Source organism: Phytobacter diazotrophicus (genome assembly GCF_052061655.1).
Lineage (GTDB): Bacteria > Pseudomonadota > Gammaproteobacteria > Enterobacterales > Enterobacteriaceae > Phytobacter > Phytobacter diazotrophicus.
The window spans coordinates 57,672-115,342 of record NZ_JBQGXD010000002.1 but is presented as its reverse complement, the minus strand read 5'-3'; the positions used below and the strand labels follow the sequence as shown (position 1 = coordinate 115,342).

Annotated in this window: 50 protein-coding genes and 11 pseudogenes (2 of these 61 cut by a window edge); 24 read left to right on the top strand and 37 right to left on the bottom strand. The window is 53.1% G+C overall.

From position 1 onward, the window contains the following. A pseudogene (locus ACS0RQ_RS28070) lies at positions 1–31 on the bottom strand (integrase core domain-containing protein) (its annotated part extends 179 nt beyond the left edge of the window); the annotation flags it as partial. Here ACS0RQ_RS28070 and ACS0RQ_RS28065 point away from each other — a divergent pair. The 3 genes and pseudogenes from ACS0RQ_RS28065 to ACS0RQ_RS28055 all read left to right on the top strand — a co-directional run bounded on the left by ACS0RQ_RS28065 (position 26) and on the right by ACS0RQ_RS28055 (position 2,303). Continuing rightward, entirely contained in the window at positions 26–451 is a 426-nt protein-coding gene (locus tag ACS0RQ_RS28065) for a hypothetical protein (protein WP_165159862.1), read from the top strand. The pseudogene ACS0RQ_RS28070 and the gene ACS0RQ_RS28065 overlap by 6 nt on opposite strands. Positions 452–1,333: 882 nt before the next feature. Beyond that, positions 1,334–1,488, top strand: a pseudogene (locus ACS0RQ_RS28060) (IS5/IS1182 family transposase); the annotation flags it as partial. A 50-nt stretch (positions 1,489–1,538) separates the two neighbouring features. Further along, the gene (locus tag ACS0RQ_RS28055; protein ID WP_334634479.1) at positions 1,539–2,303 is read left to right on the top strand and encodes a hypothetical protein; all 765 of its coding nucleotides are present in this window, start codon (positions 1,539–1,541) and stop codon (positions 2,301–2,303) included. A 1-nt stretch (position 2,304) separates the two neighbouring features. Here ACS0RQ_RS28055 and ACS0RQ_RS28050 read toward each other — a convergent pair. Further along, a protein-coding gene (locus ACS0RQ_RS28050) for an IS3 family transposase (protein WP_096218737.1) occupies positions 2,305–3,452 on the bottom strand; the annotation gives its coding sequence in 2 pieces (ribosomal slippage) (positions 2,305–3,215 and positions 3,215–3,452; 1,149 coding nt in all). 66 nt (positions 3,453–3,518) lie between these two features. Here ACS0RQ_RS28050 and ACS0RQ_RS28045 point away from each other — a divergent pair. Then, positions 3,519–4,169, top strand: coding sequence for a hypothetical protein (locus ACS0RQ_RS28045; RefSeq protein ID WP_334634538.1), 651 nt, complete (start codon positions 3,519–3,521; stop codon positions 4,167–4,169). A gap of 379 nt (positions 4,170–4,548) precedes the next feature. On the opposite strand, the pseudogene ACS0RQ_RS28040 reads toward ACS0RQ_RS28045, so the two are convergent. The 7 genes and pseudogenes from ACS0RQ_RS28040 to ACS0RQ_RS28010 all read right to left on the bottom strand — a co-directional run bounded on the left by ACS0RQ_RS28040 (position 4,549) and on the right by ACS0RQ_RS28010 (position 7,579). Then, positions 4,549–5,105, bottom strand: a pseudogene (locus ACS0RQ_RS28040) (recombinase family protein). Beyond that, entirely contained in the window at positions 5,099–5,470 is a 372-nt protein-coding gene (locus ACS0RQ_RS28035; protein WP_003100853.1) for a hypothetical protein, read from the bottom strand. Before ACS0RQ_RS28035 ends, ACS0RQ_RS28040 begins: the two are co-directional and overlap by 7 nt. Beyond that, the gene (locus tag ACS0RQ_RS28030) at positions 5,467–5,967 is read right to left on the bottom strand and encodes a hypothetical protein (protein ID WP_003100856.1); all 501 of its coding nucleotides are present in this window, start codon (positions 5,965–5,967) and stop codon (positions 5,467–5,469) included. Before ACS0RQ_RS28030 ends, ACS0RQ_RS28035 begins: the two co-directional genes overlap by 4 nt. After that, positions 5,964–6,290, bottom strand: coding sequence for a hypothetical protein (locus ACS0RQ_RS28025; RefSeq protein ID WP_003100858.1), 327 nt, complete (start codon positions 6,288–6,290; stop codon positions 5,964–5,966). Before ACS0RQ_RS28025 ends, ACS0RQ_RS28030 begins: the two co-directional genes overlap by 4 nt. A gap of 254 nt (positions 6,291–6,544) precedes the next feature. Next, the gene (locus ACS0RQ_RS28020; protein WP_000215515.1) at positions 6,545–6,901 is read right to left on the bottom strand and encodes a cupin domain-containing protein; all 357 of its coding nucleotides are present in this window, start codon (positions 6,899–6,901) and stop codon (positions 6,545–6,547) included. Further along, a complete protein-coding gene (locus ACS0RQ_RS28015; RefSeq protein ID WP_001293886.1) occupies positions 6,891–7,292 on the bottom strand; it encodes a HepT-like ribonuclease domain-containing protein in 402 nt (133 codons plus the stop codon). Before ACS0RQ_RS28015 ends, ACS0RQ_RS28020 begins: the two co-directional genes overlap by 11 nt. Beyond that, positions 7,289–7,579 (bottom strand): nucleotidyltransferase family protein, encoded by a 291-nt coding sequence (locus ACS0RQ_RS28010; protein WP_001247892.1) that lies wholly within the window; start codon positions 7,577–7,579, stop codon positions 7,289–7,291. The genes ACS0RQ_RS28015 and ACS0RQ_RS28010 overlap by 4 nt, the downstream gene beginning before the upstream one ends. Positions 7,580–7,737: 158 nt before the next feature. Here ACS0RQ_RS28010 and ACS0RQ_RS28005 point away from each other — a divergent pair, with 158 nt between their 5' ends. Further along, positions 7,738–10,704, top strand: a complete 2,967-nt coding sequence (locus ACS0RQ_RS28005; RefSeq protein ID WP_003100881.1) for a Tn3-like element ISPa38 family transposase — start codon at positions 7,738–7,740, stop codon at positions 10,702–10,704. Between the two features lie 97 nt (positions 10,705–10,801). Here ACS0RQ_RS28005 and ACS0RQ_RS28000 read toward each other — a convergent pair. From ACS0RQ_RS28000 to ACS0RQ_RS27990, 3 pseudogenes are all read right to left on the bottom strand, one after another. Next, positions 10,802–11,080 (bottom strand): annotated as a pseudogene (locus tag ACS0RQ_RS28000) (IS3 family transposase); the annotation flags it as partial. Positions 11,081–11,104: 24 nt separating this feature from the next. Beyond that, positions 11,105–12,185 (bottom strand): annotated as a pseudogene (locus ACS0RQ_RS27995) (IS110 family RNA-guided transposase). Positions 12,186–12,466: 281 nt separating this feature from the next. Next, positions 12,467–13,311 (bottom strand): annotated as a pseudogene (locus tag ACS0RQ_RS27990) (IS3 family transposase); the annotation flags it as partial. A gap of 188 nt (positions 13,312–13,499) precedes the next feature. On the opposite strand from ACS0RQ_RS27990, the gene ACS0RQ_RS27985 reads away from it, so the two are divergent. The 4 genes and pseudogenes from ACS0RQ_RS27985 (at position 13,500) to ACS0RQ_RS27970 (ending at position 17,676) form a co-directional block, all read left to right on the top strand. Then, on the top strand, positions 13,500–14,468 hold the full coding sequence (locus tag ACS0RQ_RS27985; RefSeq protein ID WP_103255470.1) for an IS110 family RNA-guided transposase: 969 nt from the start codon (positions 13,500–13,502) through the stop codon (positions 14,466–14,468). A 107-nt stretch (positions 14,469–14,575) separates the two neighbouring features. Then, positions 14,576–15,335: pseudogene (locus ACS0RQ_RS27980) on the top strand (transposase); the annotation flags it as partial. Between the two features lie 389 nt (positions 15,336–15,724). Further along, positions 15,725–16,810, top strand: a complete 1,086-nt coding sequence (locus ACS0RQ_RS27975) for a hypothetical protein (protein WP_420488912.1) — start codon at positions 15,725–15,727, stop codon at positions 16,808–16,810. Positions 16,811–16,812: 2 nt separating this feature from the next. Continuing rightward, entirely contained in the window at positions 16,813–17,676 is an 864-nt protein-coding gene (locus ACS0RQ_RS27970) for a nucleotidyl transferase AbiEii/AbiGii toxin family protein (RefSeq protein WP_103255474.1), read from the top strand. A 16-nt stretch (positions 17,677–17,692) separates the two neighbouring features. On the opposite strand, the gene ACS0RQ_RS27965 is transcribed toward ACS0RQ_RS27970, so the two are convergent. Then, positions 17,693–18,682: a tyrosine-type recombinase/integrase gene (locus ACS0RQ_RS27965; protein WP_103255472.1), complete on the bottom strand. Its 990-nt coding sequence runs from the start codon at positions 18,680–18,682 to the stop codon at positions 17,693–17,695. Between the two features lie 385 nt (positions 18,683–19,067). Continuing rightward, positions 19,068–21,137, bottom strand: a complete 2,070-nt coding sequence (locus ACS0RQ_RS27960) for a P-loop ATPase, Sll1717 family (protein ID WP_142518471.1) — start codon at positions 21,135–21,137, stop codon at positions 19,068–19,070. Between the two features lie 768 nt (positions 21,138–21,905). Between ACS0RQ_RS27960 and repA the strand changes: the two genes are divergently transcribed. Next, positions 21,906–22,727, top strand: coding sequence for a plasmid replication initiator RepA (gene repA / locus ACS0RQ_RS27955; RefSeq protein WP_142518472.1), 822 nt, complete (start codon positions 21,906–21,908; stop codon positions 22,725–22,727). 626 nt (positions 22,728–23,353) lie between these two features. Here repA and ACS0RQ_RS27950 read toward each other — a convergent pair. Beyond that, a complete protein-coding gene (locus ACS0RQ_RS27950; protein ID WP_317101702.1) occupies positions 23,354–23,479 on the bottom strand; it encodes a hypothetical protein in 126 nt (41 codons plus the stop codon). Positions 23,480–23,591: 112 nt separating this feature from the next. Between ACS0RQ_RS27950 and ACS0RQ_RS27945 the strand changes: the two genes are divergently transcribed. The 3 genes from ACS0RQ_RS27945 (at position 23,592) to ACS0RQ_RS27935 (ending at position 25,463) form a co-directional block, all read left to right on the top strand. Next, a complete protein-coding gene (locus tag ACS0RQ_RS27945; protein ID WP_142518473.1) occupies positions 23,592–24,650 on the top strand; it encodes a hypothetical protein in 1,059 nt (352 codons plus the stop codon). Next, entirely contained in the window at positions 24,644–24,916 is a 273-nt protein-coding gene (locus ACS0RQ_RS27940; RefSeq protein WP_142518474.1) for a hypothetical protein, read from the top strand. Before ACS0RQ_RS27945 ends, ACS0RQ_RS27940 begins: the two co-directional genes overlap by 7 nt. A gap of 406 nt (positions 24,917–25,322) precedes the next feature. Further along, the gene (locus ACS0RQ_RS27935; protein ID WP_317101726.1) at positions 25,323–25,463 is read left to right on the top strand and encodes a hypothetical protein; all 141 of its coding nucleotides are present in this window, start codon (positions 25,323–25,325) and stop codon (positions 25,461–25,463) included. Between the two features lie 378 nt (positions 25,464–25,841). Here the strand turns inward: ACS0RQ_RS27935 and ACS0RQ_RS27930 are convergent, their stop codons facing one another. Then, entirely contained in the window at positions 25,842–28,826 is a 2,985-nt protein-coding gene (locus tag ACS0RQ_RS27930) for a Tn3 family transposase (protein WP_334634523.1), read from the bottom strand. A 158-nt stretch (positions 28,827–28,984) separates the two neighbouring features. On the opposite strand from ACS0RQ_RS27930, the gene ACS0RQ_RS27925 reads away from it, so the two are divergent. The 3 genes from ACS0RQ_RS27925 (at position 28,985) to ACS0RQ_RS27915 (ending at position 31,260) form a co-directional block, all read left to right on the top strand. After that, positions 28,985–29,563, top strand: a complete 579-nt coding sequence (locus tag ACS0RQ_RS27925) for a recombinase family protein (protein WP_169040147.1) — start codon at positions 28,985–28,987, stop codon at positions 29,561–29,563. Positions 29,564–29,738: 175 nt separating this feature from the next. Continuing rightward, positions 29,739–30,944, top strand: a complete 1,206-nt coding sequence (gene chrA / locus ACS0RQ_RS27920) for a chromate efflux transporter (RefSeq protein WP_004206572.1) — start codon at positions 29,739–29,741, stop codon at positions 30,942–30,944. 10 nt (positions 30,945–30,954) lie between these two features. After that, positions 30,955–31,260, top strand: coding sequence for a PadR family transcriptional regulator (locus tag ACS0RQ_RS27915; protein WP_004206574.1), 306 nt, complete (start codon positions 30,955–30,957; stop codon positions 31,258–31,260). Between the two features lie 128 nt (positions 31,261–31,388). Here the strand turns inward: ACS0RQ_RS27915 and arsH are convergent, their stop codons facing one another. Continuing rightward, positions 31,389–32,087 carry an arsenical resistance protein ArsH gene (arsH, locus tag ACS0RQ_RS27910; protein ID WP_016151343.1) on the bottom strand — a complete coding sequence of 233 codons (699 nt, stop codon included), beginning with the start codon at positions 32,085–32,087 and terminating at the stop codon, positions 31,389–31,391. An 85-nt stretch (positions 32,088–32,172) separates the two neighbouring features. Here arsH and ACS0RQ_RS27905 point away from each other — a divergent pair, with 85 nt between their 5' ends. From ACS0RQ_RS27905 to arsC, 3 genes are read left to right on the top strand one after another with little or no spacing between them, the layout of a single operon-like run. Continuing rightward, entirely contained in the window at positions 32,173–32,493 is a 321-nt protein-coding gene (locus tag ACS0RQ_RS27905) for a transcriptional regulator (protein ID WP_047368857.1), read from the top strand. A gap of 44 nt (positions 32,494–32,537) precedes the next feature. After that, the gene (locus ACS0RQ_RS27900; RefSeq protein ID WP_047368891.1) at positions 32,538–33,827 is read left to right on the top strand and encodes an arsenic transporter; all 1,290 of its coding nucleotides are present in this window, start codon (positions 32,538–32,540) and stop codon (positions 33,825–33,827) included. Positions 33,828–33,839: 12 nt separating this feature from the next. Then, positions 33,840–34,265 (top strand): glutaredoxin-dependent arsenate reductase, encoded by a 426-nt coding sequence (gene arsC, locus ACS0RQ_RS27895; protein WP_047368856.1) that lies wholly within the window; start codon positions 33,840–33,842, stop codon positions 34,263–34,265. 342 nt (positions 34,266–34,607) lie between these two features. Here arsC and ACS0RQ_RS27890 read toward each other — a convergent pair whose 3' ends face one another. Continuing rightward, a complete protein-coding gene (locus tag ACS0RQ_RS27890; protein ID WP_334634519.1) occupies positions 34,608–35,384 on the bottom strand; it encodes a TraX family protein in 777 nt (258 codons plus the stop codon). Between the two features lie 395 nt (positions 35,385–35,779). Beyond that, entirely contained in the window at positions 35,780–36,748 is a 969-nt protein-coding gene (locus ACS0RQ_RS27885; RefSeq protein WP_023279773.1) for an IS5 family transposase, read from the bottom strand. Between the two features lie 1,483 nt (positions 36,749–38,231). Between ACS0RQ_RS27885 and ACS0RQ_RS27880 the strand changes: the two genes are divergently transcribed. From ACS0RQ_RS27880 to ACS0RQ_RS27865, 4 genes and pseudogenes are all read left to right on the top strand, one after another. Then, on the top strand, positions 38,232–39,461 hold the full coding sequence (locus ACS0RQ_RS27880; protein WP_109267829.1) for an EAL and HDOD domain-containing protein: 1,230 nt from the start codon (positions 38,232–38,234) through the stop codon (positions 39,459–39,461). An 80-nt stretch (positions 39,462–39,541) separates the two neighbouring features. Then, positions 39,542–40,239 (top strand): IS1-like element IS1A family transposase gene (locus ACS0RQ_RS27875; protein ID WP_334634863.1). Its coding sequence is split into 2 segments (ribosomal slippage): positions 39,542–39,791 and positions 39,791–40,239, totalling 699 coding nucleotides; the frame shifts between segments, so codons are not numbered across the junction. A 702-nt stretch (positions 40,240–40,941) separates the two neighbouring features. After that, positions 40,942–41,184 (top strand): annotated as a pseudogene (locus tag ACS0RQ_RS27870) (transposase); the annotation flags it as partial. 228 nt (positions 41,185–41,412) lie between these two features. Next, a pseudogene (locus ACS0RQ_RS27865) lies at positions 41,413–42,114 on the top strand (IS110 family RNA-guided transposase); the annotation flags it as partial. A gap of 9 nt (positions 42,115–42,123) precedes the next feature. On the opposite strand, the gene ACS0RQ_RS27860 reads toward ACS0RQ_RS27865, so the two are convergent. The 16 genes and pseudogenes from ACS0RQ_RS27860 to ACS0RQ_RS27785 all read right to left on the bottom strand — a co-directional run bounded on the left by ACS0RQ_RS27860 (position 42,124) and on the right by ACS0RQ_RS27785 (position 56,169). Then, a protein-coding gene (locus ACS0RQ_RS27860) for an IS3-like element ISEc52 family transposase (protein ID WP_334634707.1) occupies positions 42,124–43,292 on the bottom strand; the annotation gives its coding sequence in 2 pieces (ribosomal slippage) (positions 42,124–43,043 and positions 43,043–43,292; 1,170 coding nt in all). Between the two features lie 59 nt (positions 43,293–43,351). Then, a pseudogene (locus ACS0RQ_RS27855) lies at positions 43,352–43,795 on the bottom strand (M48 family metalloprotease); the annotation flags it as partial. Continuing rightward, positions 43,773–44,270 (bottom strand): heat resistance protein PsiE-GI, encoded by a 498-nt coding sequence (psiE-GI, locus tag ACS0RQ_RS27850; protein ID WP_001514138.1) that lies wholly within the window; start codon positions 44,268–44,270, stop codon positions 43,773–43,775. The pseudogene ACS0RQ_RS27855 and the gene psiE-GI, both read right to left, overlap by 23 nt. Before the next feature lie 2 nt (positions 44,271–44,272). After that, positions 44,273–45,982, bottom strand: coding sequence for a heat resistance system K+/H+ antiporter KefB-GI (gene kefB-GI, locus ACS0RQ_RS27845; RefSeq protein WP_499079351.1), 1,710 nt, complete (start codon positions 45,980–45,982; stop codon positions 44,273–44,275). Between the two features lie 3 nt (positions 45,983–45,985). Further along, entirely contained in the window at positions 45,986–46,426 is a 441-nt protein-coding gene (gene trx-GI / locus ACS0RQ_RS27840; protein WP_000786814.1) for a heat resistance system thioredoxin Trx-GI, read from the bottom strand. Then, complete coding sequence (locus ACS0RQ_RS27835) at positions 46,416–47,561, bottom strand: hypothetical protein (protein ID WP_023329027.1); 1,146 nt, start codon at positions 47,559–47,561, stop codon at positions 46,416–46,418. Before ACS0RQ_RS27835 ends, trx-GI begins: the two co-directional genes overlap by 11 nt. Positions 47,562–47,609: 48 nt before the next feature. After that, on the bottom strand, positions 47,610–48,251 hold the full coding sequence (gene hdeD-GI / locus ACS0RQ_RS27830; RefSeq protein WP_023329026.1) for a heat resistance membrane protein HdeD-GI: 642 nt from the start codon (positions 48,249–48,251) through the stop codon (positions 47,610–47,612). 89 nt (positions 48,252–48,340) lie between these two features. After that, the gene (gene yfdX2, locus ACS0RQ_RS27825; protein WP_013307890.1) at positions 48,341–49,228 is read right to left on the bottom strand and encodes a heat resistance protein YfdX2; all 888 of its coding nucleotides are present in this window, start codon (positions 49,226–49,228) and stop codon (positions 48,341–48,343) included. 102 nt (positions 49,229–49,330) lie between these two features. Further along, entirely contained in the window at positions 49,331–50,245 is a 915-nt protein-coding gene (gene yfdX1, locus ACS0RQ_RS27820) for a heat resistance protein YfdX1 (RefSeq protein ID WP_032415013.1), read from the bottom strand. A gap of 22 nt (positions 50,246–50,267) precedes the next feature. Then, the gene (gene hsp20-GI, locus ACS0RQ_RS27815; protein WP_004118778.1) at positions 50,268–50,726 is read right to left on the bottom strand and encodes a small heat shock protein sHSP20-GI; all 459 of its coding nucleotides are present in this window, start codon (positions 50,724–50,726) and stop codon (positions 50,268–50,270) included. An 87-nt stretch (positions 50,727–50,813) separates the two neighbouring features. Next, positions 50,814–51,005, bottom strand: a complete 192-nt coding sequence (locus ACS0RQ_RS27810; protein WP_004118789.1) for a hypothetical protein — start codon at positions 51,003–51,005, stop codon at positions 50,814–50,816. Continuing rightward, positions 51,005–51,641: pseudogene (locus ACS0RQ_RS27805) on the bottom strand (ATP-dependent metallopeptidase FtsH/Yme1/Tma family protein); the annotation flags it as partial. The pseudogene ACS0RQ_RS27805 and the gene ACS0RQ_RS27810, both read right to left, overlap by 1 nt. A 230-nt stretch (positions 51,642–51,871) precedes the next feature. After that, positions 51,872–54,721, bottom strand: coding sequence for a heat shock survival AAA family ATPase ClpK (gene clpK / locus ACS0RQ_RS27800; protein ID WP_334634714.1), 2,850 nt, complete (start codon positions 54,719–54,721; stop codon positions 51,872–51,874). A 105-nt stretch (positions 54,722–54,826) separates the two neighbouring features. After that, positions 54,827–55,396: a small heat shock protein sHSP20 gene (hsp20, locus tag ACS0RQ_RS27795; protein WP_004118809.1), complete on the bottom strand. Its 570-nt coding sequence runs from the start codon at positions 55,394–55,396 to the stop codon at positions 54,827–54,829. A 34-nt stretch (positions 55,397–55,430) separates the two neighbouring features. Next, a complete protein-coding gene (locus tag ACS0RQ_RS27790) occupies positions 55,431–55,712 on the bottom strand; it encodes a helix-turn-helix domain-containing protein (RefSeq protein WP_032738446.1) in 282 nt (93 codons plus the stop codon). A 193-nt stretch (positions 55,713–55,905) separates the two neighbouring features. After that, positions 55,906–56,169 (bottom strand): hypothetical protein, encoded by a 264-nt coding sequence (locus ACS0RQ_RS27785; RefSeq protein WP_001295708.1) that lies wholly within the window; start codon positions 56,167–56,169, stop codon positions 55,906–55,908. Positions 56,170–56,355: 186 nt separating this feature from the next. On the opposite strand from ACS0RQ_RS27785, the gene ACS0RQ_RS27780 reads away from it, so the two are divergent. Beyond that, positions 56,356–57,053 (top strand): IS1-like element IS1A family transposase gene (locus ACS0RQ_RS27780; protein WP_334634863.1). Its coding sequence is split into 2 segments (ribosomal slippage): positions 56,356–56,605 and positions 56,605–57,053, totalling 699 coding nucleotides; the frame shifts between segments, so codons are not numbered across the junction. Positions 57,054–57,250: 197 nt separating this feature from the next. Here the strand turns inward: ACS0RQ_RS27780 and ACS0RQ_RS27775 are convergent. After that, complete coding sequence (locus ACS0RQ_RS27775) at positions 57,251–57,667, bottom strand: type II toxin-antitoxin system VapC family toxin (protein WP_071196153.1); 417 nt, start codon at positions 57,665–57,667, stop codon at positions 57,251–57,253. After that, a protein-coding gene (gene vapB / locus ACS0RQ_RS27770; protein ID WP_001261276.1) for a type II toxin-antitoxin system VapB family antitoxin crosses the window boundary here: on the bottom strand, positions 57,664–57,671 show its 3' portion. The gene runs 223 nt beyond the window's last position; the window shows 8 of its 231 coding nt (coding positions 224–231); its start codon lies off the right edge, out of view; it ends in the stop codon at positions 57,664–57,666. Before vapB ends, ACS0RQ_RS27775 begins: the two co-directional genes overlap by 4 nt.

Genomic DNA, 57,671 nt, shown 5'->3' with positions numbered 1-57,671 from the left:
GCTGGATAAGCCGTAGTTCCACACTATGCTCAATTACGACAAAGACGAGTTCCTTGAAAGAGCGTCCGCTTTGATCAATAGCTTGGAATATCAAAACCCGCTGCTCAAATACCCATTTATGGTGCGGGGACTACGTCGCCTCGCGGCGCTGTATAAAGATCGATACTTTCAGGACGAACGTGAAACACGCGTGATAGTCGAGCTTGATAAAGGCAGAGATGATAAATATGCCCTGGATGAACGTGTTAATGCATACAATGAGAACGCAACGTATCATAAGCTTCTGACGTCTTATGAAAATCTAAGTGCCATTAAGGAAGTGATCATCGGACCGAATTGCGTCTATACCGAAGACCACGTCAAAGACCTTCTGACGCAGCACGGATTATCATCTGTCAGTGTTTCTCATTCCTCGGGACGCAACCGGTATCGACTGGGTACCACAAAATAATTTACTCGCAGCAGAGCACACAGAATGGCGTTCAGCGGTAAATCAGCGAGGCGAGTTTACCGCATATTCCAAGCCCCCAACTGACTTACATGTATAATTTCGTGGCATCCACGACCGAGACACTCTTCAGTTGGCGTAGTGCCCGGGTTGCCAACTATCTGCTGGTCAGGCTCTGACATGAATTTTATTTATAATCCAGTATAAAATGCCTGCCACAATCAATACCAGAGCCAGTATCACCCAAAGAAATGATGGGTCAGAATCACCTTCAGCAAATCCCAGCCCTGTTTTATTAAAACTTATTGCTGACTAGTGATAAATAACCGACAAACGCTCCCCGCGGGAATAACACGATAAAAAATGAAGAGATAAATAAGTCCGCCTGATTAGCGTATTACAAATCAAATTTGTATGACAAATAATCAGTCCTCCCTGCTACATTTATACGTCCATATGCGATTAATTCTTTTCCTCCAGGAACAATTACAAAAACAAATGCATACCCATGACTCGCCTTCACCATTCGGACGTAATGAATGAAGCCGGTGCGCCTACCTGTCCACCCTGTTTACAAAAACATGGTCACTCTGGGAAAATGATTATCGCTCAGATCATCCTAGTCGGGTGCTGGAATGCACGGGAGGCATTTTTTTGCCTTCGTTACTGAGCTTATTTATAATAAATCCGTCTAACTATCACTAGAAGTGATTGTCATAATGTCGGAACTGATAATTTCTAAATGTAAAAATGTGACGGTGCAGCAAGTGGCGGAGAAGCGATGAACGTTGGGAGAAAATGGCCCTGCTTATTCCCCCACACAAAACCGATCATCCGCTAGGTATGCACCGTAAACGCATTTATAACGCCAGAAAAAACATAAACGTTAAAGCCCACCCTTGGGTCGTCGAGAGGACACATAGGCGGATGAATCGCTTTCGCCAGGTTCTGACCAGATAGGAAAATAGACCGAAAATTACGAGGCTATGTTGCATTTTACCTGTGGTCTCATCGTCTGGAATAAAGTCCTATCAAGATAGGCTTTAAGTGCTTGTTGCTAAACGCTACCATAACGATAAAAAGGGGTTCCATGCGTCTGGATAAGTCATTTTTCAAATCTATTGTCGTACTTCTTATGCTTTGTCCTTGTACAACCGCGTATGCTGTTGAGAAGGACGTTTGTTTGTCTCCAGGCCTGGTAAAGTCCATGCTTTCCCGGTTCGACATCACGGCCATTGATGATACGGGAAAGGAGACGAAAAAATACACGGCAGCTGATAAATGCGATAAAGATGCGTTTAAAAAAACCATATTGGCTCTGGAACAAATCAATACCGTTTCTATTCAAAAAATCAATAACGCTCCCGATGGCAAGGGTATTGATTTTTTTACCTATATTAATGAAAAGGTTAGAAAAATAATTCTCATGCCTGAAAGCTCCAGTTTATGCGGATTCAATGAAGGAGGCGTTGTCCTCGACCCTGAAAAAACGGATAAAATTATCCGCCTGTGTATTATTAATGGAAGGATGCCCGTTTCCCAGTTAGCTACGGTGATCGTTCATGAAGCTCGTCATATGGATGGCTACAAGCATGTAAAATGCACTCATGGTTTGTATAAGTCATTTTCATTTCCCGAATGTGATGTCTCATTTGAAGAGCAGGGTAGCCATGCGTATGCAATGTCATACCTGCTGAGACTACACAACACCCTAAAAGATAAAGATGATAAGTTCAGGGTAAGAACGCTTATTGCACAATCCATTGAATATAGCTTCAATAATGTCCCCTTTGGACTAAAAAAAGGCGGATTAATGTTGGATTCAAAAAACAGAGTATTGAATCGCCACGGATAATCTAGACACTTCCGAGCCGTTGATAATACTGGTTTTCATATTCTGTCGGTGACATCTGTTCGCTAGAACCATGCCGACGCTTACTGTTATAAAACATTTCGATGTAATCAAAAATATCACTGCGGGCTTCTTCCCGCGTTCCGTAGATCTTTTTCTTTATCCGTTCACGTTTCAACAACTGGAAAAAACTTTCTGCAACCGCATTATCATGGCAGTTACCGCGACGGCTCATGCTACCCTCCAGGCCGTGTGATTTCAGGAACGACTGCCACTCATGGCTTGTGTACTGACTGCCCTGATCCGAATGAACCAGCACCTGTTTTTCGGGATTACGCCGCCATACAGCCATCAGCAGTGCGTTCAGGACAATGTCCTTTGTCATCCGGGATTGCATGGACCAGCCGATAATTTTGCGTGAGAACAGATCAACAACAACGGCAAGATACAGCCAGCCTTCGTGGGTCCTGATGTAGGTTATGTCCGTTACCCAACGCTCATCAGGAGCATCCGGATTGAACTGTCGCTGGAGCCTGTTGGGTGACACGATACTGGCCTCGCCTTTACGTGCCCGCGGGCTTCGGTATCCGACCTGAGCCTTTATTCCGACACGTTTCATCAGTCTCCAGACTCTGTTTACTCCGCACTGTTGCCCGCTGTCACGCAGATCCAGATGGATTTTGCGATAACCATAGACGCATCCCGACTCCAGCCAGAACTGTTTAATCTGTCCTGTCAGTCTCAGGTCTGCCTGATGGCGTTGTGAATGCGGCTGCTGAAGCCAGGCGTAAAAACCACTGGGATGAACATCCAGCACCCGACAGAGCAGGCGAACAGGCCAGCAACAGGAGTTGTCACGGATAAAGGCGTACCTCAGTCGGACAGCTTTGCGAAGTACGCCGCGGCTTTTTTTAATATGTCCCGTTCGTCGGTAACCCGTTTCAGCTCTTTCTGGAGACGGCGGATCTCGGCCTGAGCATCTGACTGTTCTTTATGAGTGGAAGAATCCGGACCGTACTTCTTTATCCAGGCATAAAGGCTGTGGGTGGTGATATCGAGACGTGTTGCAACGCTGGCAACAGAATAACCGCGATCAACAACCTGTTTGACTGCTTCAGTTTTAAACTCTTCGGGATAACGCTTACCGCTCATGGGCACCTCTCTTTAAGCCATCTTAAATGACTCTGAGGTGTCTGTTAAACCCGTGGCGATTCAGTATTGTTTTTTGATGGGGTTGACATCTCAGTTATCAATGAATTCAATGATAAAATAACTGCTCTTGTCCTCAATCTTGGTTATCCCTTGGTTCTTCATGAAAATGGTTCTGTTCAGGCTTACACATTTTCTGATAACTGGAGTTCCGTGGCGGGATCACTCACTGAAAACTATCAAAAACTGGATGATGATACCAGAGGTAAGATACTGGATGTTTATATCGATAATGGGGAAAAATGTTATCTTCTGCCTTTAGAGTTAATATGCTCTGGAAAAGAGAGGTTTGTTAATTTTAAATTTGATGGTCTTTCTCCAGTAGTGTTTTATAATGCGCCAGACATGAGTAAGTACTCTCTGATGCTGGTAAAAAACAAGAATGGGCGCATATTCGTTATCCCGGGATCCATATTGTTTAACAGTAACGATAAGAACTTTAACTCAGCATTTGAGGATAAAAAACATTCCCTAGAGCCTGAAGTTTCTTCTTATGCCGAGTGCGAAAATGGTGACCTTATTGGAGTAGGGGGGGAGGGTGCTGTTGTTGTCAAAAACAAGGGCGGTGAATGGAAGGAAGACTCTCGTTTTAATGGCGTAACCGTAAAAAAAATCATTCCTTACTATTGGTCGAAGCAGCTACAGGACTTTCTTAAATGATAAAAAACGGTGTTGTAAGGAAACATTCAACGTACTGAATTTTCGCCACAATTGTGACTGACACCTATTCCCGACCCGAATTCTAGAGCAGTCTCGCTGCCCTGCTGGTTGCCCACGTCGGTTACAACAAAAATGCGGCATAGGGCAGCGAAGCTGCAGTAATCTTACCTCAGCCACCTTTGGGTGGCTTATATATTAATTAGGACTGACTTATGTACAATATTGAATATCTACCGTCGCCTTTATCAACGCACAGTGATGTGATGGACGCCCTTTCCTGATGCAGCCAGTGCCATACTTTTACTGTCTGCGTTTGTTACGGGAGTAAATCACATGAGCACGATCAGGGGTCGTCTCAGAAAACGGAAAATAAAGCACGCTAAGCGTGCGTGGAGGCTGGCACCCAGCGGTACAGCGTCGGAATGGACACGCCGAGGTTCTTGGCCACGTCCTTGGGCGGCACCCCGCTGGCCAGCAGCTTCTTGGCCGACTCGATCTTGCTGTCGGTCATCTTCGGCTTGCGGCCGCCTTTGCGGCCGAGCTGCTGGCGACTTCCAGCCCGGCGCGGGTGCGCTCGACGGTCAGCTCGCGCTCCATTTCGGCAAGGCTCGCCATGACGTGGAAGAAGAACCGCCCGGATGGTGTGCCGGTGTCGATGGAGTCGGTGAGGCTCCTGAACTGGACACCGTGCTTGTGCAGATCGCCGACCAGATCGACCAGTTGCTTGACCGACCGGCCCAGCCGGTCGAGCTTCCAGACGACCAAAGTATCGCCTTCGCGCAGCATTTCGAGCGTCTTGGCCAAGCCAGGCCGGTCTGCCCGCGTGCCACTCACCTTGTCCTCGAAGACCTTTTTACATCCGGCCTTGCTCAAGGCTTCGCGTTGCAGCTCCAGGTTCTGATCCTGCGTCGAGACGCGCGCATAGCCAATCAACATGGCTTGTCTCGCGCCCGGTCGATGCGTTCCTGCATCGCCTGCATCACTTCTTCGTGGGTGTACGATCTGGCGTTGGCGTCGGTGGCTTGCCGCAGGGCTTCCTCAACCTCGCGCGTCATCCGCTCGTAATCCTCCGGCCACAGCGCTTGCTCCATGCGCAGCGACGCCTGACCCAGCAGGTGCAGCAGGCTGAACAGCCGCATGTCGTTGGTGGCGACGATGCGCTCCCGAATCTGCTCCTGAATAGCTTCGCTAGCCCGATGCGCTTGTGGTGTGGCAGTCCCCTCGTAGTCAGCGGGGAATTCCGCTTCCTCGGCAATCCTTGCCCAGGCGCTGGCCAGCGCCTCGATGGTTGACGTGCTCATTTCCGCCGCTCCTGTGCTCTTTGGCGAATCAACCGGCCAAGGGGCCTCGACGCGAAAACCAGCAGCATCACGCCTATCGGATACCAGGTCGAGAAGACCACCAAGGCATCGAAGGCTGGCCGTCCGGTGTTGGTAGGCAGTACGGCGGTCACAGCCATCAACCCGCCGACCGTCCAGATGATGCGCCACACGTAGGGCATCACGCGGGGCACGTAGCCGTCATCGAAAGCGGTCTGGTAGTAGCGGCGCAGGCCGCGCTCGGCAAGCGCCTGGCGCTGCCGCTCCGACAGCGCATCCGTCCGGCCATACCAGCGCCGGAATGGTGGACAGCGCAGCAGCAAAGGGGTGAAGAGGATCATCACCGCCACGATCGCGACACCCCACGCCATGACGGCGCCGGCATCGGGCCGCTTGGCGTTCTCGATCACGGGCGCGAAGACGCCCGGAGCACCGATCATCCAGAACAGCGCAATGTGCTGATGGAAGGAGAGCTTCATTTGCTCATCCACTTGCGCAGCAGGCGCTTTTTCAGGGAGGCGCGTTCTTGCGGGTTGCGTCCCTTGTGATTGGCGATGCGATCCGCCGTGGCGGCCTGGCGCTTGACGGGCCAGTAGGAGCGGCCATCCTTGCCCATCGACCAGACGCTGCTGGCCTGGTTTTCCAGCAGGGGCAGATGGGCGCTCAGGGCTTCGGGCGACGCGCTGGTCAGCGCCGTGCGCTCACGGGTGCGCCAGCGCTGATGCCAGAGCTTCTTGTCCTCGCGCTCGCTGCCGCAGGTCGTGTGCCCGACGATGGGTGTTTTGCGGCGGCTGCGGCTCATAACGTAGTGGTCTCCAAGAACATTCAGGACTGATCCCAGGCGTCGATGGTCAAGACCTGATCGGCAGGACAGGCGGCTACGCGGTCGGGAACTGGATGGTGTTCAGTCTCATGCCGACCCCATTCGATTGATCGCGTCGCTTGCGGCACGCTGCGACGCAAGGAGGTTTGCGACCTGGTTTAGCAGCCGTGTCCGCTGCATGTCTGTTACCTATCTCCCCGACCGCTCATTGGACCAACTCCAGAGATTGGGCTCTATCGCTCAGCCAATACGAAACCGGCATTGGCTGATGCCACAACCGAGACTAACACAAATGGCTCGGTACCTGTATTTCGCGCCCCGTGCACTTGGCCCGGTCTTGCCACGGCTATCTCACCTTCCCTGAGGGCACGAACAATCCCATTGCCCTGAAAGTAATCAGCCATTCCCGACAAAACAGTCCACGTGTCTTGGCCGTGAGGATGAATGTGAGCCGCAATTTCCTGCCCGGGATGGACATGCCAAACCACGATAATTGAGTCTCGGGTTTCAAGCACAACGGAACGAATAGGCTCGCCTTCGGACGGCTGAACATACTCGGCTACAGAAAATATTCTCGATTCAACAGTCATCGGAGATCCCTCTTTCACAGTTGTCGTTACGGTCTTCATCGTCGGCATCCTGACGCACGGCGGGCAATTGCTGGAGCAACGCCGGCAGCCATTCCTGTACCGTCTCCCACACCACATCGAGGTTGATGTCGAAATAGCCGTGAGCCATGCGATTACGCATATTGCGCATGCTGCGCCACGGCACGTCGGCATGCGCCTGGGTGAACTCGACGTAGCCATCCATCACCTTTGTGGCCGCCTCGCCGATGACGATCAGGCTCATGATGACGGCCTGCTGGGTGCGCTTGTCGGCCAAGAAGTCGTCCTTGGCCATCCCTTCCACGAAGCTGCGCGCATCGGTTGCGGCCTGCTGAATGTGGTCGAGGTAATCGGGCAGGCGGTTCTCGCTCATATCGGTTGCGCCTCCGCGAGCACCTTGGCCCGGAACTTCGGCGGCAGGTCGCCGGGAGTCAGCAGATCGACGTCAACGCCGAGCAGCGATTTCAGTTCTTCTTCCAAATCGCCCAAGTCCAACAACGTGGCACCGGGCAGCGCATCGACCAACAGGTCGAGGTCGCTGCCATCCCGGTCGGTGCCATGCAGCACCGAGCCGAAGACGCGCGGGTTCGCGGCGCGAAAGCGGCCTACCGCTTCACGCACTGCGCTTCGCTTCATGTCAAGCACAACAGACGGTCGCATGCGCATCCTTTCTTATCGAAACTCGTTGAGATGATATGCAATCAAGAATAGAATTTCAAGAACTATTTTCGAGAATCGCAATGCCTTGATTCCCGTGCCGCGCCGGTTGCCTTGGCGGGCTTGTCACAAACCTACGTTTTCAAGAAGAAGGAAACCGCATGCCCCGCCGTTCGATCCTCTCCGCCGCCGAGCGCGAAAGCCTGCTGGCGTTGCCGGACACCAAGGATGAGTTGATCCGTCACTACACGTTCAGCGAAAGCGACCTCTCCATCATCCGGCAGCGGCGCGGCCCGGCCAATCGGCTGGGCTTCGCGGTGCAGCTCTGCTACCTGCGCTTTCCCGGCGTCATCCTTGGCGCTGATGAGCCACCGTTCCCGCCATTGCTGAGACTGGTCGCCAACCAGCTCAAGGTCGGCATCGAAAGCTGGGACGAGTACGGGCAGCGTGAGCAGACCCGACGCGAGCACCTGGTCGAGCTGCAAACGGTGTTCGGCTTCCAGCCGTTCACGATTGGCCACTACCGGCAGGCTGTCCAGTTGCTGACCGAGCTGGCCATGCAAACCGACAAGGGCATCGTGCTGGCCAGAGCCTTGATCGAGCACCTGCGGCGGCAGTCGGTCATTGTGCCCGCCCTCAACGCCGTCGAGCGGGCGAGCGCCGAAGCGATTACCCGCGCCAACCGGCGTCTCTACGACGCCTTGGCTGAGCCGCTGACGGACGTGCATCGCCGTCGCCTCGACGATCTGCTCAAGCGCCGCGACAACGGCAAGACGACGTGGCTGGCCTGGCTGCGGCAATCCCCGGTCAAACCGAACTCGCGGCACATGCTGGAACACATCGAACGCCTCAAGGCGTGGCAGGCGCTCGACCTGCCCTCCGGCATCGAGCGGCTGGTTCACCAGAACCGGCTGCTCAAGATCGCCCGCGAGGGCGGCCAGATGACGCCCGCCGACCTGGCGAAGTTCGAGCCGCAGCGGCGTTACGCGACCCTGGTGGCGCTCGCCATCGAGGGCATGGCCACCGTCACCGACGAAATCATCGACCTGCATGACCGCATCCTGGGCAAGCTGTTCAATGCCGCCAAGAACAAGCATCAGCAGCAGTTCCAGGCATCCGGCAAGGCGATCAATGCCAAGGTGCGGCTGTTCGGGCGCATCGGCCAGGCGCTGATCGAGGCCAAGCAAGCGGGCCGCGATCCGTTCGCCGCCATCGAGGCCGTCATGTCCTGGGATGCTTTCGCCGAGAGCGTCACCGAAGCGCAGCGGCTCGCGCAACCCGAGGACTTCGATTTCCTGCACCGCATCGGCGAGAGCTACGCCACGCTGCGCCGCTACGCGCCGGAATTTCTCGACGTGCTCAAGTTGCGGGCCGCGCCCGCCGCCAAGGACGTACTCGACGCCATCGAGGTGCTGCGCAGCATGAACAGCGACAACGCCCGCAAGGTGCCCACCGACGCGCCGACCGAGTTCATCAAGCCGCGCTGGCAGAAGCTGGTGATGACCGACACCGGCATCGACCGGCGCTACTACGAACTGTGCGCGCTGTCGGAGCTGAAGAACGCGCTGCGCTCCGGCGACATCTGGGTGCAAGGCTCGCGCCAGTTCAAGGACTTCGAGGACTACCTGGTGCCGCCCGCGAAATTCGCCAGCCTCAAGCAGGCCAGCGAATTGCCGCTGGCCGTGGCCACCGATTGCGACCAGTACCTGCATGACCGGCTGACGCTGCTGGAAACGCAGCTCGCCACCGTCAACCGCATGGCGCTGGCCAACGAGCTGCCGGACGCCATCATCACGGAGTCGGGCCTGAAGATCACGCCGCTCGATGCGGCGGTGCCCGATACCGCACAGGCCCTGATCGACCAGACGGCGATGATCCTACCGCACGTCAAGATCACCGAATTGCTGCTGGAGGTAGACGAATGGACGGGCTTCACCCGGCACTTCGCCCACCTGAAGTCAGGCGACCTGGCCAAGGACAAAAACCTGTTGCTGACCACGATCCTCGCCGACGCGATCAACCTGGGCCTGACCAAGATGGCGGAATCGTGCCCCGGCACGACCTACGCCAAGCTGGCCTGGCTGCAAGCCTGGCACATCCGCGACGAAACCTACGGGGCGGCACTGGCCGAGCTGGTCAACGCGCAGTTCCGACATCCCTTCGCCGAGCATTGGGGCGACGGCACCACGTCATCGTCGGACGGCCAGAACTTCCGCACCGGCAGCAAGGCCGAGAGCACCGGCCACATCAATCCGAAATACGGCAGCAGCCCAGGGCGGACGTTCTACACCCATATCTCCGACCAGTACGCGCCGTTCCACACCAAGGTCGTGAACGTCGGCGTGCGCGACTCGACCTACGTGCTCGACGGCCTGCTGTATCACGAATCCGACCTGCGGATCGAGGAGCACTACACCGACACGGCAGGGTTCACGGACCACGTCTTCGCGTTGATGCACCTGCTGGGCTTCCGCTTCGCCCCGCGCATTCGTGACCTGGGCGACACCAAGCTCTACATCCCGAAGGGCGATGCCACCTACGAGGCGTTGAAACCGATGATCGGCGGCACGCTCAACATCAAGCACGTCCGCGCCCATTGGGATGAAATCCTGCGGATGGCCACCTCGATCAAGCAGGGCACGGCGACGGCCTCGCTGATGCTCAGGAAGCTTGGCAGCTACCCGCGCCAGAACGGCCTGGCCGTCGCCCTGCGTGAGCTGGGACGCATCGAGCGCACACTGTTCATCCTGGACTGGCTGCAAAGCGTCGAGCTGCGCCGCCGCGTGCATGCCGGGCTGAACAAAGGCGAGGCGCGCAACGCGCTGGCCCGCGCCGTGTTCTTCAACCGCCTGGGGGAAATCCGCGACCGCAGCTTCGAGCAGCAGCGCTACCGGGCCAGCGGCCTCAACCTGGTGACGGCGGCCATCGTGCTATGGAACACGGTCTATCTGGAGCGGGCCGCGAACGCCTTGCGTGGCCACGGTCAAGCCGTCGATGACGGCCTGTTGCAGTACCTGTCGCCGCTCGGCTGGGAGCACATCAACCTGACCGGCGATTACCTCTGGCGCAGCAGCGCCAAGATCGGCGCGGGCAAGTTCAGGCCGCTACGGCCGCTGCAACCGGCTTAGCGTGCTTTATTTTCCGTTTTCTGAGACGACCCCGATCAGAGTTGTTGGTATTGATATCGCCAAATCAGTTTTTCACGGCAGTAGACAAATTCTGTCCTCACGACGAGGCCTGTCCGAAGGCCTCCGGGCTGACGCCGCCAAGGTGACTGTGACGCCGGGCCCGGTTGTAGAACACTTCAATGTAATCGAAGATATCCGTCCGGGCCAGATCCCGGGTTTTATAGATACGTTTTCTGATCCGTTCTTTTTTCAGCGAACTGAAGAACGATTCGGCCACCGCATTATCCTGGCAGTTGCCACGCCGGCTCATGCTTGGTGCCAGATTATTGGCCCGACAGAACCGTTGCCAGTCGTCGCTGCCGTACTGGCTGCCCTGGACCCCTGGACGCCCTTCTAAGAGTCAAGTTGTTATTTGAGTACTGTTGATTAGTCGGTTTTGATTACGTAGAAGCGTATAGACTTCACGTGAGATATAACGTTTAAGGCAACGCAGTGCTTCCATTTTCGAGTGTCCTTCAGCTACCGTTTTGCCACATACTCCTGTGTTCTCGTGTCCGTGCGTAATCGGCCAATGGCAATAATGTGCAGGGCACTATTGGCCGCACGATCACCACCACGGTTAAGCCTGTGACGGTTTGTTTTCCCGGAAGAGACTGGGACAGGGCTGACGCCACATAGAGCCGCGAAGACAGACTCCGAGTTCAGACGCTGAGGATTATCGCCAGCCGTGATCAACAGCTGCGAAGCACATTCATACCCCACTGCTTTACATTTGATAAGTTCCGGGGCCAGTTCATCGACTATTGACGTTATCATGATGTCCAGATCGGCTATTTCATCATGCAGTTCAAGATATCTGCGAGCCAGGGATTTCAGCGCAATACGGTAAGCATCCTGGACATTACGATAGGCGGTAACGTCGGGCCGCCACGAAACCAGGGTACGGATCAACTGCATCCTCGTGAGGTGACGTATCTGGTCACGTAGCTCATCCGGGGCCGAAACGATATTCATCTGGATCATTTGAAGTGCAATACGTCGCGCAGCAACAGCCGTTTTGCGGCAGACTTTCAGGACACGCAACGCTTCAATCATTCCGCTACGAGTTTTGGTGTGACGGTTCGTATGCGTGAAAAAGCTGCGTGAGCAGCACTTTCTGCATCGATGGTATCGCTTTTGCCTCGCTTACGGCGTTCCATTTTATCTGGTGCTGTGGCCTCCAGAACTTCCACTCCGGTACTCTGGAGATAACGCAATAAACCTGCACCGTAGGAGCCTGTGCATTCAACTCCGATGCGCTTAACAGTTCCGAAAGATGCCATCCAGGCCAGCATCTGACGGTATCCCTGACGTGTTGTCGCGAAAAACTCACTACCTAAGACCCGATTATTTTGATCAACCACAGCAGCAACATGTAAATCTTTATGCGTATCAACGCCACCAACGACAGGCGATAAATGAACGGGTTTTGCCTTTGCCATAGGTTATTCCTGTACCTGCAATTATTCGTCATTTCCCCCTGACGATAACCCTGACAGGACAGCAAAGAGACAAGCCGTCAGGCCCTTCTTGAGTCACGCGTAGCGGTGAGGAGAAGCCTCGCATGGAGTACTTCCCGATAACCGACGGGTCCAGGGAAAGACACATTGCTGGTCGTTCAGAGTGTGAGTCAGGAAACCGGGAAGCCTTCACTGCATCAGTGATCCACCGGTCAGGCAAAACAGCAAACATGATGATGAAAACTGACGCCGATATTCTTACTGTCCGAGTGTACGATGACCTCGCTGTCCGGTTTTCGACGCCAGACGGCCATCATCAGCGCATCCCGCGACAGCGTAGGTTTCATTGACCAGCCGACCACGTTACGGGCGAAGAGGTCGATAACCACCGTCAGATACAGCCAGCCCTGCCAGGTGCGGATGTAAGTGATGTCTGTGACCCAGACCTGACTGGCCCGGACAACAGTAAACTGCCGCTGCACGCGATTAGGGGCAACCACTGAAGGTCGGCCAGCGATACGACGCGGCGCTTTATAGCCGCGTACGGCTTTAATCCGGTTCAGTTGCATGATGCGGCCCACCCGGTTTTTACCGCAGGTTTCCCCGATTTCGTTCAGATCGCCATGAACCCGCCGGTAACCGTATACTCCTCCGCTCAGGGAATATGAGTCGCGGATAAGTATCAGCAGGCGCTGGTTATCTTTATCACGCGCCGGGACAGGGTTGTGCAGCCACGCATAGAACCCGGCCCGGGCGACATTCAGTACCCGACACATCGTCATCACACCCCATACAGTGCGGTGCTCATTGATAAAGCGGTACTTCAGTCGGGCTCCCTTGCAAAGTACCGCGCGGCCTTTTTCAGGATATCCCGTTCTTCTTCGGTGCGTTTTAGCTGCGCCCGGAGTTTCAGGATCTCGCTTTTGGCTTCCAGTAAATCCCGGGCATGCTGTTCGCTGTTATCAGGCTTGATAGCCCGTAGCCACTTGTAGAGGCTGTGTGCAGAAACGCCCAGACGGTCGGATACTTCGGCAACGGAATAACCGCGCTCCGTTATCTGACGGACGGCTTCTTCCTTAAATTCAGGTGGAAATCGTGGTGTGCCCATATGCTCCTCCTTGTATCTCGAAAGTGGATTACTATGAACTGGCTTAGATTTGGCAAGGTCTGTGTAGTCCGATTCCTCCCGGGGTTATTGAAGCCCGCAGCATAGCGATTGACGCACAGGCTGAGCCGTTCATCTGAAGCCCGAACAGTTGTCCGAACTTCAAATCGTATTGGCAAGGAGGGGTATGGATGAGCGTGTCAAATCAACGTTGTGCAGGCATAGATGTTTCAAAAGGTACTCTGGATATTGCAATCAGCAATATTGCCAGCCAGTTCACTGTACCAAATGGAACTGATGGTTTTACTCAATTTCTCAGGGAGTTAAAGAGAAATGAAACAAGGTTGATCCTCATGGAAGCGACAGGGGGGCTGGAGTCAGGTGTGGCTTGTTATCTTCAATCAGAAGGCTTTGACGTTGTCGTCATTAATCCCCGCCAGGCTCGAGATTTTGCCCGTGCAATGGGCTATCTGGCGAAGACTGATCGTATTGATGCCAGAGTATTGCTTCAGATGTCGGAAGTTATTAACCAGCACCCGGAACGGGAAAAATACATTCGTCCCTTGCCTGATGCCCACAGGCAGATTCTGGCTGCGATGGTGGCCAGACGCAGACAGCTAACAGCCATGCTTACAGCCGAACGAAACCGATTACATCCCTCGCATCCTCTGAGCCATGCAAGCATTAGATCAATTATTTCGGCCCTGAAGGGCGAGTTGGCGCGTATTGAAGGTGAAATGGCGATTCACATCAAGAAGCATTTCAGTGAATTATCCGAGCTTCTGAACGCAGTTAAAGGCGTTGGAACTGCGACAGTCGCCGTGCTACTGGCAGAAGTTCCGGAACTTGGCTCACTGTCACGACGAGAAATTAGCGCCCTTATTGGGGTTGCTCCAGTAAACAGGGATTCCGGTACGATGCGCGGTCGCCGAACAGTATTCGGAGGGCGAGCTTCAGTCCGTACAGCGCTCTATATGTCAGCCCTGGTTGGGACGAGGCATAACCCGATAATTAAAGAGTTCTATACACGCCTGGTTGCCGCAGGAAAACCCAAAAAAGTTGCACTGACGGCCTGCATAAGAAAATTGTTGACCATACTGAACGCAATGCTGAAAAAGAATGAAGCATGGGATCCAATGTATCACCAACATGCTTCGTAAACGGGCGCTAAAGACAGTTGCTATGCTCAAACTATAGGGCAGGATCGTCTACCGGGGCGGGGCCAGTCCAGACTGTGACTCCGAGGTGTCTGTTAAACCCGTGGCCATTCAATCCTCAGTCCCTGGAGTGGTTCTCACATCGGGGTAGCTTGCTACTGTGTGAACTGATTATACGATGGCCCAGTCTGCAACAACTTAAACGAGCCAGGCACGACACGCTCCGCAACTTTCTGAATGCCAAAGGTAGTCGCGCAATGACCCTTACCGAGCTGCATGTTGTGAGTATTGATAACGCTATCCCATTGACGACAGACCCGAGTGTTATAGAGGCTAATGCTTTGATGGCAACAGTACTGGCGACACAAATTAAAGTCGTGAGTAAAATCATCAAAACCTATGACGAACGAATCGAAACGCTGTTTGACATGTTGCCAGATGGGGGGCTGTTCAAATCACTTCCGGGCATGGGGCCCAAGAATGCTTGCTGCACTTGGTGATAACCTCGACCGGTTTAACAGCGCTGAAGAAATTCAAAACTACACAGGTATTGCACCGGTGACAGAACGAAGTGGCCAGAAATCCTGGGTTCACTGGCGATGGCTGTGTGCCAGGTTCGTCAGGCAAACCTTTGTCGAATGGGCTGCCAAGACGGTTAACTCATCATACTGGGCCAGACTATATTATCAGGGGTTGCGAGAAAAAGGAAAATCTCATCAATCCGCAATCCTGGCTCTGGCCTTCAAATGGATAAGGATCATTTACCACTGCTGGAAGAGCAGAACCCAGTACGATGAAGCGAAGTATTTGCTGGCTCTTGAAGCGCGACACTCGCCCTTACTGAAGCTTGTCGTATGTCTCAGGGCGTGAAGCGGAAGTTCACGATTGTACTCATAGCGAAGGAAGGTATTGCTTGCATCATGTTGTATCAATGAGCGGGATGCAGGTCACAAGGGCTCTTGTCCATGAGCACGTAGTCTTTGTGGTTGTTGGCTTATGCACATCAATGAAATATTCGTATTTATGCATGTCATTGATAGACAAATGCGCATGTCATTGATAGACAAATGCTGCATATCTTCGTTGATCAATACCCTACAGTTATCGTAACTGGCGGGAATGCTCCTTGTTAATTTTCACTATAACTGCTAATTTCAACATACAGTGAAAATCTATTAATAGTGAAATTAAACGGTAATCACGGCCTCGTCCTTGCTGAACGCACTTGACAATTTCACTATATATAAATATTTCAACGTTTGATGAAATTTGGATTAATGATGAAAGACATTTCAGGTGCAGAGCGAACCGCTATTACCTCTCTCGTTACATTTCTGAAACAGGTGCCCATCATTGACAATGTCGATGTGTCGGAAGAGGGAATACGCAACGGCAGGGAAATTGATGGAATACTCTATGTTTCTTCATGGAAGAAAACATACGAACTTATCTGTGAATTCAAGAGTAATGGCCAGCCCAAAAATATACGTTCGGCTATCCATCAGCTGAAGGCTTACATGTATGATCGCGACGGGGAGGCCACTCCGGTGGTACTGGCACCCTATCTGTCACCCGAGAGCCGTCAGCTTTGTGCAGAACAGAATGTTGCCTTTCTGGATGAACAAGGAAACGCTTCTTTCAGGTTTGGCGGGATCTATATAAGTCATCAAGTGCCCAGCATCCCGGCCGCTGAAAAACGGGGCCTGAGGTCAGTATTCAGCCCCAAATCCGCGCAGGTACTGAGAATGATGTTGAATGAAAGGCAGCGGGCTTGGCGTGTCACAGAGCTGGCTGAAAAAGGGAATATCAGCCTTGGTCACGCCAGCAATGTCAGGAAAAAATTGCTGGAGAGAGAATGGGCCGTAAGTAATGATGACGGACTGCTCCTGAGCAAACCTGACGCTCTGCTGGATGAATGGAAAAGGGAATATCGGTCACTGGCGGGAAAACGCATAAAATACTACACCCCTCTGCACGGGAAGTTACTTGAGGAGCGCCTGCGCGTGCTGCTCGGCTGCGATGACGACAAAGGATATGCGGTTCTGGCTTCATTTTCCGCAGCGCAGTGGCTTTCCCCGTACGGGAGAACAGGCATGCATTATTTTTATGCTGATGAAAAGGGCCTTAGCAGACTCATCGATGGACTTGGCCTGACTACCGCAGCCAAAGGGGAAAATGTCATCGTCACGATGCCTGGCGATCGCGGTATTTTCCAGGATGCAATTGAACCGGCGCCGGGGATCTATACCACTGGAGTCGTACAGACCTATCTTGATCTCTCAAGTCAGGGAGAACGGGGACAGGAATCGGCAGATCACCTGCGTAATGAATGGATGGACTGGTAAACATGGCGATAAAAGAACCACAATCAGCAGCGGACTATGACGACCGCACAACAGAGGCCGTAAGATCCGTAATGATAGAGATGGGGCAGATCCTCGGCAGTTATGCCGGCAAATTCGCAATAATAGGTGGAGCAGTTCCCTGGCTGCTGCTGGATAACGATGATATGCCGCATGTTGGCACCGTAGATATAGATATCGGACTGGACTCAGAGGCACTGGCAGATGGTGAATATGCCGGGCTAGTTGAAAGCCTGCTCCGAAATGGTTACGAGCAGCGTGAGGGGATTACGAGGAATTTTCAGCTCATACGCAAGGTCAAAGCCAGTGATGGTGGCAATGATATTGATATTATCATTGATTTCTTGCGCCCCAGAAATGTTGCTATCGAAAAAAATGCAGAACCGCTGATCGCCAATTTTGCCGTTATTGCTGGATCCGGAACCGACCTAGCCTTAAAGTTTAATGAGGAAATAACACTCAGAGGTATGATGCCAGACGGCGCTCATAACATGGTGAGAATGTCCGTATGTACCATCCCGGCGCTGCTCGCGATGAAAGGACATGCCCTGAACGGCAGGAAAAAGCACAAAGATGCTTATGATGTGTATTACTGTATACGCAACTATAAGGAAGGACCGGCGGCCCTTGCCCGCGAATGCAGACCGCTACTTGATCACGACAGTGCAGTTAGCGGATACCGTTTTATCGATGAAAAATTTGAAACATTAGAAAGCTACGGCCCGCATAGTGTGAAACAGTTTGTAGAAGAAACTGCGGCTCTCGGGGAGCGTACTGCAGACCAGTGGCAGCAGGACGCGTTTGGTCAGGTTGATATCTGGCTACGTGAGCTGACTATCCGGTCTTGAACACAGTGAGGTCACGTCAGGCAATGATATCGAGGCTATTACGCGCCCGCCTGAGTCGCTCCTCGCCACGCCGGTCATATTTCTGCGTGGTGGTGACGCTGGCGTGCCCCATCGCGTCCTTGACGGTAATTAAATCCTCGCCGTTATCCAGCATCGCCGTCGCGAACGTTCTTCTGAGGTCGTGAGGCGCACATTTTTCCAGCCCGGCCTGACGCTGGCGAACCTGGAGGATATGGTACACCGCCTGGTCGGTGAGCCGGCACTCCGTCACCACGTCGTGCCGGCGGATGCGCGGAAACAGCGGCCCCGGTGCCTCCCCCCGGACCTGGTCCACCCAGAACTGCAGCCGCTGCCAGGCGCCGTCCGGCACATAGGCCAGCCGTTCCTTGTTGCCTTTTCCCAGGATTTTCAGTGCCCGGTCAGCAGGCTCAATATCTTCATAACTCAGCGCCACCGCCTCCGAACGGCGCAGGCCGCAACCGAGAATAATGGCCAGCAGGGCCGCATCACGTACGCCAATACTGCCGGTATCCGCCTCGCAGACCGCAAACAATTCACGTATTTCTTCGCGCTGCAACGCGCGCCCACGTGGCAGAGCACTACCCCGGACCTGACGCACGGCGCGGATGTGCTGGTAACTTTCGACATCCATCAGTTTCAGCATCCAGGCCTCGCCGGCCACCCCCTTGAGGGCCGACAGGTAGGTGTTCACCGTGGCCACCGCCCGGCCGGCGTCACGCAGCATGTCAGCCAGCGCCAGCACATGATGGCGGCGCAGCGCCCCCCAGCTGCAGTCGGCGAGTGACGTGGCGCCGAGCAGGCGGGCGACGGTGTTGAGAAAAGAGGCCATGGTCTGGCGACTGCGCGCCGAGTTCAGGGACAACAGATAGGCCTGTGCCGGGTTGACCGCCGTGACACCGTCACCGCGGAGTACCGGCAGCAGGGACACACCGGGATTGTCATCCGGCAGACGGGGAAGCAGCTGCGGGTCGGTGTGATGTGCCATACGGGTCAGGTTCCGGAACCAGAAAATGAGCGGCGCGCTGCGTGAAAAATGCGGCCGGATGCTGCCATCCAGTCTACTCAGGAATCTCTACTTTTTCAAAGGTACATTTTAATAAGTAGATAATTATCGGCGAATTCTCGAATCCGGCCGCCGCCGCACCGGAGTTGCCCATCTTTGCTTAGAAGCCAAGTCAGTTCGGTCCCTACTGCTTCCACGAATCATTCTTTATTATTTGTTTACACAATCAAGAAGTCGCTCGATAGTAAATGTTGGCGCCCAATGGGGCGATATCTATGATATATTGAAATAACAACTCAATTATTATTACTGTTACTATTTTTTATTACGAAGAGGTATAGATAACCCCTTCGTAGGAAAGGTAAATTCATCTTGATTTGTTACTTAAATATGTACGAATGTAAAGATCTAATAATTTACTTAATTGTTTATTAACTTCATCATGTTTTTGAGGGCTACGCATTTTAGAGAGGTGTCTTTCGAGAAATTTCGATGGCAATTTAATAACCAACTTCCCATGATTATCATATAACTCTTTAACCCAAGTTAATTCTCTATGCTTTTCGAGGTTCTCTGTATGATCTCTATTTATAATGAATGCCAGTTTTCCATAGTCTTTAAATAAATATGAATTAACCTGCCTATATTCATCAGCGCCAAGTTCTTTATAATTCTTAATTTCAAAAATCACTTGCCTCGTTTGATAATCAGTAAGTATTCTTTGCCAGACTGAGTTTTCAGCAAGGTTAGTTGCCACAATATCTCTCTGCTGTAATCCATTTTTATTAGGATGCAATTCAATATTTGCAAGATTGGTAGCAAAAAGGATTTTTATAGTTTTTAATGCCCATGCTTCAAAATCTACAGCACCAGAAAGCCCTTCTGGTATCTCGCTTAACTCTTGAAGCAACGCGCCTATTCTTTGTTTTCTTTGTTCTTCCGATGCAGAACTTACTTCAATGTCATATTCATCATGTATATCTTCAGCAGTTTCAAGACTAATGTCTGAGTCATGTACACTTAGAGCAAGCCAATAACAGGGATGTAATAATAGCTGAGATTGTGGAGTAAAAACTTTTTCAGGCTCTTTACCATCATGACAAAAAACAAATGATGAAGATTGAACATTATATAATCCAAAAAAACCAACACTGTATAAGCGCTGGATAACTTGAAGTGGATCCTCAAATAAAAGAATATCTTGAAGTTTAGGTTTGTTGCTTATTTGTTCATCATCTAAAACTGATTTAATGAGCTTACATGCTTCACTAACACTAAAGTTAGCATGTTTATTAGCAAATACATTAGTAAAAATGTCTAATGCAGGAAAAACTATCTCATATTCTTTATGGAGATCATTTAGCCTATTCTGTGAAATAGTGTTAGCAGTAGCCTCTATGTCTTCTATAACTATTTTTGTTCTGTTTTGTGTAAATGCTCTTAAAAAAGCATCATTCAAGAGCACAAGTATATCGCGCGGACGGTAAAGAGTTAACTTTAGAGTTTCTTTGAAACCAGTTGTAGATTGTAATTCATTAGCAGTAAAAGCATTCCATACTCTTGTATTGTTTTCTATAGTGGATTGGAATGCAGCTCTCATTCTATTACAAACTAAATTAAATAAGTTATATTCATCCCAGTGTAAACGTAACACTTGACCTTCAATGTTTCTTGTAAAATCTGGATCCATTTTTGATATTGCTCTATGTATATTATCCCTAACAAAGGCAAATGCAATTACTTTTTCATCAAAGTTTTGTTTGATATCTATTACAGATTGTATGAAACCATCAACTATAGCAACTCCTAAATTATCTGGTGTATAGCCTTCATCCAACCTGTCTGCAAATATAATAAATTGCTGATTGGATTTACTAATTGCTTCTAAAATCACTTCTTCAATCAAATCCAATTCAAATTTATCTGATAACTCAGAGATTCTAGTCGCAGGTTTTTGATCTTTATTTTCATCAAGTATTGAAATAAGCTTTTTTCTAATTTTACTGCTTATGTTTTGCCTTTTAGGGCCCCATGTCAAAAGATGATTCTCAATGCTTTTATAATCTAAATCATTTTTCATTTTATAATGTGATGCTATTTCTGACAAGATTTCCATATATATCGCATAACGCCAAGCAAGCTTGCTACCTGCTTTAATGTGCAAATAATTATCGCCAAATAATGTGATAACATCTCTCAAACCAATTATTTGTTCTTCAATTGGCGTTATTGTCATGACATGCGTTTTAGGTTTACTACGCCAATGTTTTGATAGCATATGAACCAATGCACTTTTACCTGTTCCTCGACGACCAACAACAATGCATCGATCATAAGATTCTAAGAGTGCTTTGTAGTCAGTAGTTTGCCAAAATGATGATTCAAGCATGTTAGAATCATGCTCTGCACGAATGTCACCAAGTACATTTCCTTTCATTAAAAATCCTCTTATTCGAAAACAACATTTTTAATGGTTTTTTTAACTGAACAAGCTATCAATAGGCAATTCGTGAATAACTAGATATAAACATACATTAATGTAGATTTAGTGACTTTAGTTCATATCTACCATACTGTTGAAATAACTTATACTAAGTTAATATAAAATCAATTTAAAAAGCAACAAGTTAGAGCTCGAATGTCAAGGGGATACTTATCTGTAAGATTGAGCTGTCACCGATTGTTTCTGAGTTGCATTAATACTTAGTAACTCAAGTAACGCTTTTTGGCCATTGATTCTATCAAAAACTAGAAAAATTGCTGGCGTTTGGGTAGAATCAGTGACATACAAGAACCTTGTGGTGGGGTTTTTGCATGTAATAAATTCAGATGCCTGACTTATCTCAAATCGGTTACCCGGCTGATCGACGCGTCTTGTGGTGGGACAACTCAATCAGGATAAGGACGGTATCGAGACTCGCTGCCTGTATATGCGAACGGGTGACGGGATTAAGGATTATCAGGATAGGGCGTATCCGAAAAACGCCCGGGAGCAGGGGACGGCAGACTTGCCAGAGCCTGAATGCAAAAACCCCCCGAAATCTGTCTAGAAACTTGGCGGAATCTTCAGATATCAGGGGGTAATAAAGCAGGCGCTTTGCCTGTGAAGGATTATAACGCATGCACCACTTAACACAAGACCGGACCGCCATAAGTATAGGGCCCGGTGACTAAAGAATTACATCCACACGTCAGACAGTGCTATGTGGCCAATCCCACACCGGCATTCAGCCGGCCGGTGCACCATAAGCACAAACTACCGGCGTTTAACAAAACCCTGATCGAAAAAGTATCCGCGCGGGATGTTTCCCGTTGGGCGGGGTTTTACTACTATGATGCCTGTCACCATAAAACCAGCAAGTTAATGGTGCGCGTTCGTCATTTCAACAAGCACCGTGCCCGTGCCATCAATGCTCTGGTCCATGCCATGGTGTACCATCTCAATATCATCAGCGGCACTATTCCTGTCAGCTTTACCACGCTGGCTCATGAAGCCGGCCTTTCAACCTGCTCGAAGGCGGGTAATACCTCTATCACCCGTGCGACGCGCGCAGCTCAGGAACTGGCGGCATATGGCCTGATTACCTATAAGCTCCTGTGGGATAAAGTCACCCGGCATTACTTCCCGGCGGACATCCAGGTTACCGACCGCTTTTTTGACATGGTCGGGAGTTCTGCCCAGGCCTGGCATAAAGCCTGTAACCAGCAACTGGCCTGGATGAATATGGGGCTTAGCAGGAAGGGGCAGAAGCCTCTCACTAAATCCGAAGCCGCCCGTCTTCAGCGTGAAAAACTGGTAGAAATTACCTGGCAGAAGCGCAAGACCGCGCAGGATATCCGGCGTAAGCAAAAAATTGCCCGCATTGCTGAGAAAAAAGACGATGCGACGCTAAGCCATCAGATAGCCCTCCAGCTCCAGCACGAAATGAGGCAGGGGCAGCATGAGGGAATTACCATGGCTGGCTTCCAGAAACTCCTGAACCAGCGTCTGGCCTGGATCCGAAAGGTCGCCCGACAGCAGGAATAACACCTGTTCTCTGACATCCTCCGCTTAACTGCGGCGGATTCTGCACGTCTGCAGAAAATCACTGGATGTTTTCTGAACAACCCACCCTCCGTATCTGGCCAGAAACGCGATCCTTTATCCTTCCCGCCGATCATTTATTTACGTTATCCACATATAGATGCAACTGGTTTTCATTCATCTATGCAATCAGAAGCTTACATGCGTAGTGACCTTTTCTTACTTCAATACAGATCCTTTAAAGTTAAGAGCCTGGGCTCAGTGAATATGCCTTCGCTTGCAGTGTCCTGCGGCCACGCCGCTCAGAATTGATGCACCCCCCACCGCAAGCGGCGGGTCCCGTCAGTGCTAAATGCCGGAATCTCAGCGCGTCTCCAGCCCTGAAAAGCAGCCCCGCCCCGGGCCAGAGGCCCGGAACAACGCCGCTTTAAAAGGGATGATGTAACTAAATCTGTACCGCTTTAAGAATTATCGCGGACACACCATCAAACACGCTCGTAGTTCGCGTAAACGCTCACACGCGGAGATACGCCCCGTCAGCGGCCTTTGGCCTTGACGTGACCACTCCGACCGCGCACAGAAGCTCCTGAGTCGCTTTCAGCGGGTTATGGCTTAGCAGGGTGAGGGGGTTAATAGCGATCATCTATCATGAAGCCGGCTTCGCCGGGTCCTCCGGCGGATTCCAGATCAGTGCCGTATTCAGCATGATTGCCGCCGGCATGTGCCTGCGGCACATTCAGGGTCGCGCTGCGCACAGCTCGCGCTCCTGTCTGCCTAAAGTTGTTACCTGACTGGATGCGTGTGAATTGTCAATTTTACCGTATGCGCAATAATGGAACGGATAACTTCTGAGAAAAAAGGGACATCATGCTTCATCACTGTCAGGCAAGGTCAGTGGATGACATCTATCTGGAGGATATCATCCACATTATTCATCCGGAGACGGCAGCGCATTACCTGGCTGACACAGCTCTGCCAAACCGGAATATCCCGGTGTGGGATTTACCCCAGGGCTACAACGCCTTTGTTAACCAGTACAATGCGTTTCACTATCAGCATCCATGGATGGCATACAGCGACGCGCTGGCCGATATCAAAGCCGGGAAAGTCGTTCTGCTGAGAAAAAACATAACAGCTATCCCTGTCACTGGTGTGCTGACATCATCAGGAAATATCGAGGATGGCCTTCCACTCCCCCTTTATTCGCGTCTCCACTACATCATTAGTCAACAACTAAAACGCCAGGTCTATTCCGTTCGTCCTGCGGTACCGGTGCAACATGCTCAGTCAGCAAAAACCATTAACAGTAAATCCGCCGGTCGGCTTCTCGCTGCGGGTGGTGTTTATAACGGCAATATCGATGGGTTCAAAAAGACCGCAGAGCAGCTCGGTGGTGATGCGCCTGCAGGTTATGCTCAGGTCATGGATAACAAAGGTTTATTTATTACCGCCGCGTCTGTAGCGGCCGGGCTGACGATGGGAAGGATGCGTTTTCCTGAGCTGGAAGAGCTGGAACAATTCGGGGCCAGAGGCACAGTATCAGGCAGGCCATTCGATCCTGATAAAGCGGGCGGCCCGATTGAAGACCTGACGACGGATGGCGTGAATATCACCCACGAAGGTATAGCAATTGTTGAGAAACACACGTCACGATTTGGTGAAGACCCAGGAAATGAGTTCATGATTAACAGGCTAAAAAAGATAGCCGATGGAGAAATCCCCCATGAACAAGTAGATTTAAATTACTATACTCATGAATGTCGTGAATATCAGCGTTATTGTAATTTAGGATGGGAAACCGGCGCTCCTGCAGATAATCTCGAAGCCCATGAGTTGTGGAACAATACCCACACCGCTACTCTTGAAGATTACAAGTTAAAAGGTGAGGTAGAAGACCTCTATCATCCGGATGCACCACTATGGTAAATAAAACAGAACTGAATATCCTGAAACTTCTGGCCTCCAGAGAGGACGTTAACTGGACCTGGTACAACCTGGACCGGGCGATGACCAGCAGAAAAATGGAGGGTGTTGGTAACGTTGCGAGGCTTGTCGATAATCTTTCTAAAGCCGGACTGGTAGATACCGTCCCAAGCGGAAACCCATCCGGAATGGATTACTACCGCGTATCAGAATCTGGCCACCTCTTTCTGAAAAGCATCAAAGAGGAATACCAGGCCGATTTGCCATAACGCGTCATTTTACGCCCTAATGGAAAGGGATTTGCGCCGTTTCCGGTGTTTTTAGAGTAAAAGAGTGACCTTAAAACCCCGAAAACTACCGGAAACGCACCTGATGAATTTTAACGAAATGCATGGCTATGCACTATCGTGCCCAGGTAGAATTCTTGCAGGAGTCCTGTAGGCTAAATCGTTATCCGTCAACCACTCCAGCGACCCTGTTGGCAACTGTCTTCCAAACCGTTTCTGAATTCTTTCCTTGAAGCACTGCACGTCAGGCGGACGCAGGGGCAGGGAACGTTTGAACAGATCCTCGACATGGTAGAGAGTGAACTACATGCAACAACGAAATGAGCCACCAAAGCTGAGTATAGGGCGACGAATATTCCATTCGTTGCTTGAAACCGGAGTTGCAATCATGGGGGGATTGCTTTTCTTCTTATGCTGCTACTGGTTCTTTCATTACGAAACCTGGCATGAACGCATTATTGCAATTAGCCTGTCGGTGCTGGTTGTAGCAATCATCATCAAAATCCTGCCGGAAAGACCTAACCAATAAAAAATGGCCGCGCAATGCGGCCTTTTAGCAATGGAACGACGGCGCAGCAGATCCACTCAGCTTATCTGCTCCGGGCTCTCTGCAGTGGGTCAGATATAACGACTGGCTGAACAGGGGGAGGTATACTGGATCTTCCTCAATCTCTCTGCAGCGTTTCATAACCGTACCCTGCTGATGCGCTGTACGACCTGTTTCGCTGAACAGGTGGAACATGGCTTCATAGAAAATCACATCGTTACGTAAACCACAAACATCTGCGTGGTCCATTCCCTCGAGCTGCCGGCATTGTATGGCCAGTTCAATGAACCGGATGGTGTATTCGTATTTGTCATTATCGAGCTGTAAGGGGTCCGCTTGGAAAACGGAAATTATCCTACGCTAAGCCTGTTTTTTGTACATATTACTATTCACTGAGCGTAATGCGCGGTATTTACCCTGTCCCAGTTTGAGGTTCGTTCTCCAGACGTAATCCCCGCTCAGGTTGATATGTTCCCATCCCAGTGGTGACAGATGGGTAATCAGTTGCTCATTAATCGGGATCCCTTTTCGTCTCAAAGAATCTATCGCTCTTTCTATATATACCGTATTCCACAGTGAGATCGCCGCAGTCAGCAACGTCAGACCGCTGGCTCGATAGCTCTGATTCTCCAGCCCCCGATCTCTGATTTCACCCAGCCGATGCATAAAGACCGCTCGCGCAAGGGCATTGCGAGCCTCACCTTTATTCAGCCCCGCCTGTACCCGTCGACGCAGTAAAGGATCCCTGAACCAGTCCAGCATAAACAATGACCTTTCGATGCGGCCAATCTCTCTCAGCGCCTTTGCCAGACCATTCTGCTTCGGATAGCTTGCCAGCTTTTTCATCATCAGTGATGCTGTTACCGTTCCCTGCTTTATAGAACTTGCCAGACGCAGCACCTCATGCCAGTGGGTTTCAATTTCCTTTAGATTCAGGCTGGTTGTCGAGATGATTGACTGAAGCCCCTGATACAACTCAGCTTTTCCATGAATAAACAGCCGTTTGTCATGAAGATCCCGGATCCTTGGCGCAAAAGCGAATCCGAGCAGATGCATTAGCGCAAAAACATGCTCAGTGAAACCTGCTGTGTCGGTGTAATGCTCTGTAATTTCCAGATCAGTTTCGTGGTACAGCAGACCATCAAGTACGTGTGTTGAATCCCGCACGCGGCTGATAACTTTGGTGTAAAACGGGCTGTATTGGTCCGAAATATGCGTATAAATCTGCACGCCTGGATCCTGACCGTATTTAAGATTGACCTGACCAGCATAACGCCCGTGACTCCCCACCCGAAAGTTCTGTCCATCAGACGATGACGTTGTTCCATCGCCCCAGAATGCCGCCAGAGGGCGTTTTTTCTGGGCATTGACCAACTCGGCCAGCGCAGCTGAATAGGTTTCATCCCTGATGTACCAGGCCTGAATGCCCTCGAGTGACGATTTGGTCGTTCCCGGACAGGATTCGGCCATTTTTGTCAGTCCAAGGTTGATACCATCGGCCAGGATGGTGGTCAGTAACAACTTTCTGTCTTTAGGTCTGACGTGATTGTTTTTGAGATGTGTGAAATGGCGGGTAAAACCAGTCCAGCCGTCCACTTCATCCAGCATTTCAGTAATTTTAGGGTGAGGGAGCATGCCATAAACCAGATCGCCAAAAGGGGATGCTGCTGAAGGGACACTGTTATCCAGCGGGGTAATTTTCACGCCTTTATCCGATATATCAACATCGGGTAAATCACCGGCCAGCGCCATCGCGTTAACTTCTTCCAGACGCGATGCAAGAAGCGTCAAACGGCTCTTGATGTATTCATGGCAATCGGCCGGAACAGCAAGGGGTAACTGGTTATCCCGGAGTGATTTTTCAAAATCGTCTGACGGGATCAGATAATCATCGAAATTCCTGTAGCGGCGTGACCCCTTTACCCAGATGTCACCTGAACGTAAGGCTCCCTTCAGTTCATTCAGCGCGCAAAATTCGTAATATTTTCGGTCAATGCCGTTGGGGGTGATCACAACCTTTCTCCAGCTTTCCGGGATGAACCCGATTGGCGCGGAAGGCGGTACTTTTCGGAGTTGTTTTCTATACATATCTCTGACGGTATCCAATGCGTCACTGAGCTGCATTGCGGCGGGTGCAGCCCTGAACTGCAACACGGACAGCATCCGGGGGGCGTATTTACGCAGCGTACTGTATTTTTCTGTGATCAGATGCAACGGGTCGAAGTTGTCCTTACGTGACAGGAACCGCGTCTCTTCCACGCTGTTGATGAATTCCTGCCAGGGAAGGACGTCTTCTATTGCGGCCCAGGGATCTTCCCCGGACTCTCTGGCGTTAAGTAATGCCTGTCCGACGGTAACGTATTGCTTCAGTTTACTCTGAATCAGCTTTCCCGTTTGCTGGAGCCGCTCGGCCTGAGTACGTTTTGCCCTGCTGAACAGACTACTCAGAATACGCTCGTGCAGATCAATAACTTCGTCAGTCAGGGTGGATCTGGCCTCCGATATGATACAAACCAGCGAGGCATAACGGCGAACATCCGTGAGTCTTGCGAGATCCCGGCTACTCATTTTCCTGCCTTCGCGTGCGAGTTTCAGGAGTCGGTTCTGGTGAACGGAAAGTGCAATGCCGTCAGGGAGTGCCAGCGACTCAATTGCATTTAACCGGTCGATATGTTGCAGGACATTTTTACCATTAATTTTTCCCGGAGGCTGGAGCAGCCAGGCCAGCCGTGAAGGTTGCTCACCCTCAGATACCAACAGACGGTCCAGTGCCGCTTTATGCCCTGGTTCAAGCTGCGCGGTAAGCGCAGAAAAAACCGCCCTGTCGGCAAGTGTTGTTGCTTCGGCCAGGGTTCGTTCGATCACTTCAACAGAGGGGAAAATAACCTTATTATTGTGGAGCCAGGAGAGCATTTCCTCCGCAAGTAAAAAACCTCTGTCTGTCCGCATGGCGTGGGGATAAAGGTGGCGAATACAGGTTTTTTGCAGCGCCCGGTTAAAAGGGGATAATTCCAGGTAGCGGTAGAGTTCAGCCAGATGTTCCCAGCGGGTGACCTCTCTTGATGCATACTCGGCCCACAAATCAGACTGGACTTTCAAATGAGCCGCCAGCCTGAAGACAACACCGTCGTGAGGTGAAATACTTTTGTCGGGAGGAAACCCTGGTCCTCGCAAATAACAGAGTAAAACTGCAAAGCCCAGACGGTTAGCTGGCCTGCGGTGTTTATTAATGAGCGCGAGGTCATGTTCACTCAGAAAGCACATGCGCGTCAGAAATACGTCATCATCCGGCACAATCAACAAGCGTTCTTTTTCTTCACTACTGAGTATTTGTCTCCGTGGCATAAATGCTTCCCCTGCACATAGTTCATTAAAGTTATCATTCGCACTGACCGAAACCGGTCGGTTTCGTACGCCTCGCAAACAATATGTCCGAAAGTCAGCGAAATTTGTTTCGTACATACGTTATAATTCGGACACCCTTTGCGTACGGAAAGTTTCCTATGTCACGAGTTTTTGCCTACTGTCGGGTCTCCACTCTGGAACAGAATACAGAAAACCAGCGCCATGAAATTGAAGCGGCGGGTTTTGCCATCAGACCCCAGCGGCTGATTGAGGAACATATAAGTGGTTCGGTTGCTGCCAGCGAAAGACCAGGGTTCATCCGGTTGCTTGATCGAATGAAAAGCGGTGACGTATTGATTGTCACCAAACTTGACCGACTCGGCCGTAATGCGATGGATATCCGAAAAACAGTTGAACAACTGGCTACTTTAGATATCCGTGTTCATTGTCTCGCTCTCGGAGGTGTGGATTTAACCAGCCCGGCCGGAAAAATGACTATGCAGGTGATTTCAGCTGTGGCTGAGTTTGAGAGGGATCTGCTGATTGAACGCACACATTCAGGGATTTCTCGGGCAAGATCAGCCGGGAAACGCTTCGGTCGTCCGCCCATCTTGAGCGAGGAGCAAAAAAAAATAGTGTCAGAGCGCCTTAATTCCGGGGCCAGTATCAGTGCGGTTGCCAGAGAATTTAATACCACCCGGCAAACCATACTCCGGGTAAAAGCAGGACAGCAATAATACTGAATGTGAATAAAGCCCATAACTGGCCAGGCAGTTGAAACTGTTCTTGAAGTAAACATCTGGAAAGCATGAAACATCATTCTATCCACAGGGAGCAGTGGCTATTATAATCGAATTTCGATAACGAAATTCGATTATAATAGCCAATAAAACCAGCAATCAGGATCTGACCATGAACGATACTGCCAGGAATGATCACAGCCCCTGGGCTGTCTTTCTGATTTTCTTCCGACTTGGCCTGACATCCTTCGGCGGCCCAATTGCCCATCTGGGTTACTTCCGCGATGAGTTTGTGACGCGACGGCAGTGGTTGACCGAGCGCAGCTATGCAGATTTGGTCGCTCTGTGCCAGTTCCTTCCGGGACCAGCAAGCAGTCAGGTTGGTATAGCGCTCGGGCTGTCCCGGGCCGGTTATACCGGGGCGCTGGCAGCATGGGCCGGCTTCACGCTACCGTCAGCAGTTGCACTGATCCTGTTTGCGCTGGGGATGACCAGTTACGGGGATGTGATGCCCTCTGGTGTATTGCATGGGCTGAAAGTGGTAGCCGTTGCGGTGGTCGCGCAAGCTGTATGGGGCATGGCCCGAAATCTTTGCCCGGATATACCGCGTATTACTGTCATGGCAGTAGCAACCTGCTTTGTGCTTCTTGTGCCATCGGCCTGGGGACAGGTGGGAGTAATCGTCACTGCGGCTGTCACTGGCATGTTACTGTTCAAACCTCAGCAGACGACGGTACATGATCCGCTGCCCGTTTCAATACGGCGTCGCGTCGGATTGTTCTGGCTCACGCTGTTCTTTGTGCTACTGACAGGGTTACCATTGCTGACGGCGATATTCCCAAATCCGACGCTGTTAATGGTAGAAACTTTCTACCGGACCGGATCACTGGTTTTTGGAGGCGGGCATGTCGTGCTGCCATTACTGCAGACTGAAGTCGTTCCTTCTGGCTGGGTCAGCACTGATACATTCCTGGCTGGCTACGGCGCTGCCCAGGCCGTTCCTGGACCGTTGTTCACTTTTGCAGCCTTTCTCGGGGCTTCGATGAACCAGGTGCCTTCTGGCTGGCTGGGTGGTCTGGTTTGTCTGCTGGCAATTTTCGCACCGTCCTTCCTTCTGATTGTGGGAGCATTGCCGTTCTGGGAAAGTCTGCGCCGCAATATCCGTACACAAGCAGCGTTGCAGGGTATTAATGCAGCCGTAGTTGGCCTTCTGCTGGCAGCTCTCTATCAACCAGTATGGACGAGCGCAGTTCTCGCTCCGCAAGATTTCGGCCTTGCCCTTGTGGCACTGGTCGCTCTGATGTTCTGGAAACTGCCGCCGTGGCTGGTCGTAGTGAGTTGCGGTGTTGCGGGTTGGTTGTTGAGTTTAGCACTGTGAGGTTCCGGGCGTGACCGACAAAGATCTTTACGGCGGGATGATCCGTTTGCACATCCTGCATCATGCAGCCAAAGAACCCGTCTTTGGTCTGGGCATCATTGAGGAATTGCGACACCACGGTTATCAACTCAGCCCGGGTACCCTGTATCCGATGCTGCACGGTATGGAAAAGAAGGGGTATCTCACTTCACGACATGTTCAGGCCGGTCGACGAAGTCGGCGAGTATATGAAATCACCGGACAAGGGCACATAGCGCTAACGGACGCCAGAAACAGGGTGAAAGAGCTGTTCGGTGAACTTGTTGAAGGCAAATGATATGCCTATAGTTTTAGTCCGGTCTGCCGTCTTCTGAAAACGACAGACACATGTAAGATTATCCGCTGCCTGGCAGAAGGAGACTTTGTGAAAACGCTCATGGTGTGTATTTATACGATCAGAAGGCGTTATATTTTTTCCTGATTGACGCGGTACGAAAGTTCCTGATGACTCTCTTTTCGTTCGCTGTAGCGATCTGCAAGGTAGCTGGTTTGTCCCCTGAGCAGCAACGTAATTTTAAACAACTCCTCTGCGACATCTACGATACGGTCGTACCATGAGGACGGCTTCATCCTTCCGTTCTCATCAAATTCCTGCCAGGCTTTCGCCACCGAGGACTGGTTGGGAATTGTGAACATCCGCATCCAGCGGCCCAGAATGCGCATCTGGTTCACGGCATTGAAGGACTGCGAACCGCCGCAAACCTGCATCACTGCAAGTGTCTTGCCCTGCGAAGGACGAACCGCGCCTTCACTCAACGGTATCCAGTCGATCTGCGCCTTCATCACCGCGCTCATAGCCCCGTGCCGTTCCGGCGAGCTCCACACCATCCCGTCACACCATCTGACCAGCCCGCGTAGCTCGGAGACTTTAGGGTGCGTATCCGGGGCATCATCCGGCAGGGGTAAACCGGAGGGGTTAAAGAATTTCACCTCCGCGCCCATCGCCGTCAGCAGGCGACCTGCTTCCTCCGCGGCAAAGCGACTGTAGGAGCGCTCCCTTACTGAGCCATACAGGATCAGAATCCGTGGGGGCTCCTGCAGGTGCAGACGTTCGGCAATATGTTGATCAAAACAGTCAGTATTCAGGGCTGGAAATTGTTCCATTTTTCTCCTCCGGAGAGAACAGGTGATTTTAAAGTTAATACATATGATCTAACATATGTGTATTCTAAAGGGAACGGAGTGAAAAATGCTACAACCTGTTCAGCTTTTCAAAATCCTGTCGGATGAAACACGGCTAGCCATCGTCATGCTTCTCCGGGAGTCCGGAGAATTGTGCGTCTGCGATATCTGCGTTGCCACCTCCGAATCGCAGCCCAAAATTTCGCGACATATGGCTATCCTTCGCGAGGCTGATCTGGTTCTTGACCGTCGGGAAGGCAAATGGATCCACTATCGTCTGTCACCCCATATTCCGGCGTGGGCAGCAGAGACAATCACGACGACCTGGCAGTGTCTGCGCGAGGATGTACGTGGATGGCTGGACAAATCAGCCTGCACCTCCTGCTGAGGCAGGAAAACATATTTACAAAATCATATATGATGGGGTCTGAGATGCTTTTGGCAGGGAGTATATTTTTACTGACGCTGGTACTGGTGATCTGGCAACCCAGAGGCCTGAGTATTGGCTGGAGCGCGAGTATCGGGGCTGTGCTGGCGCTGGGAACCGGTGTCATTCATATCGCTGATATTCCCGTTGTCTGGAATATCGTCTGGAACGCGACAGCGGCATTTATTGCGGTCATCATCATCAGCCTGCTGCTCGATGAGTCCGGCTTCTTTGAATGGGCCGCACTGCACGTCTCCCGCTGGGGTAACGGACGTGGCCGCCTGCTGTTCACCTGGATAGTCTTGCTCGGTGCCGCTGTTGCTGCTTTGTTCGCCAATGATGGCGCCGCGCTGATCCTGACGCCGATTGTGATTGCGATGCTGCTCGCACTGGGGTTCAGCCAGGGCACGACACTGGCCTTTGTCATGGCTGCAGGATTTATTGCAGATACGGCCAGCCTGCCACTCATTGTTTCTAACCTGGTGAATATCGTCTCGGCGGACTTCTTCGATCTGGGCTTTACGCAGTACGCCTCCGTTATGATCCCCGTGGATGCGGCAGCGATTGCGGCCACGCTGATCATGCTGCATCTCTTCTTCCGCAGGGATATTCCGGCAACGTATGACGTTTCGCTGCTGAAGACGCCTGCCAGTGTGATAAAGGATGCGGCAACGTTCAGGGCGGGCTGGATTGTCCTGTTATTGCTGCTTGTCGGTTTCTTCGTTCTGGAGCCGCTGGGGATCCCTGTCAGCGCGATAGCAGCTGCTGGCGCAGCAGTACTGTTTATCGTGGCGAAAAGAGGTCATGGCATCAACACAGGGAAAGTCCTGCGCAGTGCGCCATGGCAGATCGTGATTTTTTCGCTGGGCATGTACCTGGTGGTCTATGGCCTGCGCAATGCAGGGCTCACGGAGTATCTGTCTGGTGTACTGAACCTGCTGGCAGAAAAGGGGTTATGGGCAGCAACGTTCGGCACCGGCTTCCTGACCGCGTTCCTGTCGTCGGTAATGAATAATATGCCGACGGTGCTGATTGGCGCGCTGTCGATTGACGGGAGTACGGCGACTGGCGTCGTCAAAGAGGCAATGATTTATGCCAACGTGATTGGCTGCGATTTAGGCCCGAAAATCACCCCGATTGGCAGTCTGGCAACCCTGCTTTGGCTGCATGTTCTTGCCCGGAAAAATATAACGATTACCTGGGGTTATTACTTCCGCACCGGCATTATCATGACTCTGCCCGTGCTGTTTGTCACTCTGGCCGCGCTGGCGTTGCGGCTCTCCATCACTTTGTAATGAGATACAGATATGAGCAACATTACCATCTATCACAACCCTGCCTGCGGCACTTCACGCAACACGCTGGAGATGATACGTAACAGCGGCAACGAACCGACGATAATTTATTACCTCGATACGCCACCGACACGTGATGAGCTGATTAAACTTATTTCAGATATGGGAATTACGGTGCGTGCATTACTGCGTAAGAATGTTGAGCCTTATGAACGCCTGGGCCTTGATGAAGAGAAATTCAGTGATGAGCAGTTGATTGATTTTATGCTTCAACATCCGATCCTGATTAATCGGCCGGTAGTCGTTACGCCGCTTGGCACTCGTCTTTGCCGCCCTTCAGAAATAGTGCTGGATATTCTACCTGAAGGTCAGAAAGGAGCGTTTACCAAAGAGGACGGCGAAAAGGTCATTGACGAAACGGGGAAGCGGGTTAAGTAACCTGTTTTTTTCGTCTCATTTTTATCGTATTCGGGTGTCTGTCTATACCATGCAGACGCTCGCTTTTTGTAATGCCAGCTAAAGAAACAGGCTTAACGTAGGATATTTTCCGTTTTCCAAGCGGACCCCTGTAACGACATAAAGCATTCGATTTCTGCAGGGTTAAGCGCCACATAGCGCCCGGAATGCGCAATGGCGTTGGAACGCGCGCGGCCGGTGGGATGTGTGATATGTCTGTTTATCCCGGCACAAATTGCCTGTCCAGTTTTGCTGCTCATCAGAGATCCTCTGTTTGTTCTCGGTGGAAATATCGTGGTTGCACGTTCAGCCGGCGCCGACGTATCAGCTGAAATACCGGATAAGGCTCAGCACTATGAGATGGCCCACATAAGCCAGGTAAAAGAAGTGACGATGCATAAACCGCTGCGTATGGCCGATCTGAATTTTTTCTACGACATTCACTGCGACGGCCGGAAGAAGCATCGTCGGAATAACTGCAAATACCAGGGCGGCTAACGGGGCATCGGTGAGATGTGTTACCCCATTGAGCATCGCCAGGGATATCACTGCCGTGAAACCCGACGCGTTGCGCTGAGTGCCCGCCGGTAACGCGAACCACAGTGCCAGGGACAGAGACAGGGCCAGACCCGGAATGCCATAACTGGCAGGCGTCAGCGGCCAGACCATGATAGCCAGCAATACCAGGCCGCACAGTGCGCCATATTTGCCTGCGCTGTGGCGGAGTGCCAGCAGCTGTGTGACGCCGGCAAAGACGAACAGTATGTTCAGCGCGTACCAGGGAACGAGCCCCTGAAAAGTCAGGGTGAATACCGGTTGTGTGGCCACCGCCCAAATCCACAGCCGGCGTGCCCTCAACTGAAGTCTCGCCGGGTCCCGGCAGACATTCATGGCCCAAATCAGAGCAAACAGGGGAAATGCTGTCCTGCCCAGCGCATACAGTTCCAGTCGCGGCGAACTCAGCAGCACCGTATTGATGTGGTCTGTGATCATTGCGGCCAGCGCAATGACTTTGACCAAATCTGTCCCCCACGGGTTGAGTATAGGCAGAGAACTGAGACGTCTGCCGGTGGATATTTTCCCGGTGGTCTGAATAGACAATGTTTTTATCCTCACGTTGAGCACATGCTCTGATGATATATTTCTGAACCCACTGCCAGAATATCCGGCCCTTATAATCAGGAACATGGATCTTTGCTTTTTCCATGATTTTCCGGGCGACAGATTCTGTCTTATCCCGTAAAATCAACATGGCCATATTTTTTTGTTTTGAATCCAGCGCCTGTTTAAAATGATAAAAACTGTTCATACTTCCTCTCCCGTTATTATATTAAAAACGGCAGATTCAAAGAATTCTTTAACGTAAATTTTGGCAAAGAGTGCTATTTTAAGAACTATTTTTCTTCTTAATAAAGAATTAACACGATCCAAACATAAATTGGCTTTGTTGAATAAATCAGATTTCGGGTAAGTCTCCCCCGTAGCGGGTTGTGTTTTCAGGCAATACGCACGCTTTCAGGCATACCTGCTTTCGTCATTTTGTTCAGCGCTCGTACCAGGGCCATAGCCTCCGCAACCTGACCATCGTAGTCACGCAGCGTCAGTGACCCCCCGAACAGCTGTTTTACCCGGTACATTGCCGTTTCCGCTATCGAGCGACGGTTGTAATCTGTTGTCCATTTCCACCGCGCATTACTCCCGGTCATTCGCTGATTAGCCACTGCACGGTTACGGTCTGCATATTCACCGGGCCAGTAACCCGCACCTTTTCGGGGAGGGATAAGCGCGCTGATTTTCTTACGCCGCAGTTCATCGTGACAGAGCCGGGTGTCGTAAGCGCCGTCTGCCGATGCTGCCCTGATTTTTCTGTGAGTCTGCCGGATAAGACCCGGGAAGGCTTCTGAGTCCGTCACATTGTTCAGCGACAGGTCTGCACAGATGATTTCATGTGTGTTGCTGTCAACGGCTAGATGCAACTTTCGCCATATACGACGGCGTTCTTTGCCGTGTTTTTTGACTTTCCATTCGCCTTCACCAAAGACCTTCAGCCCGGTGGAATCAATCACCAGATGCGCGATTTCACCCCGGGTGAACGTTTTGAAACTGACATTAACCGACTTTGCGCGCTTGCTGACACTGGTGTAATCCGGGCAGCGCAACGGAACATTCATCAGTGTAAAAATGGAATCAATAAAACCCTGTGCAGCCCGCAGGGTCAACCTGAACACGCGTTTAATGACCAGCACAGTCGTGATGGCAAGGTCAGAATAGCGCTGAGGTCTGCCTCGTGAAGAAGGTGTTGCTGACTCATACCAGGCCTGAATAGCTTCATCATCCAGCCAGAAAGTTATGGAGCCACGGTTGATGAGGGCTTTATTGTAGGTGGGCCAGTTGGTGATTTTGAACTTTTGCTTTGCCACGGAACGGTCTGCGTTGTCGGGAAGATGCGTGATCTGATCCTTCAACTCAGCAAAAGTTCGATTTATTCAACAAAGCCACGGAAGGGATGACCTGTTGCTGCCGCTGACATCCTTACCGGAAAAACTGAAAAAGGATGGCCGGGCACGACAGTCAGTCTGAAGCCAGATTGATGACATCTTCGTCGGTACCGCCGGCCCGGCAGACACATCACAATGAACCATCAGTGCTGGCGTGTTCTTCCGCCATTACTGCCCTGCACTGTGGTCTTCTTCTGATTTGTCCGTAACGTGTTTATATCTCCCTGGAGTATGCCATCAGGATTGGGGGGCGGGCTTTCACGTCTGTCCCGCTGGATCAGCGAAGTCAGTGCCGGTATTTACCTGGCCGTACAGGGGGAAACTGTTCCGCAGGTGAACGGGTAATGCCCTTCTTCCTCGGCGATCGCTGAACACTGGCTGCTTCTGCGTAAGAAGTAAGAGTGTCAATTGCAGCCTGATAGGCGAGACATCTTTCACTGTTCTGTTCTGTAAGCATACGCGCCCGCAATGCATGAATTATCGAGGCGGTCGTGACAGGCTGACCCGTGAAAAGAACATCGAAGGCAGCTTCCCCGACAAGTTCATTAAAATTAGATGACCCTTCTTTGCTGTTCATCAGACGTATTACCATGGGTATTCTGACATAATGGGAAGGTATTCATCCGGCCACGTCAGAAAAAAAGGGTGAAATATCTGTTATGCAACAGGCGGTCAGAGGATGCACCGTGCCTGCTGCCGTGCGCCAGTCCGGATGCAGGGAAAAGCCCTGATTACAGGACAGTGAAACTCAGTCACTGCCCTTTGAAATTTTGTTTTTGCTGTTATGCCGGCAGGTTTTCACAGGTATTGCCCTGGGCGTTATCACTGCAGAACGCAGAGGAACCTTAAACCTGAGCCGTTCAGCAGGGCCGGATTCAGCCAGGCCATCCGATCGCCGGAAGCATGGCGGCTATGGACAGGTTTTTACCTTCCTGTGGATCAGGATGATTCCGGTCACAGCACGAATAAATTTCAATAATAGACAGGTGTATTCACACTATACAGAACTTTCGCGGTTTACGAGTACTATTTACGTATGAATATTTACAGGAAAACGTTGCATTCTTATTCGTGAAATTTCGGGCATGATTAATTAAGTAGCCCGATCATGGTTTGTTAACTTATTAAATTATATTTACGATAATACGAATCAGTTGCGACAACTGATAGCGGAGGGTGAAGATGTATTCATTACTTCTGGTTCTTTGAAATGTGTCAAATATTTAGGATAAAGATTTACTCCCTCTGGACAGCAGCCATCCTTGCGAACACAATCATGATGTAGTTATGTAACAACTCAGTGATCAATTCTTTTTTCCGGGAATATGAATGTCGTATATTCCCGGTTCTTTTATGCATGATTTTTGCACCGGATCACATTTATTGCTGAAATAGTCTGTGTTAAGCTTGAACTGATTAAAACCTTAATTCCGATCTGTGGACAATAAACATGTATTCCTACATTGCACGCCAGCCCATTTTTGACCGGGAAATGCGCACTATCGCTTATGAGCTTCTTTTCAGGGATGGTATGAATAATGCTTTTCCTGATGTTTCGCCAGAATATGCCACTTCACGGGTGATATCAGATCAGTTTCTGTGCATTCCTGTTCCCCGCATTGCCTGCAGTCATAGTGCTTATATCAATGTTCCGCACCAGATGCTCATCAGTGGCCTGGGAGACGCTTTGCCGCACGAGAATGTGGTTATCGAAATTCTTGAAAACGCCATACCTGATGAAAGGCTCTTCGATGCGGTGAAGGACCTGCATAACAAAGGCTATCAGCTTGCCCTCGATGATTTCACGATGAAAGACTCGTGGGATCGCTTCCTCAGGTATATCAGTGTCATTAAATTTGATATAAGAGGAAATAGCTATCAGGATATCCTTCATTATATAAACGTAAAACAAGATTGGTTAAAAACCACAGAATTTCTCGCAGAAAAAGTGGAGACGAAGGAAGAATTTGATCTGTACAGGAGCGCGGGTTTCTCTTTTTTTCAGGGGTATTTCTTTAGCCGGCCCGAGATTATGAAGAATAAATGTCTTCCTCAGAATACGCTCTCTTTATGCAGGCTGATGATGGAGGTAAACAGGGAGGCCCCTGATTTTTCAGCTATTGAAAGCCTGCTAAAAACGGATCTGACGTTGTCTTATAAAATAATGCGTTATGTAAGAAACTTACTGTTTAAATCGCATGGCATTATGAAAACAGATAATTTTACCCTGAAAGAAATGCTGATGTATCTGGGGTGTGATGCGATAAGGCGTTTTGTTACGGTAGCTGCACTGGCAAATATGGGCGTGGCTGGCGTTTCTGAGTGCTATCATTTAAGTATGGTCCGCGGGAAATTTTGTGAACTGATTGCCCGCCAGACAGAACGCGCTTTATTACCCTGTAATGCATTTGTGTGTGGCCTGTTCTCCTTGTTAGATATTATTCTTGAAGTACCGATGGAAGATTTAATTAAACAGATATCAGTTCCGCATGCTGTCTCAGCTGCGCTTTGTGAACATCAAGGAGATCTTTATAACATACTGGCTCTTTCTCTGTGTTATGAACAGTATAACTGGGAAGGCGCTTCAGAAATCTGCCATACGCTGAATATCAGTGAGTTCTCCGTCATCGAGGCCATGCAGGCAGCGACAAAATGGGCGGACGAGATTTCTATCGGTTAAGGCCCCTCTTTGCGAAGGCAGAGGTGGTGATACTGCCAACTTACTGATTTAGTGTATGATGGTGTTTTTGAGGTGCTCCAGTGGCTTCTGTTTCTATCAGCTGTCCCTCCTGTTCAGCTACAGACGGGGTGGTGCGTAACGGTAAAAGTACTGCCGGACATCAGCGCTATCTCTGCTCTCACTGCCGTAAAACATGGCAGTTACAGTTCACATACACAGCCTCTCAACCCGGTACGCACCAGAAAATCATTGATATGGCCATGAATGGCGTTGGATGCCGGGCAACCGCCCGCATTATGGGCGTTGGCCTCAACACGATTTTACGTCACTTAAAAAACTCAGGCCGCAGTCGGTAACCTCGCGCATACAGCCGGGCAGTGACGTCATCGTCTGCGCGGAAATGGACGAACAGTGGGGCTACGTCGGGGCTAAATCGCGCCAGCGCTGGCTGTTTTACGCGTATGACAGGCTCCGGAAGACGGTTGTTGCGCACGTATTCGGTGAACGCACTATGGCGACGCTGGGGCGTCTTATGAGCCTGCTGTCACCCTTTGACGTGGTGATATGGATGACGGATGGCTGGCCGCGGTATGAATCCCGCCTGAAGGGAAAGCTGCACGTAATCAGCAAGCGATATACGCAGCGAATTGAGCGGCATAACCTGAATCTGAGGCAGCATCTGGCAAGGCTGGGACGGAAGTCGCTGTCGTTCTCAAAATCGGTGGAGCTGCATGATAAAGTCATCGGGCATTATCTGAACATAAAACACTATCAATAAGTTGGGACCATTACCCCCCATTCTGCACCCTTTCTGGATAGACCCTTACATAAAATGCTAATGATGAAATAGATTCATCTAATGGAATAATATAAATTTATCGCGCAAAGAACAGGCATGATTCAGAATTCCTGGATCAATTGTTTTCATTAAGCTCTACCGCCTATACTTTACATAGATAGCGCAAGAGGTATAAGAAAACGCACCACTAAATCTTTTCGAGTTTTAGCCCATGTTTTCCTCCCTTTCCTAACAAACCAGCGAAATGTCGCATACAAGGATTCAATTGCTCCCACATTAGTCAAAACAATATAGCGATGATAAAAATAAAAAAAACCATAAAAATATATCTTTCAATCTTAAGGAAAGCTTAAGATTGAAGAGACAAAAATATAATATTTTGTCTTGCAACCTTCAATGATAAGGATTTACATAACGATAATTGATATTATTTGTAATCACTATAGTGATTTAACCTAAATTTCATAAAGGTAAATGCTGTAATATTTCTTTCGCAAATTATTAGTTGAATACTTTTTTCTGTCATACGGACTGTGCATATTCAGCAGGACTGATTTTGCGAAGAATAACTATGAAAATCCCTGTTAACTTACCTGAGAATGATTAACGTTCAAGGGTTGAATCGCCACGGGTTTAACAGACACCTCAGAGTCATTTAAGATGGCTTAAAGAGAGGTGCCCATGAGCGGTAAGCGTTATCCCGAAGAGTTTAAAACTGAAGCAGTCAAACAGGTTGTTGATCGCGGTTATTCTGTTGCCAGCGTTGCAACACGTCTCGATATCACCACCCACAGCCTTTATGCCTGGATAAAGAAGTACGGTCCGGATTCTTCCACTCATAAAGAACAGTCAGATGCTCAGGCCGAGATCCGCCGTCTCCAGAAAGAGCTGAAACGGGTTACCGACGAACGGGACATATTAAAAAACTGTCCATGGGTCAAACCCTGTCCTGAGTCTCAGAAACTCCCCGGAGAAGTTGGCAGGCTAATTTAACGAAGGAAGCAGCCGTCGGCCTTTTGGTGGTATGACCCCGTAAAAAAACATGGTTCAGGGACTGTGGCGGATCCGACAGTGGTGACTTTGATCCCGTTCAGGAAGGTGATTTCTCCGTCGTCCCCTCCTTCGTTCATCGAAATGAGCAAGGAGATTTCCATGAAAAAATCCTCCCGAATGTCTATTGTCCATCCTCATGCTGCGGGCGTTGATATTGGCGCTGAATTCCACGTTGTCGCCGTACCGCCTGATGCTGACGCCGAGCCGGTCAGAACTTTTCAAAGTTTCACCGGCGACCTTCATCGGATGTCCGATTGGCTCAAAACCTGTCACATTACGACCGTCGCCATGGAGTCCACAGGCATTTACTGGTTGCCTGCTTTTGAGATCCTTGAAGCTGCGGGTTTCAATGTGATCCTTGTTAATGCCAGAGACGCAAAAAATGTTCCCGGTCGCAAGACTGATGTCAACGACGCACAGTGGCTGCAGAAACTGCATTCATTTGGTCTTCTCCGGGCCAGTTTCAGACCTGAACACGACATTTCCGTACTCAGGTCTTATTTGAGACAACGGGAACGCCTGACTGAATACCGGGCTGCGCATATCCAGCATATGCAGAAGGCGTTGATGCAGATGAATGTGCAATTACATCATGCCGTATCGGATATCACTGGCGTTACCGGTCTTTCAATCGTCAGAGCTATTGTCAGTGGTGAGCGCGATCCTTCAATATTGATCCAGTATCGTGATGTCAGATGTAAGAAGACGCCTGAAGTACTTCAGCAGGCACTGACAGGGAACTGGCAGCCTGAGCATCTTTTTGAACTTGAACAGTCGGTGGCATTTTTCGATTTTTACCAGGTGTTGTGGTCAACTAAAACTGGCCACCGCGTTAGAGTTTTTCCAGTATCGGTTTTCTGATTCGTTTGGTGGTAACCCACCATTATATTCGTGCGGTCTTAGTGCGCTGTAATATCCAACGATATAGTCCGTTATTGCGTGAGCTGCATCGCTGAAGCTTACATAGCCCGTCGCTGGCACCCATTCGTTCTTCAGACTCCTGAAGAAGCGCTCCATTGGGCTGTTATCCCAGCAGTTTCCACGCCGACTCATACTCTGCCTGATCCGGTATCGCCACAGTAACTGCCGGAACTGCCTGCTCGTATAATGACTGCCTTGATCGCTGTGGAACATCACCCCGACGGGCTTACCACGTGTTTCCCATGCCATTTCCAGTGCTTTCATGGTAAGCCTGCTGTCCGGCGAGAACGACATGGCCCAGCCCACTGGTTTTCTTGCGAACAGGTAGAGAACAACGGCGAGGTACGCCCAGCGCTTACCCGTCCAGATATAGGTCACATCACCGCACCACACCTGATTTGGTTCCGTTACGGCGAACTGTCGCTCAAGATGATTCGGGATAGCAACGTGCTCATGACCGCCACGCTTATACCGGTGAGTCGGCTGCTGGCAACTGACCAGCCCCAGCTCTTTCATGAGTCTGCCAGCAAGCCAGCGCCCCATCTGGTAGCCTCTCTGGGTTGCCATTGTGGCGATGCTTCTTGCTCCGGCAGAGCCGTGGCTGATGCCATGCAGTTCAAGTACCTGGCTGCGTAATACAGCCCGTCTGCCGTCTGGCTTTTCAGGACGGTTTTTCCAGTATTTGTAGCTGCTGCGATGGACCCCGAACACATGGCAGAGAGTGGCCACAGGATAACGCGCCCTGAGTTTCCCGATTATCGAGAACTGTTCAGGGAGTCTGACATCAAGAGCGCGGTAGCCTTTTTTAATATTTCATTTTCCATTTCAATACGTTGTAGCTTTTTCCTGAGCTCACGGATTTCAATTTGTTCCGGGGTAATGGGGGAGGCTTTTGGTGTTTTTCCCTGCCGCTCATCACGTAATTGTTTCACCCATCGCGTCATTGTGGAAAGGCCGACATCCATAGCGCTGGCTGCATCTGCCACGGTGTAATTCTGGTCAACGACCAGTTGAGCGGATTCGCGTTTAAACTCTGCGCTGAAATTTCTTTTTTTCATTATGGCACCTGTATTGTTCTGAGGTGAGCATATCACCTCTGTTCAGGTGGCCAAATTCAGTAAACCACTTCACCCGCCAGCTCGCGTGGGCTCAGGCTGCGCAGCAGGCCATCGGTGAGGGCGATCGATGCCTCCTGCTTCGATCCGGTGGCGAAGGCGTTGACGACGGCACTGGGCACATAGTGCGGCACCGGCGTGGCGGGCAAACCGGCACGGGCGGGCAGCTCGCGCAACAGGGCCCACATCTCGTGGGCTTGTTGCGGGTGCAAGGTCCGTACGCGGTACAGGCGCAAGCTCAGCGCCGACGCGGCTACCGGGTCCAGCAGCAACGCACCTGCAACGGCAAACAGCGCGAGCCACAGGCAGCCTTCCCCAAATGGCAGTCTCCCTGCTGCGGCTGCGATCCCGACCAGGGTCAGGACCAACAGCCCGGTCTGCAGGCGGTTGAGCCAGCGGTGTTGCAAGAGCACAGTGCGCGGATCACTCGGATGATGACGGGTCATGCTCAGAGGTCTCGGCGGCGCGGTCGCCGCGCTTGCGCAGCAGCCAGTAGGTCGCACCCAGAGCCAGCGTGGCGCCTGCCAGCGCGGCTATCTTTGCGGGGCTCGCGTCGGAGTCGAGGATCACGAACTTGCGGGAGAGTGCGATCACCGCGATCAGGACCACCGTCTTAACCTGGATGATGCTGTCCCGACGCAGCGCCACGCGCACGATGGAATGCTTGAACTCCATCGCGATCAAGAGCGTCATGATCATGCCGAACACGCTCTGGAATACCTTGTGGTCCAGGGGATTGAAGGCATCGAGAACCAGCAGCGTGAAGACGATGGAGATGAGCTGGAACAGCGACACCATGATGATGACGGCGATCACCGCCGACAGCACGAGCGCGACGACCTGCTCGAAGCGCTCGTAAAAACTCATGATGGCCAATTGGTCACGCAAGACCTGAAATGGGTTAAGGCGTTTTGATTTCATGACTATGAACTCCCTGGAAAACGGCTGCTGTCGAGACGGCGGCGCATTGCGCTGATGTGTCCTTCAATCAACTCGGTCGACATGCCAAGCGTCGACATCACCTGTTCCGCCAGCCCAATAGCTGCGGCAAAGGATTGCTGATACACGCGCACGTTAGGCATGGCGCGAAATGCATCGGCCGCGGTCGTACTTCTGCATGACACCCACAAGGTTAGCGCCGGACGGCGCTCGGCAATCGCCTGGGCGATGCGCAACGCTTGCTGGGCATGGGCGAACGTTAGCACCACCAAGTGCGCATGCGTCAAGCCGGCAGCCAGCAAGGTATCGGGCCGACTGGCATCGCCATGGAACACCGGCGCGCAGGCGGCACGCGCGGCCTCTACCTTCTGCGCGTCCGCCTCCAGCAGCAGATGCGCCACGCCGGCGTGGCGAAGAATCTCGCTGACTGTCAGGCCAAGCTCGCCCGCGCCGCAAACGATGACATGGTCTCGATATCGCGTCGTCTGCGCGGCGATCTCGACTTCTTCAGCCTGGGGTGGCTGAATGACGCCGCCGGTGCGGCTCAAGAACCGGGCAAGTACATCGTGATGGCGGATCAGTAGCGGTGCCAGGGCCATGCTGAGCACCAGCGCGACCAGCATGGGTTGGACGACGGTCGCGGGGATCAGATGCTGCTGCAAGACCGTGCCCAACAACAGCAGGGCGAACTCGCCGCCGTGCCCCAACGCTATGCCCGTGCGCCAGGCATCGAGGGCGGACAGGCGCGTCGCCCGCAAGGCCAGCGTATTGAGCAGGATCTTGACCGGTACCAGCACCACCAGCCACGCCAGCACCGCCAGCGGTGCCGAAAGAATCTGTGCTGCGTCCAGTTGCAGGCCGATGGTCACGAAGAACACGCCCGACAACACATCGCGAAACGGCCTGAGGTGGCTTTCCATGTGGTGCCGGAAGTCGCTCTCGCCCAGCACCATCCCGGCGAGGAAGGCCCCCAGGGCGGCGGATACGCCGACCGCGTGCGCAGCAGCGGCGGCAGCCACCACCACGCACAAGGAGACGAGCACGAACGATTCCTCGTGGCCCCGCCGCGCCACCCAGCCCAGCAGGCCATGCAACAGACGGCGCGAGACGAGGGCCGCTGCCGCGAACAGCAGCAGCACACCGAATACTTCGAGCAGCACATGCTCGATCTTCGGCGACTCGCCGCGCGCCCAGATCGCCAGCAAGGCCAGCAGGGGCACGCTGGCCAGGTCCTGAAAGACCAGCACGGCGATGGCACTGCGTCCGTGGCGGGTGGTGAGCTCGCCTTGGTCGGCCAGTTGTCGGCTGACCAGCGCCGTGGACGACATGGCCGCCGCAGTGCCGAGCAGCGCGGCGCTCTGGCCGGGCTGCCCCAGCCACATCAATAGCAGGATCAGCGGCGGGGCCACGGCGATCATCTGCAGAGCGCCCGCCATCAGCACCGTCCTGCGGGCGAGCCAGAAGTCTCCGAGGGAGAATTCCAGTCCGACCATGAACAACAGCAGCGCCACGCCCAGCTCGGACAGAAAGCTCAGCGTCTCCCCCGGCGCGATCACGCCGATGACTGAGGGGCCCAGTACAACGCCGACAGAGAGATACCCCAGCAAGGCGGGCACTCTGAACGCCGCCGTGGCCATCGCCGCCAGGCTGCAAGCCGCCAGCAGGATTAGCGTAGTGCCGAGCAAGCCCTGCATCGGTCAGCGCCCCACTTGCGTCGACGTCCAGCGCACGATGTCCTGCGCGCCCATCGCGCCGGCCTGACGGGCGATCTCCCGCCCACCCTGGAACAGGGCGAGCGTCGGGATGCTGCGGATACCGAACTGCGCGGCCAGGTGGGGCTCAGCCTCGGTATTCACCTTCGCCAGCCGGATCCTCGGTTCGAGCTGGTGCGCCGCTTGCTGGAACTGTGGCGCCATCATCTTGCACGGCCCGCACCATGGCGCCCAGAAATCGACCAGCAGCGGCAGATCGCTGCGCTCCACGTGGCGCGAGAACGTCGCCGTAGTCAACTCGATGGGCTCGCCCGTGAACAAGGGCTGCTGGCAGCGGCCACAGTTGGGATGTTCCGATAGCTTCGCAGTCGGTACGCGGTTGATGGACTGGCAATGCGGGCAGACGAGGTGAAGATCATTCTTCATGGTTCGCCTCCTTGGACCACAGTGAGGCTGCCTCGCTTCGGGTCACAGACAATGCCGACCAATCAACGCCTTGGATCCAATCGTTCCCGTTTTTGCTTACTCCGGCCTCTTCCAGATGAGCAGCGATGAATGCTTCGGCCTGCATGAGCCACCTTCGGACAGCATCTTCCTTACTAGGAATCAGCAGGATTTCAGAGACGCTGCTGGCATTCAGCCCGTCCACACGGATAAGCAGAAAAATGCGCCGCCACAAACGCGGCATGTCCTTCAGCAGGTCAAATGCAAAAGCGAACTCGCTCGACCGATCAATCAGCTCCTCCTGTTCCGCGATCGTTGCGACATCGGGATGCTGACTGCCAGCGAAAATATCGGCCAGCTTGAGTGTGTCATCGTGCTGATAAAATTCGAAGATTTCCTCTTCCACCATGGCCTCGGCCACGTCTTGGGCATCCGGTTCGACCGGCGCGTCCAGAGAAACGAATTCGCCAAATTGCCGGCTGCTTGCCACTTCGTTATCCAGGACGGCGAACAGATGCTTCAAAAGACCGGTGTAAGCCTCTTTTTCCCCCGGCACGGATTGCCATTCCACCTTAGCTCGGACAATCGCTTCATCCACCACGTCGCGCAGCGTCGGATAATCGCGCGGTAAATCGCCGACGGCCCGCAGATAAGCCAGCTCACGCCTTGCGACAGCCTCAAGTTTCGACAGTAGAGGCATTCGGGTCACCTCGGCCTCATGGGCGGCTGATGCGGGTTTTGCGGCAATCCGCACCTTGAGCTCGCGCAAGCGCTCGCGTCGTGCTTTGCGCTTGATTTGATCCTGAGCATGCAGTCGGTCAAAATGCTTCTTGGCCTGACGGAACAACGACTGTGCGAGCATCTGCGCGAGGGGCGTCAGCTCGTCATGTGATGCAGTAACGCTGACAATCTTTTTGCCGGGCAGGTGCATATAGCCACTGGCCAGAAATTGCCGCTTGATCTTGTCGCGATCAAGGACGATTTGAAGTCGCGCTGAATCTTTAGTGTGTTTGTCGAGCAATGGCTTGAGGGCGTGCTCGATCACATTTCCCAAAGCTCTCTGCCAAGGTTCATGAAACTCTTTGTCGATAGCTCGATAGCTATATTGTATCTGCATGTATGACTCCTTCGATGTCATTTCTATGGAGGCATGAATCGAGGATGCTCATATCCATAGATTTTGGTTTGGCACGCTCTTACCCCAGGCGCGTTTGCGAAGACTCCAACTCAAGAACAAAAGCGTGACGCCATAGACTGCCGCATGGAAACCCAACAGCCAGCCTGCGGCCACGAATGACTCGACCGGACGGGTAAAAAATATCCACAAGACGATAGCACCAAGGATAATCGAGAGCAGTCCACTGAGGGCAAGCCAGATTTCACCCTTGATTTCCCGACGCAGCCGAACGGCGGCGGATATCTCCAGCACACCGGTGAAAATCGCCCAGAAGCCCACGCTAGCCCATAAAAAAGAAGCCAAGACTATCGTGGCGACCCAAGGAGCAACCAGGACGACGACGCCCGTAAGTATGCCGACAATGCCGCTGAACAGCAGCCAGCCCCAGCGCTCTTTTTTCTGGATATGGCGCACCGCTGCAAACAAGTTGAACGCGCCATTGACCAAGGAAAATGCGCCGAACATGATGGTCATGGCCAACAGAGCCGATTGTGGCATCCAGAACGCGAGGGCTGCAAAAATCAATGCCAAGACACCGCGCAGCACAAAAAGCCACCAATTTTGGCTCAGCGAACACAGTGCTTTGGTGGGGTCATCCGCATTGGAATTGGCGATGGTGTCTGTTTTCATGCAATATCTCCTAAAGATCTATACAAAATAAAAAATCAAACACTCATGGGACAAGAGAGGGGGCGCTATGCGCCCCCTCTCCAGCGGTTTCAGAACAACCTGGACAGTTTTGCCTTGACTTCATCGAGCCAGCCTTTTCCGCAGCCTCCCCCTCCCGTCTTTTCCTTGATTTTCTTGAGTTCAGCGTACAGGGGCTCAAAGTCCTTCCTTTTTCCATAGCCCAGCAGTTCTGCCATTTCCAACTGCTGCCGGGCTTCGTTCAACAATGTCTCCAGGCGCTCATTGGATGCTTCGCTGCGCTGACCATCTTCTACCAGGGGCTCGGCGCGCTTCAGGAGCAGCTTCGCACGCAGGACGGGCAGCGGAAGCACGCTGCGCTCCTCGACCAGCGTGCTGAGCGCTGACTGCAGCGCGGCTTTGGCTTCTTCGATCTTGCCCTGATCGATCAGCGGCACGACTGCCTTCACGGCTGCGGGATAGGACGCCAAAGGGATGCTGGTGACCGTGATCACGATTTCACTGGCCAGCAAAGCCAGCACGTGGCGAGCCTGTTGCACCTCGCCATGTTTGAGGGCATCCAGCGCCTCGTCGGTCATCGCCTCAATGGTTTCCGTGTTGGCGAACAAGTCGTGCACGATGGTGCGCACATCAACGCCGGCCAGGGCGAGCGTGGGTTCGCGCGCGACGATCAGCTCCAGCTTTCCCGTCACTTCGGCCAGCGTTGCCAATGCGCGTGCAGTGTCCTTGCCGTCAAGTGCGGCCAGCGCTGATTTGGTCAGCGACAAGGCCGAGACTGCCTCATCGAGGACTTGTTTACGTTTGTCTGCCGCCTGCGAGTCCGTTTCTTTCTGAACCTCAGGCTGTACCTCCGTGACGACTTCAGGCTTGGACTCTGGACTGACAGGAAGGCTGCTTACCGCGGCCTGTTCGTTTTTTCCTTCGTTCGTCGCATTGGGATTCGGTGTTTGCTCATTCATGGTGATATGCCTCGTATGAGATAGTGAAAATAGGCGAATCTATTGGGGCTGAATGCGAACATCGCGAGACTGACCGACAGAGCAGTCAGCCCCTTCATCACCTCAAAACAGCTTTTGGATGCGCGTCTTCAACTCGTCGAACCATCCCTTGCCGCTTTTGCCACCAGCCGACTTTTGCTCAATGGACTTCACCTGATCGAAGATGGGTTTGAAGTCCGCCTTCTTGCCATAACCCAGGATCTGCGCCATCTCGATCTCCGTGCGCACGGACGACAGCAAGGTGCTGAGCTCCTCGTTCTGCCTGGCATCGCGCCTGTCGGTCTCGGCCAGCTTTTCAGCTTTTGCCATCGCGGCTTCGGCCCGTAGCACGGGCAGAGGAAAGGCGACCGAGGTCACCACCAGCGTGTTCAGTGCTCGGGCGAGTTCCGCTTTGGCGTTGTCGATCTTGCCGCTGTCGATGAGCCGTGCGGCCGACTTGATCGCTGCCGGGTACGTTGCCATCGGAAGGTTGTCGGTTTGGATTACGATTTCGCTGGCCAGATTGGCAACGATGGGCCGGGCCTTTTGCACCTCGCCATCACCCAACAACTCCCGAGACAACTTGACCGCTTTCTTTACCGATTCCACGTTGGCGTGGATATCGTGGGTGATGACGCGTACATCGACCGGCGCCAAAGCAAGTTTGGCGTCGCGTGCCAATACCAGTTCCAGCTTTCCGCTGGCCAGTTCCAGCGCAGCAAGCGCCTCCTTGGTCTTGTTTGCATCAAGGAGGGTCAAAGCCTCCTGGGTCTTGGTGAGCGCCGTGATGGCGTCTTGAGTGAGCTCGGCACGCTTTTTATCGGCTTCCCGGGCGGCCTTGTCATCTACCTGTGGCTGTGCCGCCTTGGATGCGGCAGAGGGTGCTGAAGCACCTGGGCTAGAACCTGCCGCCGATTGGGCCAGAGCCGGTCCGCTCAGTCCGACGACAACCGCCAGGGCAAGTGCGGAGAAGGTGTATTGTGGCTGTTTGATATTCATGATCTTGGGCTCTTGATTGAAGTTAGTTGACTGAGATTTCAATCTGTTTCGGTTTGGCTTGCTCGGCCTTGACAAGCCGCACTTCCAGCACGCCGTCTTTCATGGAAGCCGTCACCTTGGTCGGATCAACGTTGTCAGGCAAGACAAAGCTGCGCACAAAGCGGCCATAGGCACGTTCGATGCGGTGGAACTTCTTGCCCTGCTCCTCTTTTTCCAGTTTGCGCTCGCCGCTGATGGTGAGCACACCGTTTTCCGCGCTGACGCGCACGGCATCCTTGGGGACCTCCGGCAGATCCAGCTTGAGGAGGAATGCGTTCTCATCCTCGCTGATGTCCGCCATTGGAGCCCAGTCCGCCGTGGTCATGGCTTCGTTGCCGGTACGGGCGCCCTGTCGCTGGGGTATTCGTCCGGACATCGTCGCCAGGCGGTTTTGCAATTCATCCAGTTCCCGGAAGGGGTCCCACGGAGTCAATGCAGACATATCGGTTCTCCTTGAACAATGCCGACGAATTGGATGACGCACTGAACAGAGCCGTCGGTTTACTCTGAATGGCAGCTACTACTGTTTTCAGTTCCGAACAAGTCCTTGAGTCAATTGACGGATATCGCTTTCGTCGAGCGTTTCCCGCGCCAGCAGCTCGCGCGCACAGCGCTCCAGCACCGCGCGGTTGATGTCGAGAATCCGGTAGGCGCGCTCGAACACGCCCATCACGATGTCGCGGATAGCCTGATCGATGCGCGCCTGGGTCGATTCGGCCACCCGGCAACAGCCTTGGCCAGCAATGTCTTGCCGGTGCCCGGTGGGCCGACCAGCAACACACCCTTGGGAATGCGCGCCCCGAGACGGCCATAGTCCTGCGGATTCTTCAGGAAATCGACGATCGCGACCAGCTCCGCCTTGGCCTCATCCCCCCCCCGCCACATCGGCGAACGTCACACCGGTGTTCTTTTCCACGAACACCTTGGCGCGGCTCTTACCGATGTTGAGAAACCCGCCCATGCCCTGCTTCTCGGCGAAGCGGCGGAACAGGAAGAACCAGACGCCAAAGAAGGATACCGCTGGCAGGATCCACGACAGCACATCGCTCAGCCAGGTGCTCTCCAACACGCGGGCATAGGGTACGTCGTACTTCGACAGGCGATCGGCAAGATCGGGTTCGACCCTCGTTGCCACGATCGTCGTCTTGCCCCGGCTGTCCGGCGACTTCAGGCGCCCGGTCACCGTACGATCCGACACCAGCACTTCGGCCACGCGCCCCTCGTCCAGCGCCTTCTCGAACTCGCTGTAGGGCACCGGCTCGACGGTTTTCGCCGTCTGCCAGTAGCTCTGCAAACTCAGCAACAGCAGGAGGGCAACGATCCAGTAGCCGGTATTCCATTGATTCTTTTTTTCCATGGACCGTGTTCCTCGAAAGTCGAGTTGCCAGAGGATCAGGTGAACAGACGGGCCGCACCGTCACGCAAACGGATGGCCAGCGAGCGGGAGGGCAGTGCCGCCGCTGATGAGCAGCCCCCACGGCGTGGCCGACCGCGGATCACGCTTGTAGACGACCGCCACCGCGATCGATGCCAGGGAGGCTGCCCATGCCAGGCTGATGGAGTCGGACACGGCAGCCTCGCCCGCCATCAAGATGCGTCGCTCGCCGACTTCTTCTTGCTCGAGTCTTTGCCAGCGTCGCCGTGCGGCGTCTCGGTCGCCTTCGCGACATCCGGCTGCTCCGGCTCGGCCGGGGTCTGCGGTGGCTCTTTGCGTTCGAACACCACGCGTTCGGCCTTGTCGTCCCAGCGTGCGCTGGCGTGATCGCCCTTGCCGATGCCGCCACCGAGCATCTCGCGCGCCAGCGCAGTTTCCAGCTCGCTGCGGATCAGGCGCTTGAGTTCACGCGCACCGAACTCGGGCTTGTAGCCTTCTTCCGCGAAATGGTCGATCAGCGTCTGATCGAAAGTGAGCGTCACGCCCTGGCTGGCGGCGCTGCGCGCCACGCGATCGAGCTGCAGGCCGACGATGTGGCGGATCTCCTCCTTGCCCAGCGCATGGAAGACGATGATCTCGTCGATGCGGTTGAGGAACTCGGGCCGGAAGTGGCCGCGCAGCACGTCCATGACCTCGGCCTTGGTCTTTTCGTACTCCTCGCCAGCCGCCTCACGCGCCTTCAGCCGTCGCTGGATGATGTCCGAACCCAGGTTGGACGTGGCGATGATGATGGTGTTGGTGAAATCCACCACCCGGCCCTTGCCGTCGGTGAGGCGACCGTCGTCGAACACTTGCAGCAGGATGTTGTAGACGTCAGGGTGTGCCTTCTCGATCTCGTCGAGCAGCAGCACGCTGTAGGGCTTGCGCCGCACCTTCTCGGTGAGCTGACCGCCTTCGTCGTAACCGACATAGCCCGGAGGCGCGCCCACCAGCCGCGCCACGGTATGGCGTTCGCCATATTCCGACATGTCGATGCGCAACAGGGCGTGCTCATCGCCGTAGATCGATTCGGCCAATGCCTTGGCGAGCTCGGTCTTGCCCACCCCGGTCGGGCCCAGAAACAGGAAGGTAGCCACCGGTTTACTGCCTTCGCGCAGGCCGGCGCGGGACAGCCGCACGGCATCGGCCACGGCACGGACCGCCTCGTCTTGTCCCACCAGGCGCTCGTGCAGCCGTTGTTCCAAGTGCAGCAGCTTTTCGCGCTCTTCCACCGTCAACTCGTTGACCGGGATGCCGGTCAGGCGCGAGACAACCTGCGCCACGTGTTCCGCCTTGACCTCGGCACTGCCGGAGGCCCGCTCCCGCTCCCAGTCCTCGACGAGCTTCTTGAGCTCGGCCTCCTTGGCTTCGATGCGCTTGCCGAGCTCGGCGGCCTGGTCGTACTGCTTGCGCGCGGCCACGTAATCCTGTTCACGCCGTAGCTGGTGCAGTTCGGACTCCAGCTCCTGCACGGCCACCGGCCGGGCCGTGGCCGACAGCTTCACGCGCGCGGCCGCCTGGTCGAGCAGGTCGATCGCCTTGTCCGGCAGGAAGCGCGCCGTGATGAAGCGGTCGGACAACTCGGCCGCCGCGATGATCGCGTCCTCGGAGATGCTGACCTTGTGGTGCGCCTCGAAGGTGTCGCGCAGGCCGCGCAGAATCATGATGGCCTGGGCCACCGTCGGCTCGGGCACCGTCACCGGCTGGAAGCGCCGCTCCAGTGCGGCATCCTTCTCGATGTATTTCTGGTACTCGTTCAGCGTCGTGGCGCCGATCAGGTTGAGTTCACCGCGCGCCATCATCGGTTTGAACACGTTGGCCACGTCCAGCCCGCCTTCGCCACCGCCCTGGCCGGCACCGACGATGGTGTGCACCTCGTCGATGAACAAAATCAGCTCGCCCTGGTGCTCGGTCACCTCCTTCAGCACCTTCTGCACGCGCTCCTCGAACTCGCCGCGATATTTGGCGCCGGCCACCATGGCGTTGATGTTGAGTTCCACCAGGCGCTTGTCGCGCAAGGTCTCGGGCACTTCACCCGCCACCATGCGCTGCGCCAGCCCTTCGACGATGGCGGTCTTGCCCACACCCGGCTCGCCGATCAGCACCGGGTTGTTCTTCTTGCGCCGGGCCAGCACCTCGATGGTGGTTTCGATCTCCTGCGCGCGGCCGATCACCGGGTCGAGCTTGCCGTCGCGCGCCATCTTGGTCAGGTCGCGCGAGTACTTGTCGAGTTCTGGCGTGTTGGTCGGCGTCTCAGCGCGGCCATCCTCGGCGCCCTTGCCGACCACCTTGCTGACCTGTTGGCGCAGCGCCTGCGGCGTCAGGCCGTAGCGGCGCAGCAGGTTGGCGGCCAGCCCTTCGCCTTCCTCGGCCAGACCGATCAGGAAATGCTCTGGACCGACATAAGAATGGCCGAGTTCATTGGAGGCCACGAAGGCGCGGCTGAGCGCATCCTTCACGCGCGGCGACACGCCGATCTCGCCCTCGAAGGGCTTGTCCCCGCGCTTGGCCTCAGACTCGATCTGCCGCTTGAGGTCATCGACCTTGATCTTGAACTGACCCAGGATGGTCTTGACCACGTCGCTGTCGGCCAGCGCCAGCAGCAGATGTTCGGTATCCACCTCGGAGCGGCCAAATTCGGCAGCGTGTTTGGCGGCCTCCTGCAGCAAGGCTTCCGACTGTTCGCTGATGCGGCTGGCCAACCCACTGCCGCGACGGCGCGGCGCACCCGAACCTGCGGTGGCGGGCTCGCCAAACGAGGCATCGACCACGTCATCGGTATCGGCGGCAACTGGCGTCGCGTCTTCGCCGATGCGGAAGAAGTCACTGCCGAGGAAGTCCTCGAACAGGCCGCTGCGCGAGCCGAACAAGGCTTCCAGCGGCGAAACGGTGCGCTTTTGCTGGCGCACTAATTGCCGGTAATGGTCGTCGCACAACAGCATGGTGCTGTTACGACCGTTGAGATTGGCTTCCACCCGCACGGTGGCGGGTTGGCCGCAGACCTGGCATTGTTTTCTGGCCATGCTGATGCTCCTGAGAAGGTTGACAAGGTTGAGGCGACGAGGCATCGCGAGCCGCGACTCCTCGTCTCGTGCCGGGTTTTTCTTGTGACGAACGAGCCGGCGACGTCAGCCGTTGATCGGGATCGAGCGTCCCTGCTTCGGCGCGCTGACCTCGCGCTTGTCGATCGTGACCGTGAGCACCCCGTTCTTGAACGATGCCTTGATCGAATCCTGGTTGGCGTCGTCAGGCAGGTTCAAGGCACGCTGAAAGCTGCCGTAGGAGCGCTCCACACGGTGGAAGCCACCTTCCTTCTTCTCCTGTTCCTGGCGCTTCTCGCCACGCACCATCAGCACGTCGTTGTCGAGAGTTATCTGGATGTCCTTCTCCTCGACACCGGGCACTTCCAGGGTAATCTTGTACTGCTTGTCGGTTTCCTGGATGTCCAAGGCCGGCTTCAGCATGCCCGACCAATCGGATGGCCACTGCGGCATGTTCAACGCCGGAAAGCCGAAGCCCCGGAATGCGTCATCGAACAGCCGGTCGATTTCCCGATGCAGTTGCAGGATCGGGCTGACTGGCCCGCTCGCCGCTGGCAGGTCATTGCGCTGCACCGGCAGGGAAGAGACGGTCTGCTGCTCTTGCTGCTCGTTCTTGAACCAGTTCCAGGGAGCCAACTTCTTGAAATCGATGTCCATGTCATACCTCCAGAAAAATTGGAAAACGAGTTACTCAAGCCCTTTGCCTGCTGTGACGGGCAGTGCGCCCAGGCGACACGAGCTGCTCGGATGACTTCTGCTGTTCACGCTTGCGCATCACCTCCTTCTTTGCTCCGGCTCGGGTCTGATCATTGATGCACTGATCGATTTCACTTTGACGAAGCCGCCACGTCCCGCCCACCTTGAAAGCCGGAATTTCCCCGTGTGCGGCGAGCCGATAAAGCGTCCGCTTGCCGACTTTCAAGTACGCAGCCAATTCATCGAGCGTGAAAATCACCTGTAGGTGCGCTTTCATCTCACCCTCTCCAATCGCGTCGCTTTGCGGTTCCGGCCAAGGAAATCCTTGCAATACTTTGTAATATTAGACCTACTATGAATAACTTCAAGAGTCAATGTGCAGCGTTCTCCCGCCCCATTGATGCAGGTCAACTGCTCAGGCAATGGACAGCGCCTGGCTCGTCAGCCTGCGTGTGCCACAGGCGCCTCGATCAAACACCGATCCTCACGTTGTAGCCGAGTGCCCGCAGCCCCTTGCTCGTCTGCATGTTCCTTGGCGGAAACTCGTCTGGGCGCGCCCAGACGACGATTTCCCCGAGGCTGCTCAGGCCAACGTGCGGAATTGCCCAGTCGTCGCTGCGGATCGCGTTCCAGAGTCGGGCCGAAACACTTCCGTTGCCCCAGACAACGTAGTTCAACAGTATCCGTCCGGCCAACACACCTTCCCGACACCGCCGCCGAAGGCCATGGCCCATCAAGCGGATTTTCCATGCGCCCTCAGCGCCGTACCTACAGCAAATCTTTCAAGGCTCAGGTCATTCAGGAGTGTTCTGAACCCGGTGCCTCCATCGCAAACATCGCCTTGGGCTACAGCCTAAATGCGGCTGGTGATGCTGCCAACTTACTGATTTAGTGTATGATGGTGTTTTTGAGGTGCTCCAGTGGCTTCTGTTTCTATCAGCTGTCCCTCCTGTTCAGCTACAGACGGGGTGGTGCGTAACGGTAAAAGTACTGCCGGACATCAGCGCTATCTCTGCTCTCACTGCCGTAAAACATGGCAGTTACAGTTCACATACACAGCCTCTCAACCCGGTACGCACCAGAAAATCATTGATATGGCCATGAATGGCGTTGGATGCCGGGCAACCGCCCGCATTATGGGCGTTGGCCTCAACACGATTTTACGTCACTTAAAAAACTCAGGCCGCAGTCGGTAACCTCGCGCATACAGCCGGGCAGTGACGTCATCGTCTGCGCGGAAATGGACGAACAGTGGGGCTACGTCGGGGCTAAATCGCGCCAGCGCTGGCTGTTTTACGCGTATGACAGGCTCCGGAAGACGGTTGTTGCGCACGTATTCGGTGAACGCACTATGGCGACGCTGGGGCGTCTTATGAGCCTGCTGTCACCCTTTGACGTGGTGATATGGATGACGGATGGCTGGCCGCGGTATGAATCCCGCCTGAAGGGAAAGCTGCACGTAATCAGCAAGCGATATACGCAGCGAATTGAGCGGCATAACCTGAATCTGAGGCAGCATCTGGCAAGGCTGGGACGGAAGTCGCTGTCGTTCTCAAAATCGGTGGAGCTGCATGATAAAGTCATCGGGCATTATCTGAACATAAAACACTATCAATAAGTTGGGACCATTACCAGCGGTTATCAGACAATAATCGCTGAAATAGAAAGCTCGCACAATATGAACCTTTCGCACCCACTGGCCAGTCATCCACAGCCCTACTGCGGCGGGAAAGCGTCCTGACAGTCGCATTAAACGTCTGACATGTCCGCCTCTGGCACAAAGCGGACATTATTACCTTCTGTATTCACTTGTGGTCAGTTAACCCAGTCTTCCAGTATCAGGCCCGGCACCCGCGCAAACTCTCTCACATTGTTCGTCACCAGGACGGCGCCGGCCGCGATGGCGTGCCCGGCAATGGCCGTGTCGTTCGGGCCGATCGGCGTCCCGGCGAGGCGCAGCGCCACCCGGATGTCCGTCGTGGCGTCCACCGCGGCCCGGTCCCAGGGCAGGATGGCATCGAGGCGCGCGCAGAACGCGTCGACCAGCTGAATATGGCGCGGCGAGGCCTTCGGGCCGGTGGCGCCGAAGCGCATCTCGGCATACGTCACGGCCGAGACCACAATGCGATCACCGCGCAGCACCGCCTGCTCCAGGCGCTTCAGTACCGCTGCCGGCTGCTCGCGCATGATGAACGAGCAGATGTTAGTATCGAGCATCCAGGTTTTCTTCATGGCT

Coding starts and splice junctions, on each gene's coding strand:
- ACS0RQ_RS28065 (WP_165159862.1), top strand. CDS start 26: ATGCTCAATTACGACAAAGACGAGTTCCTTGAAAGAGCGTCCGCTTTG.
- ACS0RQ_RS28055 (WP_334634479.1), top strand. CDS start 1,539: ATGCGTCTGGATAAGTCATTTTTCAAATCTATTGTCGTACTTCTTATG.
- ACS0RQ_RS28035 (WP_003100853.1), bottom strand. CDS start 5,470: ATGAGCACGTCAACCATCGAGGCGCTGGCCAGCGCCTGGGCAAGGATT.
- ACS0RQ_RS28030 (WP_003100856.1), bottom strand. CDS start 5,967: ATGAAGCTCTCCTTCCATCAGCACATTGCGCTGTTCTGGATGATCGGT.
- ACS0RQ_RS28025 (WP_003100858.1), bottom strand. CDS start 6,290: ATGAGCCGCAGCCGCCGCAAAACACCCATCGTCGGGCACACGACCTGC.
- ACS0RQ_RS28020 (WP_000215515.1), bottom strand. CDS start 6,901: ATGACTGTTGAATCGAGAATATTTTCTGTAGCCGAGTATGTTCAGCCG.
- ACS0RQ_RS28015 (WP_001293886.1), bottom strand. CDS start 7,292: ATGAGCGAGAACCGCCTGCCCGATTACCTCGACCACATTCAGCAGGCC.
- ACS0RQ_RS28010 (WP_001247892.1), bottom strand. CDS start 7,579: ATGCGACCGTCTGTTGTGCTTGACATGAAGCGAAGCGCAGTGCGTGAA.
- ACS0RQ_RS28005 (WP_003100881.1), top strand. CDS start 7,738: ATGCCCCGCCGTTCGATCCTCTCCGCCGCCGAGCGCGAAAGCCTGCTG.
- ACS0RQ_RS27985 (WP_103255470.1), top strand. CDS start 13,500: ATGAGCGTGTCAAATCAACGTTGTGCAGGCATAGATGTTTCAAAAGGT.
- ACS0RQ_RS27970 (WP_103255474.1), top strand. CDS start 16,813: ATGGCGATAAAAGAACCACAATCAGCAGCGGACTATGACGACCGCACA.
- ACS0RQ_RS27965 (WP_103255472.1), bottom strand. CDS start 18,682: ATGGCACATCACACCGACCCGCAGCTGCTTCCCCGTCTGCCGGATGAC.
- ACS0RQ_RS27960 (WP_142518471.1), bottom strand. CDS start 21,137: ATGAAAGGAAATGTACTTGGTGACATTCGTGCAGAGCATGATTCTAAC.
- ACS0RQ_RS27945 (WP_142518473.1), top strand. CDS start 23,592: ATGCTTCATCACTGTCAGGCAAGGTCAGTGGATGACATCTATCTGGAG.
- ACS0RQ_RS27940 (WP_142518474.1), top strand. CDS start 24,644: ATGGTAAATAAAACAGAACTGAATATCCTGAAACTTCTGGCCTCCAGA.
- ACS0RQ_RS27935 (WP_317101726.1), top strand. CDS start 25,323: ATGGGGGGATTGCTTTTCTTCTTATGCTGCTACTGGTTCTTTCATTAC.
- ACS0RQ_RS27930 (WP_334634523.1), bottom strand. CDS start 28,826: ATGCCACGGAGACAAATACTCAGTAGTGAAGAAAAAGAACGCTTGTTG.
- ACS0RQ_RS27925 (WP_169040147.1), top strand. CDS start 28,985: ATGTCACGAGTTTTTGCCTACTGTCGGGTCTCCACTCTGGAACAGAAT.
- chrA (WP_004206572.1), top strand. CDS start 29,739: ATGAACGATACTGCCAGGAATGATCACAGCCCCTGGGCTGTCTTTCTG.
- arsH (WP_016151343.1), bottom strand. CDS start 32,087: ATGGAACAATTTCCAGCCCTGAATACTGACTGTTTTGATCAACATATT.
- ACS0RQ_RS27905 (WP_047368857.1), top strand. CDS start 32,173: ATGCTACAACCTGTTCAGCTTTTCAAAATCCTGTCGGATGAAACACGG.
- ACS0RQ_RS27900 (WP_047368891.1), top strand. CDS start 32,538: ATGCTTTTGGCAGGGAGTATATTTTTACTGACGCTGGTACTGGTGATC.
- arsC (WP_047368856.1), top strand. CDS start 33,840: ATGAGCAACATTACCATCTATCACAACCCTGCCTGCGGCACTTCACGC.
- ACS0RQ_RS27880 (WP_109267829.1), top strand. CDS start 38,232: ATGTATTCCTACATTGCACGCCAGCCCATTTTTGACCGGGAAATGCGC.
- psiE-GI (WP_001514138.1), bottom strand. CDS start 44,270: ATGAAATCAAAACGCCTTAACCCATTTCAGGTCTTGCGTGACCAATTG.
- kefB-GI (WP_499079351.1), bottom strand. CDS start 45,982: ATGCAGGGCTTGCTCGGCACTACGCTAATCCTGCTGGCGGCTTGCAGC.
- trx-GI (WP_000786814.1), bottom strand. CDS start 46,426: ATGAAGAATGATCTTCACCTCGTCTGCCCGCATTGCCAGTCCATCAAC.
- ACS0RQ_RS27835 (WP_023329027.1), bottom strand. CDS start 47,561: ATGCAGATACAATATAGCTATCGAGCTATCGACAAAGAGTTTCATGAA.
- hdeD-GI (WP_023329026.1), bottom strand. CDS start 48,251: ATGAAAACAGACACCATCGCCAATTCCAATGCGGATGACCCCACCAAA.
- yfdX2 (WP_013307890.1), bottom strand. CDS start 49,228: ATGAATGAGCAAACACCGAATCCCAATGCGACGAACGAAGGAAAAAAC.
- yfdX1 (WP_032415013.1), bottom strand. CDS start 50,245: ATGAATATCAAACAGCCACAATACACCTTCTCCGCACTTGCCCTGGCG.
- hsp20-GI (WP_004118778.1), bottom strand. CDS start 50,726: ATGTCTGCATTGACTCCGTGGGACCCCTTCCGGGAACTGGATGAATTG.
- clpK (WP_334634714.1), bottom strand. CDS start 54,721: ATGGCCAGAAAACAATGCCAGGTCTGCGGCCAACCCGCCACCGTGCGG.
- hsp20 (WP_004118809.1), bottom strand. CDS start 55,396: ATGGACATCGATTTCAAGAAGTTGGCTCCCTGGAACTGGTTCAAGAAC.
- ACS0RQ_RS27790 (WP_032738446.1), bottom strand. CDS start 55,712: ATGAAAGCGCACCTACAGGTGATTTTCACGCTCGATGAATTGGCTGCG.
- ACS0RQ_RS27785 (WP_001295708.1), bottom strand. CDS start 56,169: ATGGGCCATGGCCTTCGGCGGCGGTGTCGGGAAGGTGTGTTGGCCGGA.
- ACS0RQ_RS27775 (WP_071196153.1), bottom strand. CDS start 57,667: ATGAAGAAAACCTGGATGCTCGATACTAACATCTGCTCGTTCATCATG.